This window comes from Parahoeflea olei, assembly GCF_001703635.1.
Classification (GTDB): domain Bacteria; phylum Pseudomonadota; class Alphaproteobacteria; order Rhizobiales; family Rhizobiaceae; genus Hoeflea; species Hoeflea olei.
Genome location: NZ_LQZT01000009.1, coordinates 1 through 56,020, shown reverse-complemented (window position 1 = coordinate 56,020; position 56,020 = coordinate 1). Strand labels below are relative to the sequence as shown.

General features: G+C 65.7%; 55 protein-coding genes (1 of these 55 cut by a window edge). 30 read left to right on the top strand and 25 right to left on the bottom strand.

What is annotated here, in order from left to right; translation table 11 throughout:
- Positions 1–145, top strand: partial view of a maleylacetoacetate isomerase gene (gene maiA / locus AWJ14_RS07810; RefSeq protein WP_066177087.1) — the end only. Its footprint begins 494 nt before the window's first position; only the last 145 of its 639 coding nucleotides appear in the window; its start codon lies beyond the left edge, outside the window; it ends in the stop codon at positions 143–145.
- 6 nt (positions 146–151) lie between these two features.
- Here maiA and AWJ14_RS07805 read toward each other — a convergent pair whose 3' ends face one another.
- The 7 genes from AWJ14_RS07805 to AWJ14_RS07775 form a co-directional block, all read right to left on the bottom strand.
- A complete protein-coding gene (locus tag AWJ14_RS07805; protein WP_066177084.1) occupies positions 152–739 on the bottom strand; it encodes an NAD(P)H-dependent oxidoreductase in 588 nt (195 codons plus the stop codon).
- The gene (locus tag AWJ14_RS07800; protein ID WP_066177080.1) at positions 739–1,320 is read right to left on the bottom strand and encodes an NAD(P)H-dependent oxidoreductase; all 582 of its coding nucleotides are present in this window, start codon (positions 1,318–1,320) and stop codon (positions 739–741) included. The genes AWJ14_RS07805 and AWJ14_RS07800 overlap by 1 nt, the downstream gene beginning before the upstream one ends.
- 10 nt (positions 1,321–1,330) lie before the next feature.
- A complete protein-coding gene (locus AWJ14_RS07795; RefSeq protein ID WP_066177078.1) occupies positions 1,331–2,734 on the bottom strand; it encodes an FAD-binding oxidoreductase in 1,404 nt (467 codons plus the stop codon).
- A 3-nt stretch (positions 2,735–2,737) separates the two neighbouring features.
- Complete coding sequence (locus tag AWJ14_RS07790; RefSeq protein ID WP_083220125.1) at positions 2,738–4,063, bottom strand: cytosine deaminase; 1,326 nt, start codon at positions 4,061–4,063, stop codon at positions 2,738–2,740.
- A gap of 3 nt (positions 4,064–4,066) precedes the next feature.
- Positions 4,067–4,933 carry an ABC transporter permease gene (locus tag AWJ14_RS07785; protein WP_066177076.1) on the bottom strand — a complete coding sequence of 289 codons (867 nt, stop codon included), beginning with the start codon at positions 4,931–4,933 and terminating at the stop codon, positions 4,067–4,069.
- Positions 4,920–5,723, bottom strand: coding sequence for an ABC transporter ATP-binding protein (locus AWJ14_RS07780; RefSeq protein WP_066177075.1), 804 nt, complete (start codon positions 5,721–5,723; stop codon positions 4,920–4,922). The genes AWJ14_RS07785 and AWJ14_RS07780 overlap by 14 nt, the downstream gene beginning before the upstream one ends.
- Positions 5,724–5,789: 66 nt before the next feature.
- The gene (locus AWJ14_RS07775) at positions 5,790–6,800 is read right to left on the bottom strand and encodes an ABC transporter substrate-binding protein (protein WP_066177072.1); all 1,011 of its coding nucleotides are present in this window, start codon (positions 6,798–6,800) and stop codon (positions 5,790–5,792) included.
- Positions 6,801–7,079: 279 nt separating this feature from the next.
- Here AWJ14_RS07775 and AWJ14_RS07770 point away from each other — a divergent pair, with 279 nt between their 5' ends.
- Both AWJ14_RS07770 and AWJ14_RS07765 read left to right on the top strand, forming a co-directional pair.
- Complete coding sequence (locus tag AWJ14_RS07770) at positions 7,080–7,466, top strand: RidA family protein (protein WP_066177070.1); 387 nt, start codon at positions 7,080–7,082, stop codon at positions 7,464–7,466.
- Positions 7,467–7,490: 24 nt separating this feature from the next.
- Entirely contained in the window at positions 7,491–8,285 is a 795-nt protein-coding gene (locus AWJ14_RS07765; protein ID WP_066177067.1) for a creatininase family protein, read from the top strand.
- On the opposite strand, the gene AWJ14_RS07760 is transcribed toward AWJ14_RS07765, so the two are convergent.
- A complete protein-coding gene (locus AWJ14_RS07760) occupies positions 8,282–8,683 on the bottom strand; it encodes a hypothetical protein (RefSeq protein WP_066177064.1) in 402 nt (133 codons plus the stop codon). The two genes, AWJ14_RS07765 and AWJ14_RS07760, sit on opposite strands and share 4 nt — an antisense overlap.
- Positions 8,684–8,897: 214 nt before the next feature.
- Between AWJ14_RS07760 and AWJ14_RS07755 the strand changes: the two genes are divergently transcribed.
- The gene (locus AWJ14_RS07755) at positions 8,898–9,359 is read left to right on the top strand and encodes a type II toxin-antitoxin system RatA family toxin (protein ID WP_066177187.1); all 462 of its coding nucleotides are present in this window, start codon (positions 8,898–8,900) and stop codon (positions 9,357–9,359) included.
- A 4-nt stretch (positions 9,360–9,363) separates the two neighbouring features.
- Here AWJ14_RS07755 and AWJ14_RS07750 read toward each other — a convergent pair whose 3' ends face one another.
- Both AWJ14_RS07750 and AWJ14_RS07745 read right to left on the bottom strand, forming a co-directional pair.
- The gene (locus tag AWJ14_RS07750) at positions 9,364–9,885 is read right to left on the bottom strand and encodes a CinA family protein (RefSeq protein ID WP_066177061.1); all 522 of its coding nucleotides are present in this window, start codon (positions 9,883–9,885) and stop codon (positions 9,364–9,366) included.
- Complete coding sequence (locus tag AWJ14_RS07745) at positions 9,882–11,084, bottom strand: bifunctional 2-C-methyl-D-erythritol 4-phosphate cytidylyltransferase/2-C-methyl-D-erythritol 2,4-cyclodiphosphate synthase (protein ID WP_066177059.1); 1,203 nt, start codon at positions 11,082–11,084, stop codon at positions 9,882–9,884. The genes AWJ14_RS07750 and AWJ14_RS07745 overlap by 4 nt, the downstream gene beginning before the upstream one ends.
- Before the next feature lie 161 nt (positions 11,085–11,245).
- On the opposite strand from AWJ14_RS07745, the gene dusB reads away from it, so the two are divergent.
- The 10 genes from dusB (at position 11,246) to AWJ14_RS07695 (ending at position 24,454) form a co-directional block, all read left to right on the top strand.
- Positions 11,246–12,262 (top strand): tRNA dihydrouridine synthase DusB, encoded by a 1,017-nt coding sequence (gene dusB / locus AWJ14_RS07740; protein WP_066177057.1) that lies wholly within the window; start codon positions 11,246–11,248, stop codon positions 12,260–12,262.
- Between the two features lie 50 nt (positions 12,263–12,312).
- The gene (locus tag AWJ14_RS07735; protein WP_066177184.1) at positions 12,313–13,422 is read left to right on the top strand and encodes a two-component system sensor histidine kinase NtrB; all 1,110 of its coding nucleotides are present in this window, start codon (positions 12,313–12,315) and stop codon (positions 13,420–13,422) included.
- Positions 13,423–13,426: 4 nt separating this feature from the next.
- Positions 13,427–14,878 (top strand): nitrogen regulation protein NR(I), encoded by a 1,452-nt coding sequence (gene ntrC / locus AWJ14_RS07730; protein ID WP_066177055.1) that lies wholly within the window; start codon positions 13,427–13,429, stop codon positions 14,876–14,878.
- Positions 14,879–14,996: 118 nt separating this feature from the next.
- Positions 14,997–17,291, top strand: a complete 2,295-nt coding sequence (locus AWJ14_RS07725; protein ID WP_083220124.1) for a sensor histidine kinase NtrY-like — start codon at positions 14,997–14,999, stop codon at positions 17,289–17,291.
- Positions 17,281–18,645: a nitrogen assimilation response regulator NtrX gene (gene ntrX / locus AWJ14_RS07720; protein WP_066177053.1), complete on the top strand. Its 1,365-nt coding sequence runs from the start codon at positions 17,281–17,283 to the stop codon at positions 18,643–18,645. Before AWJ14_RS07725 ends, ntrX begins: the two co-directional genes overlap by 11 nt.
- A gap of 66 nt (positions 18,646–18,711) precedes the next feature.
- Entirely contained in the window at positions 18,712–20,088 is a 1,377-nt protein-coding gene (gene trkA, locus AWJ14_RS07715) for a Trk system potassium transporter TrkA (protein ID WP_066177173.1), read from the top strand.
- A gap of 4 nt (positions 20,089–20,092) precedes the next feature.
- Positions 20,093–21,562, top strand: a complete 1,470-nt coding sequence (locus tag AWJ14_RS07710) for a potassium transporter TrkG (RefSeq protein ID WP_066177051.1) — start codon at positions 20,093–20,095, stop codon at positions 21,560–21,562.
- A 395-nt stretch (positions 21,563–21,957) separates the two neighbouring features.
- The gene (gene hfq / locus AWJ14_RS07705) at positions 21,958–22,206 is read left to right on the top strand and encodes an RNA chaperone Hfq (protein ID WP_066177049.1); all 249 of its coding nucleotides are present in this window, start codon (positions 21,958–21,960) and stop codon (positions 22,204–22,206) included.
- A gap of 13 nt (positions 22,207–22,219) precedes the next feature.
- Complete coding sequence (hflX, locus tag AWJ14_RS07700; RefSeq protein WP_066177047.1) at positions 22,220–23,602, top strand: GTPase HflX; 1,383 nt, start codon at positions 22,220–22,222, stop codon at positions 23,600–23,602.
- 183 nt (positions 23,603–23,785) lie between these two features.
- A complete protein-coding gene (locus tag AWJ14_RS07695) occupies positions 23,786–24,454 on the top strand; it encodes an NnrU family protein (protein ID WP_066177045.1) in 669 nt (222 codons plus the stop codon).
- A 23-nt stretch (positions 24,455–24,477) separates the two neighbouring features.
- On the opposite strand, the gene mazG is transcribed toward AWJ14_RS07695, so the two are convergent.
- Both mazG and AWJ14_RS07685 read right to left on the bottom strand, forming a co-directional pair.
- Positions 24,478–25,308 carry a nucleoside triphosphate pyrophosphohydrolase gene (mazG, locus tag AWJ14_RS07690; protein WP_066177043.1) on the bottom strand — a complete coding sequence of 277 codons (831 nt, stop codon included), beginning with the start codon at positions 25,306–25,308 and terminating at the stop codon, positions 24,478–24,480.
- A 157-nt stretch (positions 25,309–25,465) separates the two neighbouring features.
- Positions 25,466–26,068, bottom strand: coding sequence for a nucleoside deaminase (locus AWJ14_RS07685; RefSeq protein ID WP_066177041.1), 603 nt, complete (start codon positions 26,066–26,068; stop codon positions 25,466–25,468).
- A gap of 178 nt (positions 26,069–26,246) precedes the next feature.
- Between AWJ14_RS07685 and cysG the strand changes: the two genes are divergently transcribed.
- The 11 genes from cysG (at position 26,247) to AWJ14_RS07630 (ending at position 37,743) form a co-directional block, all read left to right on the top strand.
- On the top strand, positions 26,247–27,692 hold the full coding sequence (cysG, locus tag AWJ14_RS07680) for a siroheme synthase CysG (protein ID WP_066177038.1): 1,446 nt from the start codon (positions 26,247–26,249) through the stop codon (positions 27,690–27,692).
- A 10-nt stretch (positions 27,693–27,702) separates the two neighbouring features.
- On the top strand, positions 27,703–28,026 hold the full coding sequence (locus tag AWJ14_RS07675; RefSeq protein WP_066177036.1) for a DUF2849 domain-containing protein: 324 nt from the start codon (positions 27,703–27,705) through the stop codon (positions 28,024–28,026).
- Between the two features lie 9 nt (positions 28,027–28,035).
- Positions 28,036–29,709: a nitrite/sulfite reductase gene (locus tag AWJ14_RS07670; protein WP_066177035.1), complete on the top strand. Its 1,674-nt coding sequence runs from the start codon at positions 28,036–28,038 to the stop codon at positions 29,707–29,709.
- A gap of 24 nt (positions 29,710–29,733) precedes the next feature.
- A complete protein-coding gene (locus tag AWJ14_RS07665) occupies positions 29,734–30,216 on the top strand; it encodes a DUF934 domain-containing protein (protein ID WP_066177033.1) in 483 nt (160 codons plus the stop codon).
- Positions 30,217–30,231: 15 nt separating this feature from the next.
- Entirely contained in the window at positions 30,232–30,567 is a 336-nt protein-coding gene (locus AWJ14_RS07660; RefSeq protein WP_066177029.1) for a 2Fe-2S iron-sulfur cluster-binding protein, read from the top strand.
- A gap of 92 nt (positions 30,568–30,659) precedes the next feature.
- The gene (locus AWJ14_RS07655; protein WP_066177027.1) at positions 30,660–31,556 is read left to right on the top strand and encodes a LysR family transcriptional regulator; all 897 of its coding nucleotides are present in this window, start codon (positions 30,660–30,662) and stop codon (positions 31,554–31,556) included.
- A 92-nt stretch (positions 31,557–31,648) separates the two neighbouring features.
- Complete coding sequence (locus tag AWJ14_RS07650) at positions 31,649–32,128, top strand: formate dehydrogenase subunit gamma (protein WP_066177026.1); 480 nt, start codon at positions 31,649–31,651, stop codon at positions 32,126–32,128.
- Positions 32,125–33,681: a formate dehydrogenase beta subunit gene (locus AWJ14_RS07645; RefSeq protein WP_066177024.1), complete on the top strand. Its 1,557-nt coding sequence runs from the start codon at positions 32,125–32,127 to the stop codon at positions 33,679–33,681. The genes AWJ14_RS07650 and AWJ14_RS07645 overlap by 4 nt, the downstream gene beginning before the upstream one ends.
- 88 nt (positions 33,682–33,769) lie before the next feature.
- Positions 33,770–36,655 (top strand): formate dehydrogenase subunit alpha, encoded by a 2,886-nt coding sequence (gene fdhF, locus AWJ14_RS07640; RefSeq protein ID WP_066177022.1) that lies wholly within the window; start codon positions 33,770–33,772, stop codon positions 36,653–36,655.
- 34 nt (positions 36,656–36,689) lie between these two features.
- Positions 36,690–37,520 (top strand): formate dehydrogenase accessory sulfurtransferase FdhD, encoded by an 831-nt coding sequence (fdhD, locus tag AWJ14_RS07635; protein WP_066177020.1) that lies wholly within the window; start codon positions 36,690–36,692, stop codon positions 37,518–37,520.
- Complete coding sequence (locus AWJ14_RS07630; protein ID WP_066177018.1) at positions 37,510–37,743, top strand: formate dehydrogenase subunit delta; 234 nt, start codon at positions 37,510–37,512, stop codon at positions 37,741–37,743. Before fdhD ends, AWJ14_RS07630 begins: the two co-directional genes overlap by 11 nt.
- Positions 37,744–37,772: 29 nt before the next feature.
- On the opposite strand, the gene AWJ14_RS07625 is transcribed toward AWJ14_RS07630, so the two are convergent.
- Both AWJ14_RS07625 and AWJ14_RS07620 read right to left on the bottom strand, forming a co-directional pair.
- On the bottom strand, positions 37,773–38,351 hold the full coding sequence (locus tag AWJ14_RS07625; RefSeq protein WP_245304170.1) for a LysE family translocator: 579 nt from the start codon (positions 38,349–38,351) through the stop codon (positions 37,773–37,775).
- Positions 38,352–38,457: 106 nt separating this feature from the next.
- Positions 38,458–38,895 carry a YqaA family protein gene (locus AWJ14_RS07620; RefSeq protein ID WP_066177014.1) on the bottom strand — a complete coding sequence of 146 codons (438 nt, stop codon included), beginning with the start codon at positions 38,893–38,895 and terminating at the stop codon, positions 38,458–38,460.
- 248 nt (positions 38,896–39,143) lie between these two features.
- Between AWJ14_RS07620 and AWJ14_RS07615 the strand changes: the two genes are divergently transcribed.
- Together AWJ14_RS07615 and AWJ14_RS07610 are read left to right on the top strand one after the other, a co-directional pair.
- The gene (locus AWJ14_RS07615; protein WP_066177013.1) at positions 39,144–39,593 is read left to right on the top strand and encodes a MarR family winged helix-turn-helix transcriptional regulator; all 450 of its coding nucleotides are present in this window, start codon (positions 39,144–39,146) and stop codon (positions 39,591–39,593) included.
- Between the two features lie 108 nt (positions 39,594–39,701).
- Positions 39,702–40,613 (top strand): DMT family transporter, encoded by a 912-nt coding sequence (locus AWJ14_RS07610; protein ID WP_066177011.1) that lies wholly within the window; start codon positions 39,702–39,704, stop codon positions 40,611–40,613.
- A gap of 162 nt (positions 40,614–40,775) precedes the next feature.
- Here AWJ14_RS07610 and AWJ14_RS07605 read toward each other — a convergent pair whose 3' ends face one another.
- Together AWJ14_RS07605 and AWJ14_RS07600 are read right to left on the bottom strand one after the other, a co-directional pair.
- Positions 40,776–42,260, bottom strand: a complete 1,485-nt coding sequence (locus AWJ14_RS07605) for a carboxypeptidase M32 (protein WP_066177009.1) — start codon at positions 42,258–42,260, stop codon at positions 40,776–40,778.
- Positions 42,261–42,364: 104 nt separating this feature from the next.
- A complete protein-coding gene (locus tag AWJ14_RS07600) occupies positions 42,365–43,252 on the bottom strand; it encodes a LysR substrate-binding domain-containing protein (RefSeq protein ID WP_066177007.1) in 888 nt (295 codons plus the stop codon).
- Between the two features lie 110 nt (positions 43,253–43,362).
- Between AWJ14_RS07600 and AWJ14_RS07595 the strand changes: the two genes are divergently transcribed.
- The 3 genes from AWJ14_RS07595 to AWJ14_RS07585 all read left to right on the top strand — a co-directional run bounded on the left by AWJ14_RS07595 (position 43,363) and on the right by AWJ14_RS07585 (position 47,269).
- Positions 43,363–44,502 (top strand): MFS transporter, encoded by a 1,140-nt coding sequence (locus tag AWJ14_RS07595; RefSeq protein ID WP_245304169.1) that lies wholly within the window; start codon positions 43,363–43,365, stop codon positions 44,500–44,502.
- Positions 44,503–44,593: 91 nt separating this feature from the next.
- Complete coding sequence (locus tag AWJ14_RS07590) at positions 44,594–45,766, top strand: S41 family peptidase (protein ID WP_066177170.1); 1,173 nt, start codon at positions 44,594–44,596, stop codon at positions 45,764–45,766.
- A gap of 405 nt (positions 45,767–46,171) precedes the next feature.
- A complete protein-coding gene (locus AWJ14_RS07585) occupies positions 46,172–47,269 on the top strand; it encodes a CaiB/BaiF CoA transferase family protein (RefSeq protein WP_066177004.1) in 1,098 nt (365 codons plus the stop codon).
- Positions 47,270–47,299: 30 nt separating this feature from the next.
- On the opposite strand, the gene AWJ14_RS07580 is transcribed toward AWJ14_RS07585, so the two are convergent.
- The 9 genes from AWJ14_RS07580 to AWJ14_RS07540 form a co-directional block, all read right to left on the bottom strand.
- Positions 47,300–47,824 (bottom strand): YbaK/EbsC family protein, encoded by a 525-nt coding sequence (locus tag AWJ14_RS07580; RefSeq protein WP_066177003.1) that lies wholly within the window; start codon positions 47,822–47,824, stop codon positions 47,300–47,302.
- Complete coding sequence (locus tag AWJ14_RS07575) at positions 47,821–48,642, bottom strand: MBL fold metallo-hydrolase (RefSeq protein WP_066177002.1); 822 nt, start codon at positions 48,640–48,642, stop codon at positions 47,821–47,823. Before AWJ14_RS07575 ends, AWJ14_RS07580 begins: the two co-directional genes overlap by 4 nt.
- Before the next feature lie 3 nt (positions 48,643–48,645).
- On the bottom strand, positions 48,646–49,461 hold the full coding sequence (locus AWJ14_RS07570) for a TatD family hydrolase (protein WP_066177000.1): 816 nt from the start codon (positions 49,459–49,461) through the stop codon (positions 48,646–48,648).
- A gap of 4 nt (positions 49,462–49,465) precedes the next feature.
- Positions 49,466–51,007: a methionine--tRNA ligase gene (metG, locus tag AWJ14_RS07565; RefSeq protein ID WP_066177166.1), complete on the bottom strand. Its 1,542-nt coding sequence runs from the start codon at positions 51,005–51,007 to the stop codon at positions 49,466–49,468.
- Positions 51,008–51,104: 97 nt separating this feature from the next.
- A complete protein-coding gene (locus AWJ14_RS07560) occupies positions 51,105–52,124 on the bottom strand; it encodes a DNA polymerase III subunit delta' (RefSeq protein WP_066176998.1) in 1,020 nt (339 codons plus the stop codon).
- A complete protein-coding gene (gene tmk, locus AWJ14_RS07555; RefSeq protein WP_066176996.1) occupies positions 52,121–52,801 on the bottom strand; it encodes a dTMP kinase in 681 nt (226 codons plus the stop codon). The genes AWJ14_RS07560 and tmk overlap by 4 nt, the downstream gene beginning before the upstream one ends.
- A gap of 141 nt (positions 52,802–52,942) precedes the next feature.
- Complete coding sequence (locus tag AWJ14_RS07550) at positions 52,943–54,100, bottom strand: D-alanyl-D-alanine carboxypeptidase family protein (RefSeq protein WP_066176995.1); 1,158 nt, start codon at positions 54,098–54,100, stop codon at positions 52,943–52,945.
- Positions 54,101–54,219: 119 nt separating this feature from the next.
- A complete protein-coding gene (locus AWJ14_RS07545) occupies positions 54,220–55,227 on the bottom strand; it encodes a septal ring lytic transglycosylase RlpA family protein (RefSeq protein WP_066176993.1) in 1,008 nt (335 codons plus the stop codon).
- A gap of 198 nt (positions 55,228–55,425) precedes the next feature.
- On the bottom strand, positions 55,426–55,818 hold the full coding sequence (locus AWJ14_RS07540) for a hypothetical protein (RefSeq protein WP_066176991.1): 393 nt from the start codon (positions 55,816–55,818) through the stop codon (positions 55,426–55,428).
- Positions 55,819–56,020: the final 202 nt, after the last annotated feature.

Here is a 56,020-nt window from a genome sequence, read left to right as displayed (position 1 = left end):
CGATATCTGCCTCATTCCGCAGATCTACAATGCCGACCGCTGGGGCGCCGACATTTCGGGGCTTAAGCGGATCCAGGCGATCGCGCAGGCGTGTGCGGCCCTGCCGGCCTTCGCCGACGCTCACCCGGACAGGGTGAAACCCTGAGCCTGATCAGAGCCTTGTGAAGCGCTGTTCAACCTCCGCCAGGAAATTCCGGCGGCTTTCGGGCGTGGACTTGTCCATGAGATAATGCGCCATGAACACCCGCCTGCAGGTCTTGGCGCAGAGCGCCCGAAGACCGCGCAGGATAATGCGCTTGCCGGGATGACCAACGGCATAGGACCACCAGCGCGGCGCGCCGCAGGTGGTCACCACCGCGAGCAGTTTGATATGCGTCATCAGCGGCTTGATCGGGCCGGGACCGTCCGGGATCGCGAAGGTCACGTCGCCGGTCCAGACGCGCTCGAACCAGCCCTTGAGCATGGCCGGCTGGCCATACCACCAGGTCGGATAGACGAAGACGATGCCTTCGGCTTCCTTGATCCTGCGCGCATGGTCGGGGAAGGGGTGGTCGGCGAGCGTCATCTCGTTGTAGCGGCGGCGTTCGTCGGCCTGCATCACCGGGTCGAAGCCTTCGGCATAGAGGTCGAGCAGGTCGATCTCGTGGCCGGATTTTTCAAGCGCGGCGATCACGGTGTCGCGGACCGCGGCGCAGAAGCTTTCCGGGACCGGGTGGCAATACACAAGCAGAATACGCATCAGAATTTGTCCAGGGCTCTTTCCACACGGCTCATGAACGCATGACGCGTCCTGATGGTCGAAAGATTCATGTCGTAATGGGCGAGATAGGTGACGGGCGCACCGCGCTTGACCGTGGCGCGCAGCATGCGGTTGGCGAGCTTGCGCGGCGGGTCGCCCATCAGCCAGGAGCGGAAACGCGATCCGCCATAGGAGGTGACGATCAGGATCTTGCCGATGTTCCTGAGCGTCGGCCTGACCTTGCCATTGACGAGACCGAAGGAGACGCCGGGCAAGAACACCCGGTCGAACCAGCCCTTGAGAATGGCGGGGTAGCCGTAGTTCCAGACCGGATAGACGAGCACGAGCGCCTCGGCGGCAAGCAGCCGGTCGACATAGTCCTCGACCGGCTTCCGGTTGACCGAGAGGTCGTGATAATTCAACCGCTCCTCTTCGCTCATCACCGGATCGAAGCCGTCCGCATGGAGATCGATCACGTCGACCTGGTGGCCGTTTTCGATCAGCCTCTGGCGGCTCATGCGGAACAGGCTGGCATTGAAGCTCGACGCCACGGGGTGGGCGTGGACCAGAAGGATGCGCATGGCGGCCGCCTCAGCTCGCCTGCTTCAGGCCCTTGAACAGCCAGACCCCGCCGGAATCGAAATCATAGTCCGGGTCGTCCCAGGCAATCATCTTGCCGGGATTGAGCAGGCCCTTGGGGTCGGCCTGGCGTTTGAACGCGAGCTGGATCTCGTCGGTCTGCTTCATTCCCCCTTCTTCCAGCGTGTAGCGGTGCGGATTGAAGATCGGGCAGCCGTTTTCGGTGTGCAGATCCATGATCTCTTCCAGCCGCGCGTCGGTGGTGTAGCGAATAAGCGGAAGCCCGAAGCAGGTGATGTCACCGTCGAAGCGGACGAATTCCAGATGCGAGATCATCTCGCTCGGGAACATCCGGTTCATCTTCGCGGTCAGTTCCAGCTGGTTGGGGAAGGGGTAGAGCACCTGCAGATAGGTCCAGGCCGGATCGACGCGGAGCGCGCGCAGCGTGGTGTGGTTCCAGGCAAGCTCATAGACCGGCGGCAGGCCCTTGAGATCTTCGTCAGACAACTCCGTCCTGTCGAAGGCGATGCGGCCCGAATGCCGGCGGGTGAAGGCGCGGAAGGCGTCGTGGCTCTGCGGCGCCACCATCACCAGCACCACGCTTTCGCCCTCGGTCAGGAATTTCTGGTGACGCTTGAAGTAATCGAACGGGCAGGGGGCGCTGACCACCGAAATCAGCTTGGTGAGGATGCCGTCCTGGCGCGCGAGCGCGTTGGCATAGCGCGTGGCCGCCTCGAAACTCTCGAAACCGACGATCGCGTCGACCCAGTCATAGGCGGTCGCGAGCGGCATCTCGACTTCGGTGATGATGCCGTTGGTGCCGTAGGCGTGGGTGACCTTGTGCAGGTCCTCGCCGGTCAAGTCGAGCACCCGCGGCTCTTCCTCCATGGTGACGACGCGCAGGCGGATGATGTTGCCGAAATCGCGCAAGCCCCCCCAGCCGATCGAGCCGACACCACCCGACCCGCCGGCGATGAAGCCGCCGATCGTCGCCGTGTGGGCGGTGGAGGGGTGCATGCGAAGTTCCTGGCCTGAGGCCTCGCGCGCCGCCTTGTCGAGATCGGCACAGATCACGCCTGGACCGCAAATCACGCTGCCGGGCTTGATCTCGCGGATCTCGTTCATCTCGGCGAGGCTCAGCACCACGCCGCCCGACAGCGGCATGGCCTGGCCGTAATTGCCGGTTCCGGTGCCGCGCGGGGTCACGGGAATGTTGTGGCGATAGCAGGCCTTGAGCACGCGGATCAGCTCGGCCTCGGTTTTCGGCGACACCACGATGTCGCCGGTCACGTGGTCGAGCTCGCGCTTCAGGATCGGGGAATACCAGTAGAAATCGCGGCTCTTCTGCTGAACGATCTTGTCGTTTGCTTCGATGGCGAGCCCTTCGAGCTCGGAAATCAGTGCGGTCATGTCCATGGGTCAACGCTCCATCAAATCATCCAGGTCGTGGTAATCGGGGACAGTCGCGTCAATGAGCTTTCCATCGCGGATAAGTGTTCGGCGGCTTTCGGGGCGGGCGAGAAGTTCAGTCAGGCTGCGGCCGCGGAAGACCAGAAGGTCCGCGGATGAACCCGGCTGAAGCATACCGGCATCGGCCAACCCCATGGCCCGTGCCGGATTGGCGGCGACCGTCGCGGGCCAGAGGCCGACGGGATGGTCGAAATGAAGGATGCGGGTCGCCTCGCGGTAGACCTCGAGCATGTCGAGATCGCCATAGGCATAGAACGGATCGCGGGTGTTGTCCGAGGCGACCGCGACATTGATGCCGTGCGCGGCCATCTCGTGGAGCAGCGTGACGCCGCGCCAGCGGGGCGTCACGCCGGCATGCCGGTCCTGCAGATACATGTTGCACATCGGCAGCGAGACGACCGAAAGCCCGGCGCGGGCGATCTTGTCGAGCGTGCTTGCGATCTGATCGTCGGGCTGGCGGGCGAGCGAACAGCAATGGCCGACCAGGATCCGGCCCTCGAAGCGGTGGCGCAGTGCGGCTTCCGCAATCCGGTCGAGCGAGACCGCTTCGACATTGTCGGTCTCGTCGGCGTGGAAATCGAGATCGAGCCCCAGCTCCATCGCCTTCACGAACATCCGGTCGAGCAGGGCGTCTAGATCCGGCACCATATAGGTGACCGCGCCGAGCACGCCGCGATTGGTCGCAACGATATCCGCAAGACGATTGAACCAGGCCTCGTCGCGGGCTTCATCAATGCCGAACAGGCAGGCCGCCTGCAGTTCGATCCGGCCTTTCCAGCGTGCCCGCATCTCGGCAAAGACCGGCCAGGAAATGTCTTCCTGCGGCGCAAGCGAATCGAGATGGGTGCGCAGCGCCCGCGTGCCGTGGGCATAGGCACAAGAGAGCGAGAACTCCATGCGCCGCTCGACATCGGTTGACGACCAGTTGGCGCGGCGATCTTCACCCACGGCTTCAAGCGCACCGGGGAAACTGCCGCCCGGATTGGGTTTTCTTGGCCAGATATGTCCCTTGTCGATATGGGTGTGGCAATCGACGAAGGCCGGAAAGGCAATGCCCCCGCGGCAATCCACGGCATGCACAGATTCGGCTTCAGGCGTACTGCCGGCTGGGCGTATGGCCGCGATCCTCGCACCGGCAATCGCGATCTCTGCCCGCGCAAAGCCTTCCACATCGAAGGCGAGGCCGGGCACGCCCGCGACATGGGCGCGGTGCAGGCGCAGGTTCACAAGCGTGTAGTCGGGGGACTCGGGCAGCGTGAGGGTCGGCGACGTCACAGCTCATTGCTCCTGTTTGAGCGCGCTCTCGTGCCAGCGATGCAGCACGAGGTGGGAAATCCAGGACAGGGTGAGGAATATCACGATGCCGGTCAACGAGATCAGGATCAGCGCCGCAAACAGTCGCGGCGCGTTGAGCCGGTAGCCCGCCTCGATGATGCGTGAGGCGAGCCCCGAGGACTGGCCCGCGGTGCCGGCCACGAATTCCGCCACCACCGCGCCGATCAGCGCGAGCCCGCCTGCGATCTTGAGGCCGCCCAGGAAATAGGGCATCGCCGCGGGCAGTCGCAGGTGCCAGAGCGTCTGCCAGCGGCTGGCGCCGTTCAATTTGAAATAGTCGATCAGGTTGCGGTCGACCGAATTCAGCCCCAGCGTGGTGTTGGACAGGATCGGGAAGAAGGCCACGATCCAGGCGCAGAGCAACAACTTGGTGGTCTGGTCGTCGACATAGATGTTGATCAGCGGAAAGATCGCCACGATCGGCGTGACCTGCAGCACGATCGCGAAGGGAAACAGACTCATCTCGATCCAGCGCGACTGGGTGAACAGCACCGCAAGCCCAACCCCGCCGATCACGGCGAGCGCCAGCGAGAGCGCGGTGATCCTGAGCGTGACGAGCAGCGAGGCAAACAGCAGGCCCGAATCCTGGACCAGCGTGTCGAACACCACGCCCGGGCGCGGCAGGATATATTGCGGAATATCGTTCCAGACGCAGAGCCGGTCCCACAGCACCAGCGCCGCGACCATGATCAGAAGCGGCAGCAGCCAGCGGCCGGTGCGCTGCATCCGGATCGAGCGTTCGCGCCGGGCCTCTTCGGCGTCGATCAGCAGGGCCGGAACGGGGGATGCCGCGCGGTCAGTGGGCGCCATGGGAAGCCTCCTCGAGCTCGGATGCAGTGGCGTTGATGGCGCGCACCAGAACGCCCGATGTCTGCCGGCAGAGCGAAGCGTAGTCCGGCGAGGTCCGGAAGGTTTCGTTGCGCGGGTAGGGGACGTCGACCCTCACCTCCTCGAACACCCGACCGGGCCTTGCGGCCATCACCGTGATGCGGTTCGACAGGAACACGCTTTCGAACACCGAATGGGTGACGAAGATCACCGTGAAGCCGCGTTCGGCCCAGAGTTCGAGCAGATCGTTGTTGAGCTTGAAGCGGGTGATCTCGTCGAGCGCCGCAAAGGGCTCGTCCATCAACAGGATGCGCGGCCGGGTGACGAGCCCGCGGGCGATGGAAACGCGCATCTTCATGCCGCCCGACAATTCCCGCGGGACCGCCTTCTCGAACCCGGTCAGGTGCACGCGTTCGAGCACTTCCGCGATTTGCGGTTCGGCTTCCTTGCGCGAGACGCCGCGCAGTCTGAGCGGCAGCCAGACATTGTCGTAGACGCTCGCCCAGGGCAGGAGCGTCGGCTCCTGGAACACGAAGCCGATGTCGTTCTGCCGGATCGGCGGGCCGCGCCAGTCGACCACTCCCGATGTCGGCTGCGACAGCCCGGCGATGATCCTGAGCGCGGTCGACTTGCCGCAGCCCGACGGCCCGAGCAGGCTCATGAAATCACCTTCGTTGACCGTCAGGTTGACCCGGTCGAGCGCCGTCACGCCGGAGGCGAAGGTCTTGCCGATGGACTGAAGGATAAGGAAGGGATGGGTGCGGGCGGGCATGGTATCCAGATCGAGACGACAGAGGAAAGAACCCGCCCGGAGTTTCAGGTCCGGGCGGGTTGCCGCTTACTTCTTCAGGTCGAGGCCGATCCCGGCATTGACATAGTCGAGCGTGTAGGAAGCCTTGATGTCGATGCCGTCCTTGACCACGCCCGCCTTGACCATCTTGGCGTAGAAGCTTTCCATGCGCGCGTCCGTCATGGCGCCGATGCCCATGGTCTCGGTGTCGCCGGAATCGACGATGCCGTATTCCTTGAGCTTCTCGATCGAGAACGCGATCTGCTCGTCGGTCATGTCCGGATTGTCTTTCTTGATCATTTCGTTGGCGACCGCGTTGTCGCCATAGAGATAATTGTACCAGCCCTTGATCGAGCCTTCGACGAAGCACTTGACCGCTTCGGGCTTGCTGTCGATCGTTGCCTGCATGACCTCAATCGTGGTCGAATAGGTGTCGAAGCCATAGTCGGCGAGCAGGAACAGGTTGGGCTTGAAGCCGCCCTCGCGCTCGACCGCGAACGGCTCGGAGGTCACGTAGCCCTGCTGCGCGGATTTCGGATTGGCGATGAAGGGGGCAGGGTTGAAGGTGTAGGGCACGCGCTTGGCGGCATCGAAGCCGAATTCCGTGACCATCCACTGGAAGTAGCTCTGGAAGCCGGCGTCGCCCAGGATGAATTCGTCCGCATTCTTGAGCTCTTCCCAGGTGTCGAGACCCTGGCCCGGATGCGTCATCAGCACCTGCGGCTCCTTCTGGAAGGCGGCGGCCACCACCTTGACCGGGATGTCCTGTTCCACGGCCGAGAAGGCCTCAAGCATGTTGCCGCCCATGTGGAACTCGACCTTGCCGGCCAGCAGAAGCGCGCGGTTGTTCACCTGCGGTCCGCCCTGGGCGATGGTGACGTCGAGCCCGCAGGCCTCGTATGTCCCGTCGGCCACCGCCTGGTAGAAGCCGCCATGCTCGGGCTGCGCCAGCCAGTTCGTGCCAAAGGTGACTTTCTCGGCGGCCGATGCCTGCGCGCCCAATGTGACGATCGCCGCCAGAGCGACCGAGGATCGAAGTAGAAGCGTCATGTGCACCATCCCTTTAGGTTAGAGCGGAGATTCGATACGAATCCGGTGGCTCGGACAATTCTCACATAAAGCAAACCCCATGCCATCAAGTGGCAGGCCGAAGCAGTCGCGCCCGCGGGACATGGTCTGCACGCGGGCTTTGCCGACTGCGCGAGAGATGAGCATACTGCCTATTCTTTCACCTGCAATCGGCATCATGCCGTGACTGTGCCCCATTTCCCGCCGGCATTGAATAGACTAATAAAAAGCGTGCCGGTCCCGATAGATGTCGCTCACGAGGGTGCAGAAATGAAACATCACACGCCTGCCGCGATCCGGGCGCCATTCGCCCGCTACAGCCATGCCGTGGAGGTGCCGCCGGGCCACCGGCTGATGATCTGTTCGGGGCAACTGTCGATCACGCTTGACGACGAGATCCCCGAGAGCGCCGAGGCGCAGACGGAGTTGTGTTTCGCCAATGTCGAAGCCCTGCTCAAGGCTGCCGGCATGGGGTTTGGCGATGTCGTGCGGATCAATGCCTATGTCACGGATCGGGCACATTTGGCGGGCTACATGAAGGTGCGCGACCGGCTGTTTGCCGATCCCGCGCCGGCCTCGACGCTGATGATCGTTTCGGGCTTCGCGCGCGAAGCCTTCAAGGTCGAAATCGAAATCATTGCCGCCGCGCCGGCCTGAGCCGGCGGCTCATGGAGACAGACGATGACACGCAAGATCTGGTGGGGCGATTTCACCACCCGCGAATTTGAAGATCTCGATCCCGATGCGACGATCGCGGTGCTGCCGGTCGCGGCGATCGAGCAGCACGGCCCGCATCTGCCGGTCTCGACCGACAGCGCCATCATGACGGGCATGCTCGAGACGGTGATCGCGCAAGCCCCCGACGATCTCGACATCCGCATCCTGCCGGTCCAGTGCGTCGGCAAGTCCAATGAGCACCAGCATGCGCCGGGCACGCTCACGATTCCCGCCACCACGCTGATCGACCACTGGGTCGAGCTTGGCCACTCGATCGCCCGGGCCGGTATCCGCAAGGTGGTCGTGGTCAATTCCCATGGCGGCAACGAGGAAGTGATGGGCATCGTCGCGCGCGAACTCAGGGTGCGCGCCCGCATGCTGGCGGTGAAGACCTCGTGGATGCGCTTCGGTTTGCCCGAAGGCTTGTTCAGCAGCACCGAGACCAGCTACGGCATCCATGGCGGCGATGTCGAAACCTCGCTGATGCTGCATTTCGCGCCCGACCTCGTGGCGATGGACAAGGCGCAGAATTTCGTCTCGGCGGTCACCGCCGCGGAGAAGGAGTTCGAGCTGCTGCGCCACACCGGCGCGCATGCCTTCGCCTGGATTGCGAGCGACCTCAACGCATCCGGTGCGGTCGGCGAGGCAGCGAAAGCCACGGCGGACAAGGGCAGGGCAGTGGCCGGGCACCAGGCCAGGGGGTTTCTGGCGCTGCTCAAGGATGTGCGCGCGGCGAAACTCGATGACTGGCTGGCCTAAGTGGATGCGGACGACGCCGGGCTCGACACGGCGGGCTTGGCCAGGGCGCGCGGGACCACCTTGATCCGGCCCACCTTGTCGACGATCTGCGCGGTAAGCGCCGTGGTGAAGGCCACATGCAGCGTGAAGTCGCCCTGCTTGACGACATTGCCGTGCACCTTCGAGCCGAGGCCGGGAATGATCACGTAGACTTCATGGACATTGCGGGGAAAGTGGTCGGAGGCGACCTGGCACCCTTCCTCGCTCAGGTTGACCAGCCAGGACTGCACGGCCACCGTGCTGTCGCCGGTGCGCTTCTTCGCATGGACGATGATCGGGCAGTTGGCATCGCGGCGCGAATGGATGCGTCGGTCCTTCTGGTCTCCGATCTGCGTGAGCGCGTATTTCCTGGACTGCATATCCTACCTTTGCATGACGGCCGGCTCGCCGGCTGGGAGCGGAGGTACGTTTACAAAATACGCACATTCGAATTACTGAATGGTTTCGGGCAAGCGCGCCGGCGGCACGGGCGGTGTCCGATTTCGGCACAGGGCGGGGGTCGGCTGCGAAAAATGGTTCCTCTTGTCCGATACGGGCTTGAGTTTGGCGGCGACTATGTCCACCTTCAGAATCATGCCGTCCTTTCAGACCTCACGCATCGTTCCGCATTCGCCGCGCCAGATGTTCGATCTCGTCGCCGATGTCGAACGCTATCCGGAATTCCTGCCGTTGTGCGAGGCGATCAGCATCCGCGACATCAAGGAGCGCGACGGCAAGACCCTGCTGATCTGCGAAATGACGGTGGGCTACAAGGCCATTCGCGAGACCTTCGCCACGCAGGATCTGCTCAAGCCCGACGACCTCGAAATCGACGTCAAGTTCTTCGAGGGGCCGTTCAAGTATCTCGACAACAAATGGACCTTCAAGCCGCATGGCGCGCATGGCTGCGAGGTCGGCTTCTACATCGACTACGAGTTCAAGAGCCGGATGCTCGGCATGCTGATGGGGTCGATGTTCGACCGGGCGTTCCGCATGTTTTCGGAAGCCTTCGAAAAGCGCGCGCAGGTGGTCTACGGCGACGCCGCGGTGTCCTGACCGGTCAGGCCAGGCCGGCGCGGGCGATCAGCGCCTCAAGTGCCGCACGCACCGTCGCCGCCCGGATCGCGTCCCGGCTCCAGGACGGGTCCCAGCGCAGTTCCACGACATCGGAGACGCCGGGCCCCGACAGCCCCATCCAGACCAGGCCCACGGGCTTGTCAGGTGAGCCGCCGCCGGGGCCGGCCACGCCGGTGACGGCCACCGTCAGGTCGGCATCCGAATGCTTCCAGGCGCCGAGCGCCATTTCGGCCGCAACCTCTGCCGAGACCGCACCGAAGCTGGCAAGCGTCGCCGGCTTGACGCCGAGCATGTCCTGCTTGGCCTGATTGGAATAGGTCACGAAACCGCGGTCGAACACCGCCGAGGATCCGCCCACATCGGTGATGGCGGCGGCAATCAGGCCGCCGGTGCAGGATTCCGCGGTGGCCACCACCGTGCCGAGGGCCGGAAAGTCGCTGACGATCCGCTCCGCCAGACGGCGGCAGTCGGCCTTGATCGCAGCGAGGTCTGCCGCCGCGCTCACCGGCCGGCTCCATAGACCACCGTGGCGGTGGCGATGGCGGCGATGCCCTCGCGGCGCCCGGCAAAGCCGATCGTCTCGTTGGTCGTGGCCTTGACCGAGCAGCGCTCAATGGCGATGCCCAGCGTCCGTGCCAGCGAGGCGCGCATCGCCTCGCGATGCGGGCCGATCTTCGGCGCTTCGGCAATCAGCGTGACATCGGCATTCATGATCACGCCGCCGGCCTCGCGGACGATGCCCGCCGCATGCGCCAGGAACTGGTCGGAGGCGGCACCGCGCCATTGCGGGTCGGAGGGCGGGAAGTGGTCGCCGATGTCGCCGGCGGCGCAGGTGGCGAGCAGCGCATCGGTGAGCGCATGCAGGCCGACATCGGCGTCCGAATGGCCGTCGAGCCGCTGGTCGTGGGGGATCTCGACCCCGCACAGCGTAACCGACGTGCCCGGCACCAGGCGATGCACGTCATAGCCGTTTCCGGTGCGCACATCGGGCAGGCCCGAAGGCATCAGTTTTTCATTGGCCATGGCGATATCCTCGGCTGTGGTGAGTTTGACATTGGAGGGGTGTCCGCGACTGAGCCGCACGGCCACACCGGCCCATTCGGCAATGGCGCAGTCATCGGTGAATTCGGTTTGCGTCTCTGCGGCCGCCCTCGCATGGCCATCGGCGATAATGGCGTAGTCGAAGCCTTGCGGGGTCTGGGCCGCGAACAGGCCGGCGCGCGACACCGTGCCGTCGACGTCGCCTTTCGCGTCGCCGCGCTTGAGGGTGTCGGCCACGGCGACCGCGGGCAGGGCTGCGGCATTGCCCGTGCGCAGGGTTTCGAGCACGCCATCGATGATCGCGCGGCTGACGAAGGGGCGAACCGCATCGTGAATCAGCACATGCCGCGGCGCCGCGGCGGAGAGCGCCTGAAGCCCGGCGCAGACGGAGGCCTGTCGCGTGGCGCCGCCGACCACCGTGCGCAGCCGCGCGGCATCGGCGATGCCGGCCGTGGCCGCGGCGAACAGGTCCGCGTCGTCCTTGTGGATCACCACCACAACCTCGCCGAGATCGGGATGGGCGAGAAAGGTCTTGAGCGTGTGGGCGATCACCGCCTGGCCGCCGATCGGGCGGTACTGCTTGGGCCCGTCCTGGGGCGAGCCCGCCCGTTCCCCGCGGCCCGCGGCGACGACCACCAGGCCGAATTTTTGTGCAGCGCTCATGTCCGTTTCGATCCCGCAACCCCAACTCGGCAAGTGTTTAGAACTTGCGTCGCCCGGAAAAAAGCTCTTTTGCATTTTTCTCGGCAAAGCCGCGATTACCGCTTGGCAATTCCACTGCTATTGTCTAAAAAAAGTGCAGCTAGGAAAGTTGCTCCATACGCATGCAAAAGATCGACGCCATTCTCAGTCAGCCGCTCCGGATCGGTCCTGTCACGGCGCGCAACCGGGTGTTCCTGGCGCCTTTGTCCGGAATCTCCGACTTGCCGTTTCGGCAGCTTGCCTGGCGCTTTGGCGCCGGACTGGTGTTCACCGAGATGGTGGCGAGCCGCGAACTTGTGACGCAGCGCTCCGAATCGAAAGTACGGCTGCGCGGCGACGGAATCGACCCGCATGTGGTGCAGATTGCCGGCCGAGAGGCCTGGTGGATGGGCGAAGCGGCCCGAATCGCCGAAGCCGAAGGCGCGGCGATGATCGACATCAACATGGGTTGTCCGGCCAAGAAGGTGACCGGCGGCTATTCCGGCTCGGCGCTGATGCGCGATCCCGATCACGCGCTGTCGCTGATCGAGGCGACCGTAAAGGCAGTGTCCGTCCCGGTGACGCTGAAGATGCGGCTCGGCTGGGACGATGAAAACCACAACGCCGCGCTGATCGCCGCCCGCGCCGAGGCCGCAGGCGTGCAAATGATCACCGTGCATGGCCGCACCCGCATGCAGTTTTACGAGGGCACGGCCGACTGGGACGCGATCGCGCGTGTTCGCGAGGCCGTCGACGTGCCGCTGATTGCCAATGGCGACATCGTTTCGCGCGCGGCCATCGGCGAATGCCTGCGGCGCTCGGGCGCCGATGCGGTGATGGTAGGGCGCGCCTCGCGCGGCCAGCCCTGGATCTGCGGCGAACTGGCCGGCGCCGACAGCGTGCCTGCACCGGGGAGCGCGCGGGCGGCGGTCGCGCTCGCGCATTACCGGATGATGATTTCCCATTACGGCGAAGATGTCGGCGTCCGCCATGCGCGCAAGCATATCGGTTGGTATCTCGACACGCTCGCGCCGCTGACGCCGGCCCCGCTGAAGGCGGCGATGATGACCTCGCGCAAGGCCGAGGAGGTCGCGCGGCTGTTCGCCGAAGCGCTTGGCGAGGCCGGTGCGCCGGCCGATTTGATGGAGAGTGCCGCGTGAGCGACAAGACCCGCGACCCGGCCACTGGCGCCGAAACCGCAACCGCAGGCATGGTGCTAAACGCCATCCAGCACCCGGTGATCATGGTCAATGGCGAGGGAGTGGTGTGTTTCGCCAACTGGGAGGCGGAATCGTTTTTCGCCGCCAGCGCCGCCCATCTCGGCCGGCACAAGCTCGAGACCTTCATTCCCTTCGGCAGCCCGCTGCTCGAACTGATCGAGCAGGTGCGCGACCGCCGCGCGGCGGTCAACGAATACCGCGTGGACCTGAGTTCGCCGCGCCTGGGCAATGACAAGCTGGTCGATCTTTATGTGGCGCCGGTGGCGGGCCTGCCCGACAATGTCGTGGTGGTGTTCCAGGAGCGGTCGATGGCCGACAAGATCGACCGGCAACTGACCCATCGCGCCGCCGCCCGCTCGGTCACCGGGCTCGCCTCGATGCTCGCCCATGAAATCAAGAACCCGCTGTCGGGCATTCGCGGCGCGGCCCAGCTTCTGGAAATGTCGGTGGGTGACGAGGACAGGGCGCTAACCCGGCTGATCCGCGACGAGACCGACCGCATCGTCTCGCTGGTCGACCGGATGGAGATCTTTTCCGACGAACGTCCGGTGGACCGGGTGCCGATCAACATCCATTCGGTGCTCGACCACGTCAAGGCGGTGGCCAAGGCCGGGTTCGCGCGGCGGATCAAGTTCGTCGAACTCTATGACCCGTCGCTGCCCGCCGTCTACGCCAACCGCGACCAGCTGGTGCAGGTGTTCCTGAACCTCGTCAAGAACGCCGCCGAGGCGATCGGCGACGACCCGAACGGCGAAATCGTGCTGACCACGGCCTACCGTCCGGGCATCCGCCTGTCGGTGGCCGGCACGCGCGAGAAGGTGTCGCTTCCGCTCGAATTCTGCGTGCAGGACAATGGTCCGGGCGTTCCGCCGGATCTGGCCCAGCACCTGTTCGATCCGTTCATCACCACCAAGATCAACGGCTCGGGCCTCGGCCTCGCCCTGGTCGCCAAGATCGTCGGCGGCCATGGCGGCATCGTCGAATGCGACAGCCAGAGCCGCAAGACCATATTCCGGATCTTGATGCCGGTCTCGCCCGATGGCGGACCGATCAAGCCCGCGCCCGCAATCAGGGATGCTGCACCCGGCCAGAAGGACTGAGAAGATGGGTAAAGCCACGATACTTGTCGCCGACGATGACGCGGCGATCCGCACGGTCCTCAACCAGGCGCTCAGCCGCGCCGGCTACGAGGTCCGCATCACCTCGAACGCGGCCACGCTGTGGCGCTGGGTTTCGGCCGGCGACGGCGACCTGGTGGTTACCGACGTGGTGATGCCCGACGAGAACGCCTTCGACCTGCTGCCGCGCATCCGGCGGGCCCGGCCGGACCTTCCTGTTCTGGTGATGAGCGCGCAAAACACCTTCATGACCGCCATCAAGGCCTCGGAATGCGGCGCCTATGACTATCTCCCGAAACCCTTCGACCTGACCGAGCTGATCGGCACCATCGGCCGCGCGCTCTCGGAACCGCGCAAGCTTGCCGTGCAGCCCGAGGAGGCGAGCGAAGGCATGCCGCTGGTGGGCCGCTCGCACGCGATGCAGGAGATCTACCGGGTGCTCGCCCGGCTGATGCAGACCGATCTCACGCTGATGATCACCGGCGAGTCGGGCACCGGCAAGGAACTGGTGGCGCGGGCGCTGCACGACTACGGCAAGCGCCGCAACGGCCCGTTCGTGGCGATCAACATGGCGGCGATTCCCCGCGACCTGATCGAATCCGAATTGTTCGGGCACGAGAAGGGCGCTTTTACCGGCGCGCAGAACCGCTCCACAGGGCGGTTCGAGCAGGCCGAGGGCGGCACGCTGTTTCTCGACGAGATCGGCGACATGCCGATGGATGCGCAGACCCGGCTTTTGCGCGTGCTCCAGCAGGGCGAATACACCACCGTCGGCGGCCGCACCCCGATCAAGACCGATGTGCGCATCGTCGCGGCCACCAACAAGGACCTGAAAATCCTGATCAATCAGGGCCTGTTCCGCGAGGATCTGTTCTACCGGCTCAATGTCGTGCCACTCCGGTTGCCCGCGCTCAGGGATCGCGCCGAGGACGTGCCCGACCTGGTGCGCCATTTCGTGCGCCAGGCGGTGGGCGAGGGGCTCGATGCCAAGCGGTTCGACGGCGAGGCGCTCGACCTTCTCAAGGGCTACGGCTGGCCGGGCAATGTGCGTGAACTCGAAAACGTGGTGCGCCGGGTGATGGCGCTCTATCCGCAGGACGTGATCACGCGCGAGATCATCGACAACGAACTCAGGATCGAATCGCCCGAACCGGCCTCGACCCATGCTGCCGCGCAGATCGGCCCGACCACCATCGCCCAGTCGGTCGAGGAGAACATGCGGCGGTATTTCGCCGGGTTCGGCGACGAGCTTCCTCCTTCGGGCCTTTACCAGCGGGTGCTCGAAGAGGTCGAGTATCCGCTCATCCTGGCGGCCTTGACCGCGACCCGCGGCAACCAGATCAAGGCGGCCGACCTGCTCGGGCTCAACCGCAACACCTTGCGCAAGAAGATCCGCGAGCTCGGCGTCACTGTCTACCGTTCGCCCCGGCTCGCCTGAGCCCGGGCGCCTGTCGGCGCGCCGCTTGACAGGCTTGGCTCGTACGTTGCATTTTCGCCACATTGTGTTGCTTGTTCGCAACGATTGAGAGCGGGCGAATCGGGAGCGACGGGAGCCTATGACCATCCGGACAGCGCCACAGACGGTCGGCAGCCTAGAGGCCCGCACCGAAACGGCGGTTGCGGGCCAGGAAGCGGTGCAGCGGAGAAACCTGTTCACGCTTCCGGGCATCGCGCTGGTCGGCTCGGCGTTCCTGAGCGCGCTGGTGTCGTTTGCGATCCTGCTGGGCCTGACGCCGATCGAGCCGGTCGACCAGGTGGTGCTCGGCGCGGTGGTGGTCAACCTGGTTTTCGTGATCGGGCTTGTCACGCTCGTGCTTCTCGAGCTGCGGACGCTGCTCAAGGCGCGGCGGCGGGGCAAGGCCGCGGCCAAGCTGCATATTCGCATCGTGGCGCTGTTCTCGATCGTCGCGATCCTGCCCGCGATCCTGGTGGCGATCGTCGCCTCGATCACGCTCGATGTCGGGCTCGACCGCTGGTTCTCGCTCCGGACCAAGTCGATCGTCAATTCCTCGCTCTCGGTGGCGCAAGCCTATGTGCTTGAAAACGCGCGTTTCCTGCAGGGGCAGACGGTGTCGATGGCCAACGACCTCGACAATGCGCGCTCGCTCTACACGCTCGACCGCATCGGCTTCGAGCAGTTCATGACGCGCCAGGCGATCGGTCGCGGGCTTCTCGGCGCCTTCCTGGTGCGCGAGGACGGCAGCGTCATCCTGCAGGCCGACATCAAGACCGAGCGGCCGCTTCCGGCGGTGCCGAAGGAGGCGCTCAAGGACGCGGTCAAGGGCCAGCCCGCGCTGATTCCGCCGGGCGTGACCAACCTGGTGGGCGCGCTGATCCCGCTGCAGCAGATCTCGGGCACGCTGCTCTACACCGTGCGCGTGGTCGATCCGGAAGTCATGCGGTCGATGCGGCTGATGGAAGAGGCCACCAAGGAGTACCAGACGCTCGAAAAGGGCCGGACCTCCTTGCAGCTGGCCTTCGGGATTCTCTATCTCGGCTTTGCGCTGATCGTGCTGTTGTCGGCGATCTGGACGGCGATCGCGGTAGCCGACCGGCTGGTGCGGCCGATCCGGGTGCTGATCGGGGCCTCCGACGACGTGGCCAGCGGCAATCTCGACATCTCGGTTCCGGTCCATGCCTCCGACGGCGATGTCGGCTCGCTGGCCCAGACCTTCAACAACATGATCGTGCAGATCCGCACCCAGCGCGACCAGATCCTGTCGGCCAAGGACCAGATCGACGACCGGCGCCGCTTCACCGAGGCCGTGCTGTCGGGCGTCTCCGCCGGCGTGGTCGGCGTCGACCACCGCGGCATCGTGACGATTGCCAACCGCTCGGCGCTGGAAATCCTGGGCCACAGCGACACCGACCTGATCGGTCACAGCTTCCTGGAGGCCGCGCCGGAATTCGAAACCGTCATGGCGGAAGCGGCGATGCGCATCTCCGCCGAGGCCCGCGCCCAGATCATCGTGCACCGGCATGGCAAGGAGCGCACGCTCAACGTCAAGGTCACGCGCGAGGAAACCCATGACCAGCAGGCCTCGTTCGTGGTCACGCTCGACGACATCACCGATCTGGTGATCGCGCAGCGCTCCACCGCCTGGGCCGACGTCGCCCGGCGCATCGCCCACGAGATCAAGAACCCGCTGACCCCGATCCAGCTCTCGGCCGAACGCATCCGCCGCCGCTACGGGCGGCAGATCCCCGACGACGACCGGGCGGTGTTCGACCAGTGCACGGACACGATCGTCCGCCAGGTCGAGGATATCGGCCGGATGGTCGATGAGTTCTCCTCCTTCGCGCGCATGCCCAAGCCGTCCAAGGCACCGGCGGACCTGCGCGACATCCTCAAGGATGCCGTGTTCCTGCGCGAGGTCAGCCGCAACGACATCACCTTCACGCGCGAATTGCCGGAGGAGCCGCTCGAGGGTGAATTCGACCCGCGCATGCTCGGCCAGGCCTTCGGCAACCTGATCAAGAACGCCACCGAGGCGATCGATTCGGTGGCGCCCGACGACGAGCGCGACGGCAAGGCCATCATCGTGCGGGCGCAACGCTCGCCCGACGGCGCGGAGTATATTGTCGATATCATCGACAACGGCCGCGGGCTGCCGGCCGAAAACCGGCACCGGCTGCTCGAGCCCTACACGACCATGCGCGACAAGGGCACCGGCCTCGGTCTCGCCATCGTCAAGAAGATCATAGACGACCACGGCGGCACGATTCAGCTGCGCGATGCGCCCGCCGAGGTCGACAAGGGCAGGGGTGCGATGATTACAGTCCGCCTTCCTGTAAAGGCGTCGGCGCATGCGCCGGATGAAGAAGCAAAGGAGCCATCCCATGGCGTCTGACATTCTGGTCGTTGATGACGAGGCCGATATCCGGGAGATCGTATCGGGCATTCTCGAAGACGAGGGCCACGAAACCCGCATGGCGGCGGACAGCGACTCGGCGCTGGCGGCGATCTCGGACCGGGTGCCGCGGCTGATCTTTCTCGACATCTGGCTGCAGGGCAGCAGGCTCGACGGGCTGGCGCTGCTCGACGAGATCAAGGCGCGCTATCCCGAACTGCCGGTGGTGATGATTTCCGGCCACGGCAATATCGAGACCGCGGTGTCGGCCATCAAGCGCGGCGCCTATGACTTCATCGAAAAGCCGTTCAAGGCCGACCGGCTGCTGCTGGTGGCCGCGCGGGCGATCGAAACCTCCAAGCTCAAGCGCGAGGTCACCGAGCTCAAGCGGCGGTCCGGCGATCCGGTGGAGCTGATCGGCACCTCGGTCGCGGTCTCCCAGCTCAAGCAGTCGATCGACAAGATCGCGCCCACCAACAGCCGGGTGATGATCCTGGGCCCCTCCGGCACCGGCAAGGAACTGGTGGCACGGCTCATTCACCGCAAGTCGTCGCGCGCGAACGGCCCCTTCGTGGTGCTCAATGCCGCTGCGATCACCCCCGAGCGCATGGAAGTGGCGCTGTTCGGCACCGAGACCGCGGCCAGCCACGAACGCAAGGTCGGCGCACTGGAGGAAGCCCATGGCGGCATCCTCTATCTCGACGAGGTCGCCGACATGCCGCGCGGCACGCAGAACAAGATCTTGCGGGTTCTGGTCGACCAGCAGTTCGAGCGCGTGGGCGGCACCAAGCGGGTCAAGGTCGACGTGCGCATCATCTCCTCGACCGCGCGCAACCTTGAAGAGCTGATCGCCGCGGGGGAGTTCCGCGAGGATCTCTACCACCGTCTTGCGGTGGTGCCGGTCAAGGTGCCCTCGCTCGCCGAGCGGCGCGAGGACATTCCGTTCCTGGTCGACACCTTCATGCGCCAGGTGGCCGAGCAGGCCGGCATCAAGAACCGCCGGATCGGCGAGGACGCACTGGCGGTGATCCAGGCCCACACCTGGCCCGGCAATATCCGGCAATTGCGCAACTACATGGAACGGCTGATGATTCTGGCGCGCTCGGACGGGCCGGACACGGTCATCAGCGCCGACATGCTGCCCGACGACGTCTCCGACATGCTGCCCAAGACCTCGGCGGCGGGGTCGAACCACATCATGACGCTGCCGCTCAGGGAGGCGCGCGAACTGTTCGAGCGCGATTACCTGATCGCCCAGATCAACCGGTTCGGCGGCAACATTTCGCGCACCGCCGAATTTGTCGGGATGGAACGCTCGGCCCTGCATCGCAAATTGAAATCGCTTGGCGTATAAGCAGCCCGAAGCGGCCTCGGCCGCCCCGTTTCACGATCGCCTGGCATGGCAGGCAGGGGGATGCGCATGAAAGTCATCATTTGCGGCGCAGGGCGCGTCGGCTACGGCATTGCCGAGCGTCTGGCCGCCGAGGACAACGACGTCTCCGTGATCGACACTTCGGCGACGCTGGTCCAGGCGATCCGCGACACGCTCGATGTGCGCAGCTATGTCGGCCACGGCGCCCATCCCGACGTGCTGGCGCAGGCCGGCGCCGAGCAGGCCGACATGATCATCGCCGTCACGCTCTATGACGAGATCAACATGGTCGCCTGCCAGGTGGCGCATTCGCTGTTCAACGTGCCCACCAAGATCGCCCGCATCCGCGCGCAATCCTACCTGAAATCGCACTGGGCCGACCTGTTTTCGCGCGACCACATGCCGATCGACGTCATCATTTCGCCGGAAGTCGAGGTCGGGCAGATGGTGCTGCGCCGCATCTCGCTGCCCGGCGCCACCGATGCGGTGCGCTTCGCCGAGGACAAGGTGGCGATGGTCGCCATCGAATGCCTTGAGGACTGCCCGGTGGTCAACACGCCGCTGGTGCAGCTGAGCGAACTGTTTCCCGACCTGCTGGCCACCGTCGTGGGCGTGTGGCGCAACGAAAAGCTGTTCGTGCCGCATTCCTCCGACCAGCTGGAGACCGGGGATCTCGCCTACGTGGTGTGCGACCGCGACCATGTGCGGCGCACGCTCGGCCTGTTCGGCCACGAAGAGCAGGAGGCCGGCCGGATCGTCATCGCCGGCGGCGGCAATATCGGCTACTACGTCGCCGCCGCCATCGAGGAGCGCCAGCCCAAGACCCGGGTCAAGATCATCGAGGCCGACCGGGCGAGGGCGGTCGCGATCGCCGATTCGCTGTCGCGCACGGTGGTGCTCAACGGCTCCTCGCTCGACCAGGACATCCTGGTGGAAGCCGACATCCAGAATGCCGACCTGATGGTGGCGCTGACCAATGACGACCAGGCCAACATCCTCTCCTCGGTGATGGCCAAGCGGCTTGGCTGCAAGGCCAACCTGGCGCTGATCAACACCCCGTCCTACCAGACGCTGACCAAGACGATGGGGATCGACGCGCATATCAATCCGCGCGCGGTCACGATCTCGCGGATTCTCCAGCATGTGCGCCGCGGCCGCATCCGCGCGGTCTATTCGGTGCAGAAGGGGGCTGCGGAAGTGATCGAGGCGGAGGCGCTCGAAACCTCGCCGCTGGTGGGCAAGCCGCTCAGGAGCCTCGAACTGCCCGACGGCGTGCGCATCGGCGCGATCTACCGCGACAAGCAGGTGCTCCGCCCCGACGGGTCGCTCAAGATCAAGGCCAAGGACCGCGTGGTGATGTTCGCGTCGCTCGAGGCGGTTCGTCACGTCGAGCAGATGTTCCGCGTCAGCCTCGAGTTCTTTTGAGATCATGCTTGGCGGCTTGCACGTCCTGGCGGTCGCCGTCGTGGGGCTTTTTGCCCTCATGGTGCCTGCAATCCTGTTCGCGATCGGCGACGGCATGCGCGATCTGGCGCTGTCGATGCTGCTGGTCGGTGCCCTCGGGGTGTTTTCCGCGCTGATGGTGCTCGGCGCCATTGCCGGCTTCGAGCGCAGGCTGGGGCGCGCCCAGGGCTATCTCACGCTGGTCGCGGTCTGGGTGCTGCTGCCGCTGTTCGCGGCGGTGTCGTTCAAGACGCTTGCCGGCCTCGACTGGATGAGCGCGTGGTTCGAGGGCGTGTCGGCGCTGACCACGTCCGGCTCGACGCTCTTGCCGCGCGAGACCATGCCCAGGGCACTTCTGGTCTGGCGCGCCTTGATCGAATGGTATGGCGGCTTCCTGGCCCTGGTCTCGATCATCCATGTGCTGGCGCCCGGCGGCTTCGGCGGGCTGCCCGCGGGCGACCGTCGCCTCATCACCGCGCATGCGAGCGACATGACCGTCGAGCTCGGCGACTTCCGCGAGGTGCTCGGCCACTACGCGCTGTTGACCTTCGGCGTCTTCGTCTGCCTGATGCTGACCGGCGTGGAAGGCCCCGCGGCGGCGATGCTGGCGATGATCGCGATGGCGACCGGCGGCTTCCTGCCCTTCGCCGACGCGCTCGAAAACCATGCCGGGCCGATGGCGCAGGTGGTGCTGGCGATCGGGCTTGCGATCGGCACCGTGAGCGTGTTCTGGCGCAAGCAGTTGCTGCGTGCGCCGCGCCATTTTTTCCGGATGAACCCGGAGACAGGCCTGATCGTGCTCGGGATCCTCGTGGTGGGCCTGCTTTATGCGGGACGCATCTTCTCGGTCTCGGGGGGCGGCGATCTCGGGCCGATTCTCGCCGAAAGCCTGCTTGCCTCTTCCTCGCTGATCGCCACCAGCGGCATCGAGAGCCGGCCGGGCTTCATCGCGCTGTGGCCGGCGATTGTGGTGCTGATGCTGGTGCTTGCCGGCGGCGGCATCTACTCGACCACCGGCGGCTTCAAGGTCTACCGGATCGTGGCGATGGCCGTGCATTCGGCGCGTGAGCTGAACCAGTTGATCTACCCGTCGAGTGCCGCGAACCTGCGGTTCGGCAGGCACATCATCGACGAACAGAGCATGCGCGCGATCTGGACCTATTTCGCGCTGTCGTTGCTCATCATCGCCGCAACCTCGATGGCCTTTACCTTCACCGCGGCCGGGTTCGAGGGCGGCATCGCGCTGTCGGCGGCGTTCTTCTCCAATGCCGGGCCGGTCTACGAGGCGCTGATTCCCCCGGTCTACGCGACCGATCCGCTCAACCAGGAATGGCCGCAACTGAGCGCGCTGCCAGCCTCTGCCAAGCTGGTGGCGATCGCCGCGATGACGCTCGGACGGCTTGAAGTCATGGTGATCTTCACGGTCCTCAACATCCGCTACTGGATGCAGCGGTAAAGCCCGCCGCATCCGCTCCGCACGGGGACGGGTACTTCCGCGCACCGGCTTCGCGCCGTGCCGCCTCAGCCAGCCGGTTCGGGGCGGCGGCAGGATCCCGGTCTGGCGCTGCTGGCGGGTGCGCGTGCCAAAGCCGGAAAATCTATTGTTTACAAAACCCCGCAACAATGATCTTCTGTCGCACGTTCCAACGAACGAATTTCTGTCAGCGGCAATTCATATCTATCTGTCTGTCAGAGGGAGTAGAAGTGTTCGGAACCTGACGTCACGGCGAGCGATCGGCGGGTCTTGTTGCAAGACGCGGCACATGGCGCTCCGGGACGCCTGATCTGAACAGGGTTCGGTAATGTCCCGCATATTGGGCGGGCAAGAAAAAGACGGATGAAAAAGCGCACATGGCGGAGCGGTCACAAAACCTGCAGGATCTTTTTCTCAACACGGTTCGCAAGCAGAAAATTTCCCTCACGATTTTCTTGATCAACGGGGTGAAGCTCACTGGTGTGGTGACATCGTTTGACAATTTCTGTGTCCTGTTGAGACGCGACGGGCATTCGCAGCTCGTCTACAAACACGCGATTTCGACAATCATGCCGAGCCAGCCTGTCCAGATGTTCGAAAACGAGGACGCCGGCAGCGGCGCCTGACGGGACAAAGCACATCGAAACCGTAGACAGTTCCGGCCATTTCGTTGACCCGGAGAGCAAATCCGGCGTTTCACGTGCGCTCGTCCTCGTACCGACGCTGCGCAGCCGCAATCCCGCGCCGACGCCGGGGGCGGACAGCAGCGAAAGCACCAAGCGACCCGACAGCCACCGCGTCGAAGAAGCTGTGGGGCTGGCGGGCGCCATCGATCTGACCGTCGTCGAGGCCATGGTGGTGCCGGTCTCGGCGCCACGGCCGGCCACGCTGCTCGGCAAGGGCAAGCTCGCCGAAATCGGCGCGCTGATCGAATCGACCGGCGCGGAACTGGTGATCATCGACCATCCGCTCACCCCGGTGCAGCAGCGCAATCTCGAGACCGAGTGGAAGGTCAAGGTGATCGACCGCACCGGCCTGATCCTCGAGATCTTCGGCCGTCGCGCCTCCACCCGGGAAGGCGTGCTGCAGGTCGAACTCGCCCATCTCAATTACCAGAAAGGCCGGCTGGTCCGCAGCTGGACCCACCTTGAACGCCAGCGCGGCGGCGGCGGCTTCATGGGCGGCCCGGGCGAAACCCAGATCGAGGCCGACCGCCGGCTCCTTCAGGAACGAATCGTCAAGCTCGAGCGCGAACTCGAGCAGGTGCGCCGGACGCGGCAATTGCACCGCGCCAAGCGCAAGAAGGTGCCGCATCCGATCGTCGCGCTGGTGGGCTACACCAATGCCGGCAAGTCGACCCTGTTCAACCGGCTGACCGGCGCGGAGGTGCTGGCCGAAGACATGCTGTTTGCCACGCTCGACCCGACGCTGAGGCGCATGAAGCTGCCGCATGGCGCGATTGTGATCCTGTCGGACACCGTGGGCTTCATCTCCGACCTGCCGACGCACCTGGTCGCGGCCTTCCGGGCGACGCTCGAAGAAGTGATCGAGGCGGACCTGATCCTGCATGTGCGCGACATGTCCGATCCCGACCGCAAGTCGCAGGCGGCCGATGTCGAAGCCATCCTCAAGAGCCTCGGCATCGCCGAGGGCGACGGGCGCAAGCTGGTCGAGGTCTGGAACAAGATCGACCTTCTCGACGAGGGGGCTGCGGACGACCTCAAGCTCAAGGCCGGCAAATCCGACACGGCGATTGCGGTGTCCGCGGTCACCGGGGAGGGCGTCGACGCGCTTCTGGCCCTGATCGAGGCGCGGATATCGGGCGAACTGACGACCCGGACCGTCACGCTCTCCGCACAGCAACTGCCGATCATGTCGTGGATCTATGAGCGCGGCCGGGTCAAGACCCGGATCGACCACGAGGACGGCTCGGTCGAAATCACGGCGGAATTCACCGCCTCCGACAGCCTCGACCTCGACCGGCAACTGGGCCTCGGCCCGAAACCGGACGCGGATTTGTAGGCGGGCGCGCGTCATGCCTGCCCATCGCCTGCGCTTCAGCCATCACACTTGTCGAGCCTTCGTCCTCGGCGCAGGACGAGGCATGCCTGCGCTTGCTGCCGCCGCGACGGGCAGCGGCGAGGTGGGCAACACGGAGCGGCACGATGGGGCCGCCACACTCCCGCTTTTCTGGAGACAGCAACGATGACCGGCTGGACCGAATTTGTCGCCGCCTATGGCGCGTTCCTCGCTTCGCACGCCATTCCCGTGCGTCCGCCGGTCAAGCCGTTCCTGACCGCACGGCTCGGCAAGCGCGGCTTTTCGGTCGCCTATTCGCTGCTTTCGCTCGGCCTGCTGGTCTGGCTGATCGTCGCGGCGGCGCGCGCGCCTTATGTCGAGGTCTGGGCGCGGGCGCCGTGGCAGAACCATGTCACGCTGCTGGCCATGACGCTCGCCTGCCAGATCCTGGCCTTCGCCGCCTTCAAGCCCAACCCGCTGTCATTCGGCGGGTTCAGGAATGCCGCGTTCGATCCAGCCCGGCCGGGGATCGTCGGCTGGATCCGGCACCCGCTGCTGGCCGTGCTCGCGCTGTGGGCGGCGGGCCACACCGTGCCCAATGGCGATCTCGCCCATGTGCTCATGTTCGGCGGCTTTGCCCTGTTCGCGGGTCTCGGCATGGCGATGATCGACCGTCGCAAGCGCCGGCAGATGGGCCCCGACGCCTGGCGCGAGCTGGTGCGCTCCAGCCGTGCCGGACGCAGTCTGGCGCCCGGTGCCGGCACGATCCTTCGCGTTTTGGCGGGCTTCGGGCTGCTTCTCGGGCTGATTGCGCTACACCCGCACATCATCGGGCTTGAGGCGGTCGCCTGGTAGAAGCCTGGGAGCCGGCGGACGGCTCAGCTTTCGCGCGGCTTTATCTTGGCAGCCTGCCAGAGTGCTTCCATCTCGTCGAGCGTGGCTTCCGCCGGGGTCTTGCCGCCTGCGGCAAGCTCTGCCTCGACATGGGCAAAACGGGTTCGGAACTTGGTGTTGGTGGTCCGGAGCGCATGTTCCGGGTCGGTCTTGAGATGCCGGGCCAGATTGGCCACCGCAAAGATCACGTCGCCCAGTTCGTCGGCCGCCCTGGTTCTGTCGCCGCCGTCGATCTCGGCGCGCAGTTCGGCGATCTCCTCCTCGATCTTGTCGAGCACGGGACCGGCGGCGCCCCAGTCGAAGCCGACCCGGGAGGCCGCCTCCTGCAGCTTGAGGGCCTCCATCAGCGCGGGCAGGGCGCGGGGCACGCCTGTGAGCTGCCCCGGCGTCTCGGTTTCCGGCAAACCGCGCGCGGCGCGGCGTGCGGCACGCTCGCGCTTCTCCTCGGCCTTGATGTCGGCCCACTGCGCCTTGACCTTGTCGGGCGTGTCGGCCTCGGAGCGTTCGAACACATGCGGGTGGCGGCGGACCATCTTGCGGGTGATCGCCTCGACCACGTCCTCGAAGCAGAACAGCCCTTGTTCCTCGGCAAGCCGGGCGTGGAACACCACCTGCAGCAGAAGGTCGCCCAGCTCGTCGCACAGGTCCTCTGGGTCGTTGCGCTCGATCGCGTCGGCGACCTCATAGGCTTCCTCGATCGTGTAGGGTTTGATCGAATTGAAATCCTGTTTGATGTCCCAGGGGCAGCCGGTCTCCGGATGCCGGAGGGCGGCCATGATTTCGATCAGGCGGGAAATGTCGCGGGATGGTTCCATCGGACGAGACTAGCCGAGTTGGGCGCGGGCGGCGAGCGTGCCACGGCGCGCCTGCGCCTTGTCCACAGCTCAGTCCGGGGCTGGCCGCGCTGGGAAGGTCGCCAGGCGCCGGAAAGGCTCTCAAGCCGTCATTCCTCGTGGCAGGTGCAACCGGCGCTCAGGCGAGCGGAATGGCGTTCGCGACCTTGCCCTGCTGGTAGGTCTCCGACAGCGCCGCATAGCGGCAGCGGATGCGTTCCGACTGGGCGAGCAGCGGCTCGGCTTCGGCCGGGTCGAGGCCGGCGATGATGTCGAAGATGCCGCGGCCGCGCCAGAAGGCGTTGTCGTGCCTGTAGCCGCCCGGCTCCAGCCCGAACACTTCCTTGAGGATCTTGAGGTCGTGGGGAATGGCGAAACTGTCGCGCGAATCCTCATGGCTGAAGAAATAGAAGAAATTGTCGAAGCCCGCCCAGGTGATCGCCGACATGCACATCGAACAGGGCTCGTGGGTCGACAGGAAGATCATGTCCTTGGTCGGCTCGAGCTTGGAAACCGGCCCTTCATAGAAAGTCTTGAGCAGGTTGACCTCGCCGTGCCAGAGCGGGTTCTCGGTCTCCCGGTTGGTCTCGGCCACGATCAGCGAAAGGTCGGACTTGCGCAGAAGCGCGCCGCCAAACACCTTGTTGCCTTCGGCAACGCCCCTTTCGGTGAGCGGCAGGACGTCAGTCTCGATCGCGTCGAGCAGGGCGCGGGCAAGCGCCGCATTCTCTTCGATTGCCATGCGTGGCTCTCCGGCTGTTCGGGTGCCCGGCCTGCGGACGGGGACACGGGTGCGGCTTTCTCCATAACCTGCTTTCTGGGGTAAAAGAATATCCGTTCGCCCGGTTTGGCACATCTTTGTTCCTTCAATTGTGGCGCCATTCTCCTGAAAATGCGGGCAATTCAGGAGGTTTCAGCACATGGCGACCGAGCCCGCACGCTTGACCACATTCCCCGCCTTCCTGCGGGTGGACGCCCGCAAGGTGGCGATCTTCGGCAATGGCGCGGAAGCCGCGGCCAAGGCGCGGCTTGTCGCCAACACCTCGGCCGAGGTCGCGGTCTATGCCGATGCGCCCGGCGCGGAGCTTGCCGACAGCCTCAGCCGCCTCGGCCTTGCCCCGGTTTTGGCTGCCTATGCGCCCGCGCAGATGGAAGGGGCGGTGATGGTGTTCGCCGCCACCGGCGACGCGGCGCTGGACCGCAGGATCGTCGCCGATGCGCGGGCGCGCAAGATCCCGGCCAATGCCGTCGACCAACCCGACTATTGCGATTTCCTGACGCCGGCGCTCGTCAACCGTGCGCCGGTCGCCATTGCCATCGGCACCGAAGGGGCAGGGCCGGTGCTCGCCCAGATCATCCGCGCGCGCATCGACCAGATGCTTTCGCCCTCGCTCGGAACCCTGGCGCGGCTCGCCCAGGACTATCGTACCGCCGTCGACCGGCTGCTGCCGCGCGGCGTGGCACGCCGCGTGTTCTGGCGCCGGTTCTTCGAAGCCGATGTCGCCACCCATGTCGACAATGGCGAACTCTCGCTCGCCCGCCGCGCCGCCACGCGGATGCTGCGCGGTCGCGAGCCTGTTCCGGGCCATGTCTGGCTGGTCGGAGCCGGCCCCGGCGCGGAAGATCTGCTCACGCTGCGCGCCCAGCGGGCGATGATGGAAGCCGATGCGATCGTTTATGACGCGCTGGTGCCGGAGGCCGTGGTTTCGCTTGGCCGCCGCGATGCCGAACGCATTTCGGTCGGCAAGCGCAAGGGGTGCCATTCCAAAAGCCAGACCGAGATCAATGCATTGCTGGTGCGCCTTGGGCGCGAGGGCAAGCGCGTGGTGCGGCTCAAATCCGGCGATCCGCTGGTGTTTGGTCGCGCCGGCGAGGAGATGGCCGCGCTGCGCGACGCCGGGCTCTCCTACGAGATCGTGCCGGGCATTACCTCGGCGCTGGCGGCCGCGGCCGATTTCGACCTGCCGCTCACCCTGCGCGGCGTGGCCTCGTCACTGGTGTTCACGACCGGACACGATCTGACCGGCGCGGCCTTGCCCGATTGGGCGCGGCTCGCAATCTCGGGCGCCACGCTGTGCGTCTATATGGGCCGCACGGTCGCGGCCAGTGTCGCCACCCGCCTGATCGAGGCGGGGCTGGCCGCCGACATGACCGTCGCCATCGTCGAGAATGCCTCACGCGGCGACCGGCGGCTGTTCCACGGCACGCTGGCCGACCTGCCGGCGCTCGAACATCGCAGCGAACTCACAGGACCGGTGATGGTGGTGATCGGCGACGCCGTCGCCGGCGCCAGCTTCGACCGCTCGACCCCGATTGCCGAACCGCGGCGCCATGCCGTCGCGCTCGATGCAACCCAAGCCGCCTGAGGAGGCCATCATGAAGACTGCCCCGACCAAGACAAAGGTTCTCACCGCAAACCGTCTGAGCGACGGCATCGCGGTCTGGCTCGGCGCCAATGGCGAGTGGACCGCCTCGCTGAAGGATGCGCTGCTCGCCCGCCACGAGGATGCCGTGGCGGCACTCGAAGCCGCCGGCGCCCAGGCGCTTGCCGACAACCGGGTGGTCGATGTCAATGTGATCGACATCGAGGAAACCCCGGCCGGCCCGCGCCCCTACCGGCTGCGCGAGCGCATTCGCGCCGCAGGCCCGACCATCGACTACGCGCCGGCTCAGGCCGGTCGGCCCGCACAGGCCGCATAAGGATTTCCCATGTACCGCTACGATGAATTCGACCAAGCCTTCGTCTCCGCCCGCGTCGAACAGTTCCGCGACCAGGTGGAGCGCCGGCTTTCGGGCGAGATTTCCGAGGACGCGTTCAAGCCGCTGCGGCTGATGAACGGCGTCTATCTGCAGCTGCATGCCTACATGCTCAGGGTGGCCGTGCCCTATGGCACGCTCAACAGCCGGCAGATGCACAAGCTCGCCCATATCGCGCGCACCTATGACCGCGGCTACGGCCATTTCACCACCCGGCAGAACATCCAGTACAACTGGCCGTCGCTCAAGGACATTCCGGCGATCCTCGAGGAACTGGCCGAAGTCGAGATGCACGCGATCCAGACCTCGGGCAACTGCATCCGCAACGTGACCGCCGATCATTTCGCCGGCGCTGCCGCCGACGAGGTGGCGGATCCGCGCCCCTATGCCGAAATCCTCCGGCAGTGGTCGTCGGTGCACCCGGAATTCTCGTTCCTGCCGCGCAAGTTCAAGATCGCGGTCACCGCCTCCGAGCGCGACCGTGCCGCGATCCAGGTGCACGACATCGGCCTGCAGCTCAAGAAGGACGCCGAAGGGCGCCTGGGCTTTGCCGTCTGGATCGGTGGCGGGCAGGGGCGCACGCCCATTTTGGCCAAAAAGGTCAAGGACTTCCTGCCGGAAGCTGATCTTCTTTCTTATATCACCGCGATCATGCGCGTCTACAACCTGCACGGCCGCCGCGACAACAAGTACAAGGCGCGGATCAAGATCCTGGTGCACGAGACCGGCGTCGAGCAGTTGAGCGCCGAGATCGAGGCGGAATGGGCGCATCTGAAGGACGGCGAACTCAAACTGCCGGATGCAGACATTGCCGCGATCAACGCCTATTTCGCGCCCAAGGCGCTCGCGCCCCGCGCCGAAGGCTGGGGCGAACTCGCCGCCTGGAAGAAGTCCGATCCCGGCTTTGCCGCCTGGGTCGGCCGCAATGTCGCGCCGCACCGGCATCCCGATTACGGCATGGTGACGATCTCGCTCAAGCCGATCGGCGGCATTCCCGGCGATGCCACGGCCGACCAGATGGACGCGGTGGCGCGGCTCGCGGTCGAATTCGGCCATGACGAGATCCGCGTGACCCACGAGCAGAACCTGGTGCTGCCGCATGTGGCGCTGGCCGATCTCGAGCCGCTCTACCGCGCGCTCCTTGCTGAGGGCCTTGCGACCGCCAATGCGGGGCTGATCACCGACATCATCGCCTGCCCGGGGCTCGACTATTGCGCGCTCGCCAATGCCCGCTCGATTCCGGTGGCGCAGGATATCTCCAACCGCTTCGCGGACCCCGCGCGCCAGGCCGAGATCGGCGATCTCAAGATCAAGATCTCGGGCTGCATCAATGCCTGCGGCCACCACCATGTCGGCCATATCGGCATTTTGGGCGTCGAGAAGAAGGGGGCGGAGCTCTACCAGATCTCGCTCGGCGGATCGGGCGACGAGAACGCCTCGATCGGCCAGATCACCGGCCGCGGCTTCGAGCCTGACCAGGTGACGGATGCGGTCGAGACCATTGTCGAGACCTATCTGTCGCAGCGAAAGGGGCTGGACGAAAGCTTCATCGATTGCTACCGCCGGATCGGTGCCGATCCTTTCAAGGCGGCACTTTATGGCAACGACGAAGCCCGCGCCGCCTGAGACAAATCCCCGGAGAGGACTTCAATGACTGTCATCTGGACCCAAGACGGGATTGTCGAGAACGATCCCTGGACCGCCGCCGACGGGGAGGGAGCCGGGCTGGTGTCTCTTGCCGAGGCGCTTGACCATGCCCTGGACAACACGCCGCTCGGCGTGCAGCTCGCGCCCGACGACGACGTCAGGGACCTGGCGCCGATCCTCGACCGCATCGCGATCGTGGCGCTGAGCTTTCCAGCCTTCAATGACGGCAGGGCTTTCTCGCAGGCGGCGCTTCTGCGCCAGCGTGTCGGCTATGGCGGGGAACTGCGTGCGGTCGGAGCGGTGCTGATCGACCAGATTCCGCTGATGCTCAGAACCGGGTTCGACAGTTTCGCCGTGTCGCACGCGCCGACCGTGGCACGGCTCAGGGACCGCCGCCTGCCGGGCATCGATCTTCACTATCAACCCTCGGTCGACAAGGCGGCTGCCGGTCCGGGGTACAGCTGGCGGCGCCGGGCCGCCGGCTGACAGGATCTTTTCATCATGCATATTCACGTCACCGACCAGTCCGGAAAACGCCATACGCTTGAAGCCCTCGAGGGCTTCCGGGTGATGGAGGTCATCCGCGACTGGGGATTGAACATCAAGGCCGAATGCGGCGGCGCCTGCGCCTGCGCCACCTGCCATGTCCATGTCGCGCCGGAATGGGCCGCCAAGCTGCACCCGATCGGGGCGGAGGAAGAGGACATGCTCGACCAGGCCTTCGACGTGCGCGACACGTCGCGGCTGTCCTGCCAGATTCTGATGAGCGAGGAACTCGACGGGCTGGAAGTCACGCTGGCGCCCGGCACCGAGGACGGGGACCGCGCCGCAGCCTGATCTGAAACCGGGATCATCGTCCCGGGATGCGACGGCGGGATGTCGCGCGCGCTGCTTGCGCGCCGCGGGGCGAACATGCGAGTTTGCCCGCCATGATCGACAAGCTCGAATTCTTCATTGTGCTCGCGCGGGAACGGCATTTCGGCCGGGCCGCGGATATTTGCGGGGTGACGCAGCCGACGCTGTCGGCTTCGCTCAAGCAGCTCGAGGAGCAGTTGGGCGTCGTGCTGGTGCAGCGCGGGTCGCGCTTCCAGGGGCTGACGCCGGAGGGGCAGCGCGTGCTGGAATGGGCGCGCCGCATCGTCGGTGACGCGCGCACCATGCGCGAGGAAATGAAGGCGGCGCGCCGGGGCCTGTCGGGCAATGTGCGTCTTGCCGTGGTGCCGACGGCGCTGTCGATGATGACGGAGCTGACCACCGGTTTTGCCGCAAAGCATCCGGATGTCACGCTGTCGATCCTGTCCTGCACCAGCTACGAAGTGCTCTCCAAGCTCGAGAATTTCGAGATCGACGCCGGCATCACCTATCTCGAGAACGAACCCACGGGCCGGGTCGCCAGTGTGCCGCTCTATGCCGAACGCTACCAGCTGATCACCTCGCCGGGCCAGCCGATGGCCGACAAGGAGACGGTGACCTGGGCGGAGGTCGCGTCGCTGCCGCTGTGCCTGCTGACGCCGAACATGCAGAACCGCCGGATCATCGACCAGCATCTGCGCGATGCCGGGGCGAATGCCAGGCCGACGCTCGAATCGAACTCGATGGTGGTGCTGTTTTCCCATGTGCGCACGGGCAAATGGGCCTCGATCATGCCCGGCAATCTCGCCGGCACGCCCGGGCTTGCGGGCGACCTGCGCGCCATTCCCATCGTGGCACCCGATGCCTCGCATATCGTCGGAATGGTTGCCGCACCACGCGAACCGCATACGCCTGTGGTCTCGGCGCTGCTGCACGAAGCGCGCGTCTATGCCAAGACGCTCGCGCAGCGATAGATTTTTTCTATCGCACCACGGAAATCCGGCCTTGATCACGGGCGCCAATGGCGGGCTAGTGTCTTATCTGACATAGGCGGGAGGAGCTCCGCATGGAAAGACGACAAGACGACGCAGCCATCGCGTCGCGCACGCAAGCCATCGTTGCCCGGCTGAAGCCGCTCGAAGGCCCGCTGCTGCCGATCCTGCACGACATCCAGAGCGAATTTGGCCATGTGCCTCAGGCCTCGCTTCCGGTCATCGCGCAGGAGCTCAACCTGTCGCGGGCCGAAGTGCACGGCGTGGTCAGTTTCTATCATGATTTCCGCGAGGCGCCGGCGGGGCGGCATGTGATCCGGCTGTGCCGGTCCGAAGCCTGCCAGTCGATGGGCGGCGACGCGCTGGCCGACCGGCTTCTCGGCCTGCTCGGGCTCGATTGGCACGAGACCAGCGCCGACGGCGCAGTCACGGTCGAACCGATCTACTGTCTCGGCCTGTGCGCGACCGCACCCGCCGCCATGCTCGATGGCGAGTTGATCGGCCGGATCGACCAGGAGACCGTCGCCGACCTTGCCAGGGCGGTGCGGGCATGAGCGCGAAACTCTACATTCCCGGCGATTCCGGGGCCATTGCCGTGGGCGCCGACAAGGTCGCCGCGGCCTTTGCCGATGCGATTGCAGCGCGCGGGCTCGATGTCGAGATCGTCCGCAACGGGTCGCGCGGGCTCTACTGGCTCGAACCGCTGGTCGAGGTCGAGACGGAAAGGGGCAGGGTCGCCTACGGTCCGGTCAAGGCCTCCGATGTCGAAAGCCTGCTCGACGCGGGTCTGCACGACGGCGGCGCGCACCGGCTCTGCCACGGCCTCACCGAGGAGATCGCCTATCTCAAGCGCCAGACCCGGCTTACCTTCGCCCGCTGCGGCGTGATCGATCCGCTGTCGATTGACGACTATCGCCGCCATGGCGGGCTGGCGGGGCTTGAGAAGGCGGTCGCCACCGCACCGGCGGATATCGTCGCGCAGGTCACGCAATCGGGCCTGCGCGGGCGCGGCGGCGCGGGCTTTCCCACCGGCATCAAGTGGAAGACGGTGCTCGAAGCGGAAGCGGACCAGAAATACATCGTCTGCAACGCCGACGAGGGCGATTCCGGCACCTTCTCCGACCGCATGATCATGGAGGGCGACCCCTTCGTGCTGGTCGAGGGCATGGCGATCGCCGGCATTGCGGTGGGCGCCACCAAGGGCTATATCTATTCGCGGTCCGAATATCCGCACGCCAACCTGGTGATGCGCCGCGCCATCGAGATCGCGCGGGAGCAGGGCATTCTCGGCGCCTCGGTTCTGGGCTCAGGCCATGCCTTCGACATGGAGATCCGCGTGGGCGCGGGCGCCTACGTCTGCGGCGAGGAGACCGCGCTGCTTGAAAGCCTCGAAGGCCGGCGCGGCATCGTCCGCGCCAAGCCGCCGCTGCCCGCCCACAAGGGATTTCTGGGCCGGCCGACGGCGGTCAACAACCTGATCACGCTCGCCTCGGTGCCGATCGTGCTCGATAAGGGCGCGGACTACTACCGCGATTTCGGCATGGGCCGGTCGCGCGGCACGATCCCGGTGCAGATTGCCGGCAACGTGAAATATGGCGGGCTGTTCGAAGCCGGTTTCGGCATGACGCTCGGCGAACTGGTCGACGAGATCGGCGGCGGCACCCTGACCGGACGTCCGGTCAAGGCGGTGCAGGTCGGCGGCCCGCTTGGCGCCTATTTCCCGCGCTCGATGTTCGATACCCCGTTCGACTACGAGGCGTTTACGGCCAAGGGCGGGCTGATCGGCCATGCCGGGATCGTCGTCTTCGACGACACCGCCGACATGCTCAAGCAGGCCCGCTTCGCCTTTGAATTCTGCGCGCTCGAAAGCTGCGGCAAGTGCACGCCCTGCCGCATCGGCTCGACCCGCGGCGTCGAGGTGATCGACCGCATTGCCGCGGGCGTTGAGCCCGAGAGGCAGAAGGATCTCGTGGCCGATCTGTGCAACACCATGAAATTCGGCTCGCTCTGCGCGCTTGGCGGCTTCACGCCTTATCCGGTGATGAGCGCGCTCACGCATTTCCCCGAGGATTTTGCGCCGGCGCCGGCCGCGGAGGCCGCGGAATGACTGCGGCCGCCGGAATGCCCACGACAGACGCAGCGATCGCCAAGCGGGCGGGCTGCGCAATGCCCCACGCGACATCCGGAGACCAGACATGCCCCTGATCCAGGAAATCGACTATGGCACCCCTGCCTCGGCATCGGAGAAGACCGTCCGGCTGGTGATCGACGGCGCGAGCGTGGAAGTGCCCGAGGGCACCTCGATCATGCGCGCCTCGATGGAAGCGGGCATCGCCATCCCAAAGCTCTGCGCCACCGACATGGTCGATGCCTTCGGCTCCTGCCGGCTCTGCCTCGTCGAGATCGAGGGGCGCAACGGCACGCCCTCGTCCTGCACCACGCCGGTTGCCGAGGGCATGGTGGTGCACACCCAGACCGGGCGGCTCAAGGACATTCGCCGCGGGGTGATGGAACTCTATATTTCCGACCATCCGCTCGACTGCCTGACCTGTGCGGCCAATGGCGACTGCGAACTCCAGGACATGGCGGGCGCGGTCGGCCTGCGCGAGGTGCGTTACGGCCAGGACGGCGACAACCATGTGAAGGCGCGGCAAAACGGCGAAGCCAATCCGCGCTACCTGCCCAAGGACGAATCGAACCCCTATTTCACCTATGATCCGTCCAAATGCATCGTCTGCTCGCGCTGCGTGCGCGCCTGCGAAGAGGTGCAGGGCACGTTTGCGCTGACCATCGAGGGCAGGGGGTTTGACAGCCGCGTCTCGCCCGGCATGCACGAGAGTTTCCTTGCCTCCGAATGCGTCTCCTGCGGCGCCTGCGTGCAGGCCTGCCCGACGGCGACGCTCACCGAGAAATCCGTGATCGAGATCGGCCAGCCCGAACATTCGGTGGTCACGACCTGCGCCTATTGCGGCGTCGGCTGCTCGTTCAAGGCGGAAATGCGCGGGCAAGAAGTCGTCCGCATGGTGCCGTGGAAGGATGGCAAGGCCAATCGCGGCCATTCCTGCGTCAAGGGGCGTTTCGCCTGGGGCTACGCCACCCACAAGGACCGCATCTTGAATCCGATGGTGCGCGAGAAGATCACCGATCCCTGGCGCGAAGTCGGCTGGGACGAGGCTTTCGCCCATGTTGCCAAGGAATTCCGGCGCCTCCAGTTCCAGTATGGCAAGGGCGCGATCGGCGGCATCACCTCCTCGCGCTGCACCAATGAGGAAACCTTCCTGGTGCAGAAGCTGGTGCGCGCCGGTTTCGGCAACAACAATGTCGACACCTGCGCCCGCGTCTGCCATTCGCCGACCGGCTACGGGCTCGGCAAGGCCTTCGGCACCTCGGCGGGCACGCAGGATTTCGATTCCGTCGAGCACACCGATGTGGTGATCCTGATCGGCGCCAACCCGACCGACGGCCATCCGGTGTTCGCCTCGCGGCTCAAGAAGCGGCTCAGGCAGGGCGCGAAGCTGATCGTCATCGATCCGCGCCGCATCGATCTGGTGCGCTCGGCCCATATCGAGGCGAGCCATCATCTTCCGCTCAAGCCCGGCACCAATGTCGCGGTGCTGACCGCGCTTGCCCATGTGATCGTGACCGAAGACCTGTTCGACGAGGCCTTCATCCGCGAACGCTGCGACTGGTCGGAATTCGAAGACTGGGCGAGTTTCGTGGCCGATCCCGCCAATTCGCCGGAAGCCACCGAAGCCTTCACCGGCGTGCCGGCCTCCGAACTGCGCGGCGCCGCCCGGCTTTATGCCCGCGGCGGCAACGGCGCGATCTATTACGGCCTTGGCGTGACCGAGCACAGCCAGGGCTCGACCACGGTGATGGCGATCGCCAATCTGGCGATGGCGACCGGCAATATCGGTCGGCCCGGGGTCGGCGTGAACCCGCTGCGCGGCCAGAACAACGTGCAGGGCGCCTGCGACATGGGCTCGTTCCCGCACGAGCTGCCGGGCTACCGGCATATTTCCGGCTCGGACGTGCGCGACGTGTTCGAGAAACTGTGGGGCGTGGAACTGAACCCGGAACCGGGCTTGCGGATCCCCAACATGCTCGACGCCGCCGTCGATGGCAGCTTCCGCGGCATCTACATCCAGGGCGAGGACATTTTGCAGTCCGATCCCGACACCAAGCATGTGAAGGCCGGGCTCGAAGCGATGGAATGCGTGGTGGTGCACGACCTGTTCCTGAACGAGACCGCCAATTGCGCCCATGTGTTCCTGCCCGGCTCGACCTTCCTCGAAAAGGACGGCACCTTCACCAATGCCGAGCGCCGCATCAACCGGGTGCGCAAGGTGATGACGCCGAAGAACGGGCTTTCGGACTGGGAAGTCACGCTCAAGCTGGCCCAGGCCATGGGGCTTGGGTGGTCCTACGACCATCCGTCCCAGATCATGGACGAGATCGCGCTGACCACGCCGAGCTTCGCCAGCGTCAGCTACAAGCTTTTGGAAGAAAAGGGCTCGGTGCAGTGGCCCTGCAACGAGGCGCGGCCCGAGGGCACGCCGGTGATGCATCTCGACGGTTTCGTGCGCGGCAGGGGCAAGTTCATCCGCACCGAATATGTGGCGACCGATGAACGCACCGGCCCGCGCTTCCCGCTGCTGCTCACGACCGGCCGGATTCTGAGCCAGTACAATGTCGGCGCGCAGACGCGGCGCACCGAAAACGTCGCCTGGCATGCCGAGGATCTTCTGGAAATTCATCCGCACGACGCCGAGCAGCGCGGCATCCGCGATGGCGATCTGGTCAAGCTCGCGAGCCGCTCGGGCGAGACCGCGCTTCGCGCCAAGATCACCGAACGGGTGGCGCCGGGCGTGGTCTACACCACGTTCCACCATCCCGGCACGCAGGCCAATGTAATCACCACCGATTTCACCGACTGGGCCACCAACTGCCCGGAATACAAGGTGACGGCGGTGCAGGTCAGCCCCTCGAACGGGCCGACGGTCTGGCAGGAGGAATATGAGGCCCAGGCGGCGCAATCGCGCCGGATTGCGGCCGAAGAGGCGCTGGAGCCTGCCGAATAGCCGGCGCGTCGCCGGCGCGAGAGGAGGAGCGAGCATGGTGGAGGCCGCAGCCAGCAAGGCCACGATATCGCGGATCGCGGTCCGCGGCGGCATTGCCACGCCGGGCATGCGGGCGCTGCCCGAAGAGGTTCCGGTGGCGCTCAGCTTCGGCGGCACGACCCAGGCGGTGATGATGGCGACGCCCAATGATCTCGAGGATTTCGGCATCGGTTTTGCGCTCTCCGAGGCGATCGCGCACAGGCCGACGGACGTCATGTCGCTCGACATCGTCGAGGCGGAACAAGGCTTTGACGTGCAGATCCAGCTCGATCCCGCGCTTCAGACCCGGTTTTCCGCGCGCCGGCGCAAGATGGCCGGCCCCGTGGGCTGCGGCTTGTGCGGCATCGAATCGATCGAGGAAGCGCTGCGCGCGCTGCCGCAGCGGCGGGACGTGGCGCTGACGCTCGCCCCCGACGAAGTGCACGACGCGGTGCAATCGCTCACCCTGCATCAGGTGCTGCGGGCGGAAACGGGGGCGGTGCACGCCGCCGGCTTCTACCGGCCGGGCAGGGGCATGGCGCTGGTGCGCGAGGATGTCGGCCGCCACAATGCGCTCGACAAGCTGATCGGCGCCATGGCGCGCGCGCGCCTCGATGCGGCCGAGGGCGTCGTCGTGCTCACCAGCCGCATCTCGGTCGACATGGTGCAGAAGGCGGCGATCGCCGGCGCGGGCGTGCTCGTCTCGGTCTCGGCGCCGACGGCGCTCGCGGTGCGCACGGCCGAACAGGCAGGCCTGACGCTCATCGGCATTGCCCGCGGCGCGGATTTTGACATTTTCACCCGGCCCGACCGGATCATCGAAGGACAGAAACACGATGTCGCCTGACAAGCTGATCTACCAGGCCAACCAGATCGCCACGTTTTTCGCGTCCCAGCCTGAGGACGAGCAGGTGGAGGGCGTGGCAGACCACATCAACAAGTTCTGGGATCCGCGCATGCGCGCGAAGCTGTTCGAGATCACCGACCAGGGCACCGAAGGCTTCAAGCCGATGGTGGTGGCGGCTCTCGACAGGATCAACCGGCCGGTTTCGACCGGCGTCACCTCCTGACGCGCCACAGCGGCGCGACCGGGTCGGCTTCAGAGAACCGCCAGCACCACCGATCCGACCAGGAGCAGGGCGAATGCCACATTGGCGATGCGCCCCTTGGCGGGATCGCTCAGCACCGATGACAGCGCGGAGCCGAACACCAGCCAGGCGGAATTGACGGCGATGATCACACCTGTCAGCGCGGCGAGCTTGATCGCCGCGTCGAGCACCACGTCGCCGGGGACGAGCACGCTGCCCGAATAGACCGCGCCGATGGCGGCGAAGGCTTTCGGATTGGCCACCGCGAGCACATAGCCGCTCGTGAAGGACGGCGCCTTGTCGGCGGCGCCCGCCTTCGACATCACGGGCGCGGTGGCGATCCGGTAGGCGAGATAGAGAATGTAGCCGATGGCCAGCACGGTGATGGCGTTGACCAGCGCCGGCTGGGTCAGGATCAGCCCGGTCATGCCGGTGGCAATGAGCACAAGCACCGTGGCCGTGCCGGCAATGATGCCGCCGAGATAGGGCACGCCGCGCCGGGCCCCGTAGGCCGATCCGATCGCGGCGGTGCTCAGGGTCGCGGGCCCGGGGCTTCCCATCAGCGGAAAGGCGGCGAGCAAAAGTACCACAAGACCATGTCCCATCGGCGCAGGTTACCCTATTCCGGGACAGACGGAAGCCCCTTTTGCCGGCCGCGCGGAACTCTCTCCACGCGTGGGCAGGCAGGCCGGCTCCTCACGCAAACGCACCGAGCCCCGCTGCCAGCACGGCATAACGGGCGACCTTGCCGAGCGAGACCAGCAACAGGAAGCGCCACAGCGGCTCGCGCAGAATGCCCGCAACCAACGTCAGCGGGTCGCCGATCACCGGCACCCAGGCCAGAAGCAGCGACCAGTAGCCGAAGCGGCTGTAGTGTCGCTGCGCACGGTCCAGCTGTGCCGGGCTTGCGGGGAACCAGCTGCGGCCCCTGAAACGTTCGACGCCGCGGCCGATCAGCCAGTTGAGGACGGAGCCCAGGATATTGCCGAGGCTGGCGACGGCCACGAGCAGCAGCACCGGCCGACCGCCCGCCAGGATCAGTCCTGCGAGCACGCTTTCCGACTGCGCCGGGATCAGGGTCGCCGCCAGAAAGGCCGACAGGAAGAGGCTCGCATAGGCGGCAATGTCGATCATCGGCGGCTCTCCTGGGCGAAACCGCAGCGCGCGGCCGCCTTGCCTATAGCCGGAAATCTGCAAGGGCAACAGGACGCGGGCAGGGGGCGGACTGGAGGCCCGCGTCCGGGCGCCCGGCCATCTCCACCCGATCCGGTTCACCCGATCCTGGGACCGAGGCCTTTCAGCCGAATTCGGGAACGCACGGCCAGATAAACAGCGCGCTATCTATTATTGCATAGCATGCTGTTTAATGCTAGGCAGGCGCCATGAGCTTTGACAAATCCCGGTCCGCCGGCGTTCTCGCAAGCGAGATAGCCCGGCTTTACACGGCGGCGCTGCAGCGACGGCTGGCGCCGCTCGGCCTGTCGCCGGCGCAATTCCTGGTGCTGAGCGAATTGTGGAGCGAGGACGGGCAGACCCAGCGCATGCTCACCGCGCGGCTCGGCGTGGAGCAGGCGACCATGGCCAATACGCTGGGGCGGATGGAGCGGGACGGACAGATCGAGCGGCGGCCGCATCCCGACGACCGGCGCGCGCAGATCGTGAGCCTGACGGAGGCGGCGCGGGCGCTTGAGGCTCAGGCGACCGCCGTCGCGCGCGAGGCCAATGCCGTCGTGCTCGGAGGGCTGCCGGTGGCGGAGCAGGAGCTGTTTTTGAGCATGCTCGGCCGGATCGTTTCGGCATTGCGTGCGGGCGAAGGCGTGCCTCCAAGCTAATTTTGCCGCAACCGCCCGAAAGGCTTTCGCCGGCCCCGCAAACCGGCTAGGGGACGAGGGACGGTCTCGGTACCGCCCACCCCATTCATCCAACCGGGATCGGCAACAATGGACAATATGCGCGGCATCATGCTGATGGTTCTCGGAATGCTCGGCTTTGCGGGCGAGGACATGTTCATCAAGCTCGCCGCCGCCTCCGGCCTGCCGGTGGGCGAGATCCTGATGATTCTCGGCTTTGCCGGCGCGCTGATGTTCACGGCCTATGCCGTGTTCAAGGGGACAAGCGTCGTCTCGAAGGGCTTCTTTCACCCCGCGGTCGTCATCCGCAACCTGACCGAGATGATCGGGGGCGTTTGCTTCGTCACGGCCCTGAGCCTGATCCCGCTTGCCACCGCCACCACCATCCTGCAGGCCACGCCGCTGCTGGTGACGATGGGGGCGGCGCTGGTGCTGGGCGAGGCCGTGGGCTGGCGGCGCTGGACCGCCATCCTGGTGGGGTTCTTCGGCGTGGTGCTGGTGATCCGCCCGGGGCTGGACGGGTTCGAGCCGGAAGTGCTGTGGGCCGTGGCGGGGGTGATCGGTCTCGCGATCCGCGATCTTGCCAGCCGCAAGGTGCCGAAGACGACGACCTCGCTGCAATTGTCGGCCTGGGGGTTCTTCTCCGTGGGCGTGTCGGGCGCGGCGCTGCTTGCCATCGAGGGCGGCGCCGTGGTGCCGAGCTTGCAGGAGACCTCCTACATGGCGGGCGCACTGTCGGTCGGGGTACTGGCCTATTGGGCGCTGACCGAGGCCACCCGCATCGGCGAGATCTCTGTGGTCACGCCGTTCCGCTATTCGCGACTGGTGTTTTCCACCATCGTCGGCATGTTGGTGTTCAGCGAGTTCCCCGACGTCTTCACGCTGACCGGCGCCGGCATCATCATCGCCACGGGGCTCTACACGATCATGCGCGAACGCAAGCGCCGCCGCGATGCGGCAATGAAGGCGAGCACGGTCACACCGGCGGCGCCGGCCGCGTGACGGGCAGGGGCCGCCCTCCGGCAGCCCCTCCCACGGATTTCACCAACAAGGCATTCGCCGGAATCGCGCCGGTCTGCGGCGTTTCTGCCGCACCCACCGGGACCGACCGAAGCTCGAGACCGACGCCGAAGCGCTCCCAACGAAGGTGCGGGAAGGCTGCGCCTAACCGCCGTAGCGGGCTTCGAGATGGGCGATGAAATGCGCCGGGTTGAGCGCTTCGCCGGTTGCCTGCTCGAGGATTTCGGGCGTCGAGCCGGTCGAGGCCTTGAGCCAGATATTGTCGCGCCGCCAGGCATTGACCATGGTGAAATCGCCCTTCGAGATTTCCGCGTCGACATCGGGATTGAGCCGGGCGATCGCCGCCCATTGCTGCGCCGCCATCAGGGCGCCCAGCGTGTAGGACGGGAAATAGCCGAAGGCGCCCGAGGGCCAGTGCACGTCCTGCATCGGCCCGTTTTTCGGGTCGTCGAGCGTGGAGATGCCGAGCGAGGCCTGCATTTTCGCGTCCCAGGCTTCCGGCAGGTCCCGAACCTCGAGCCGGCCGGACAGAAGCTCCTGCTCGAGCTCATAGCGCAGGATCACGTGCAGCGGGTAGGTCACCTCGTCGGCGTCGACCCGGATCTTGCCGCGCGTGACCTGATGCACATGCGGCAGCAGATCCTCGATCGTCCAGCTTTCCTTCAGATGGGCGTCGACCAGGGGCAGGGCGAAGTGCCAGAAGGCGGGATTGCGGCCGATCTGCTTCTCGACGAACAGGCTCTGGCTTTCATGCAGTGCCATGCCGCGCGCCTTGCCCGAGGGCCAGTGCGCCCACGCCTTGGGCAGGTTCTGCTCGTAGAGCCCGTGGCCGGTCTCGTGCAGGATTCCCATCAGCGCCGAGAGGAACTCGTCGGTGCGGTAGCGCGTGGTCATGCGCACATCGGTCGGCACCCCGCCGCAGAACGGATGATCCGAGACCGAAAGGCTGCCATGGTTCATGTCGAAGCCGACGGCCTGCATCATCGCCAGCCCCAGCGATTTCTGCCGCTCGACCGGGTAATCGCCCGACAGCGGCTTCAGCGGATGCCGGGCGCGGCGCTGTTCCTGGACGGCAAGCGCCCGCGGCAGGAAATCGACCAGAAACGCCTTGAGTTCGGCAAAGACCGGGGTGATATCCGCGGAGCGGTTGCCGGGATCGAACTGCTCCATCAGCGCATCATAGGGCGCAAGGCCCAGCACCTCGGCGCGCATCGCCGCTTCCTCACGCATCAGCGCCACCACGCCTTCGAGTGCGGGGCGGAACGCCTCCCAGTCGCCCTTGGGCCGCGCGGTGCGCCACAATTGCTCCGAGCGCATGCCGGTGCGCATCTTGCGCTCGACGAATTCGGGGGGCAGGCAGGTCAGGTTGACATAGCTGCGTTCGAGCTCATCGACCGCGACCCGCTGCTCCTGCGTCAATTCTTCAGCCCTGGCGGCCGCGATCCAGTCCGGCACGTGCGGATCGGTCGCCTGGCGGTGATACATGCCCGACAGGCCGGCCATGGCTTCCGCGCGCGCTTCGCCGCCGCCCGGCGCCATGTTGACCGCCTCGTCGGTGCCGAGAATGGAGAGCGCGTGTTCGAGCGCGCCGAGCGCACGGCAATGATCGTCAAGCTTGGCAAAGGACATGAGGAAAAAACTCCGCAGAAACAGGCTGTGCTACCGGGATAAGCCAACCGGCAGGGGCGTGCAAGGGATGGGGCGCGGGCGAAGCGCCGCGGCACAAGGCGGGCTCACGCCCGGCCGGCCTCGCGCAGGATCCATTGCCGGAAAGCCGCAATCTTCGGTACGGTGAGCTTGTCCGGATCGACGACGACGAAATACCCCTCCTTCGTCGGAACCGCCGCTTCGAAGGCCAGCACGATCCGTCCGGATTGCAGGGCATCGGCGGCATAGATGTCACGCACGACGGCGAGCCCCTGTCCGGCAACCGCTCCCTGGATCAGCAGGTTGTCGTCGGCGTAGCTCGGCCCTTTTGTTGCGGTGCGGCCCGGCCTTGCTCCAAGTGCCTGAAACCATGTGGTCCAGTCGACGCGATCGCGGTCCTGCAGCAGCGGGTAGCGCAGGCAATCGAGCGGAGCGGCGAGGGGGCCATCCCGCACAAGCCGGGGGCTTGCGACCGCCACCAGCGAGGGCCGGTGCAGCAAGGCCGTATCGAGACCGGGATAATCGCCGGAGCCATGCCGGATCGCGATGTCGACCGGTCCGCGCTTCAAATCCGTGAGATCGACCGAGGAGTCGACCCGTATCTCGATCTGGGGATGCTGCGCGGTGAACCCGCCGAAGCGCGGCGCCAGCCAGCAGGACGCCAAGGCGGGCGTGGTGCTGATGACGAGAGACCGCAGGTTCGGGCGGCGATCGTAAAAAGCCTGAACGGCCGTGTCGATCTGCTCGAAGCCCGGCGCAATCATGCCAAACAGCCGCAGCCCCTGGGGCGTGAGCTTCACCTCGCGGTTTCCGCGCTTGAGCAGTTGAATGCCGAACTGCGCCTCCAGAGCCTTGATCTGCTGGCTCACGGCGCCGGGCGTGACATTCAATTCCGACGCGGCACGCTTGATGCTGCCGTGTCGTCCGACTTCGACGAAGGCGCGCAACGCGCTGAATGAAACGGGCAGGGTCATGGTTTCGAGTTTAGCTGAACTAAATCATTCGCCAACAGATATCATTTGTGGCGCAGCGCACGAACTGTATCTCTGCAGCCATGACAGTTCGATCTCCCGGCCCTGACCATTTGACCGCGGCACTCACCCGCCTCCTGGCGATCGGCGCCGGGGCGGCTGTTGCCAACAGCTACTACAACCAGGCCTTTCTCGGCCACCTGAAGGGGGAGTTTGGACTGGCATCCGGCGCCGCAGCGCTCGTGCCGGTGCTGACGCAGGCCGGAAATGCGCTCGGCGTGCTCTTTCTCGCGCCGCTCGGCGATCGGCTGGAACGCAAGTCGCTGATTCTCGCGACCATTGCGGCTTTGGTGGTGGCGCTGGTCGGCGCGGCCGTCTCTCCGAATTTCCTCTGGCTTGCAACGGCAAGCCTGGCAGTCGGCCTGTTCGCCACGGTCGCCCAGCAGATCGTGCCCCTGGCCGTGCATCTGGCTCCGGCCGGGGAGCGCGGGCGCGTTCTCGGCAAGGTGACGGGCGGCATTCTCATCGGCATCCTGCTCGCCCGCACGATCAGCGGCACGATCTCCGACCTGTGGGGCTGGGCCCACGTATTCTGGTTTGCGGCGGCGCTGATGACAGCCGTGGGCGTGGCCCTGGCCATCTGGCTGCCCCGCGTTCCACCGACGACCGGGTTGAGCTATGCCGGCCTGCTGGGCTCGCTGTGGACCCTGGTCCGGACCCATGCGGTGCTGCGGAACGCGGTCGCCGTGCAGTTCCTGATCTTCGCAGCCTTTATCGGTTTCTGGTCCAATCTTGCCTTGCTGGTGGCCGAGCCGCCGTTCAGCTTCGGCGGCACGGAGGTCGGCCTGCTGGCGCTTGTCGGCGTCGCGGGCGCGCTTGCGGCACCTATTGCCGGCGGCTTTGCGGACCGGAAGGGGCCGGGGATCGTCGTCTCTTCCGGCGCGGGGCTTGTCGTGCTGGCCTTTCTTATTTTCGGGCTCTGGCAGGGCTCGCTCGTTGCACTGGTTGTCGGCATCCTGATCCTCGACCTGGCGGTGCAGTCCTCGCAGGTCGCCAACCAGGCGCGCGTCTATGCGCTCGATCCGACCGCACGCAGCCGGCTCAACACCGTTTTCATGGCCACCATGCTCGCCGGGGGCGCCGTGGGTGCGGGTCTCGGCGGCGCAGCCTTCGCCGCCTGGGGCTGGACCGGCACATGTGCCTTCGGCGCTGCGTCTTCGACGCTGGCATTGATCCTGTCACGGAAAGCCTGACTGCGGGGCAGGCGTGTGTTCAGTCGGGCAGAGGGGCCGCGAGTTCGGGCCCGATCTGGACATCGCTGTTCACCTGTGCACACCGTGGCCCATGTCCCTGACGCAAGACCTCGACAACATCCTGGAAACTGTGCTGCCAACCGATCCCAGCTTTCGGCGGATCGGGCAGGCGGCGATGGACCGCTGTCTTCGTGACGCACGACGCTCCGCTCTGGAGGGGTCCAGAGACGCCTTTCTGTTGTCCGCGATGCGCCTGCTGGCGCTGCCCGACAACGGACAGACCCGGCTGATCCCGAATGGGGCCATCTCCGTGCTCCCGCTGAGATTCGTGAGCGTCGGCAGAGGGGTGCAGTTGATGGACACCGCCCAGGAGACACCGGGTCCGGGGCGGGAACTGCTAGCCGTCAATGGCACAGCTGTCGGCCAAATCGAAGCCGCTGCGGCGAGGTTCCTGGCGGGAACGCACCAGCGGAAACGGGTCATCGGCCCGATTCTTCTCGCATGGCCCCATGCCCTGGCTCGCCTTGGCGTTTCGTCAGGGGAGGCCACCACCTATCGCGTCAAGGACGAGAACGGGCGGACAACCGAACTGAAAATGGACAACGGGCATACGGTTCCGGCATCGAGGCTCTATCCGAGAAACGAGCATGGCAAGGCCGATCCGGCCTGGCAGCCACAAAGATACGCGGAGATTGAGGACTGGCAGGGCCTCGGGCTTGCGATATCCTTGCCAAGCTTCTTCGATCCGAGGGAAACTGCGCTGCCGGAAGCCATCTCGTGTGCCGCCGAGCAAGTACGCCGCAGCACGGGACGGACGCTGCTGATAGACGTTCGCGGAAACACCGGGGGCGACTTCCTCCAAACGCTGCCCTTGATCGATGCCGTCACCGAAGACCCAGGCAGGCAGGTCGTCTTGCTCGTCGACAAGTTCACGTTTTCCGCCGCGATCGTGTTTGTCGCCATCCTCAAACATCGCTTGGGACCCAGGCTCAAACTCATCGGCGAGGAAATGGGCGACGGGTTGAGATTTTTTGCCGAGGGTGGCTTGCTCGATCTGCCGGTCAGCGGAGCGATGGTTCGATACTCGACAGCCTTTCATGACTGGGAGAACGGGACGCGCGACGACACCACGCCGGCCGAGATCGCGCGGCACCTGGTTCCGGCCGGACGCCTGACGCTGGATCGGGAATGGGTCGCATGGCCTTGCGACGAGACGGCAAAAGGTGCGGTGTACCGGCTGGTGCTGAAGAGCCTGAACGGATAGACCAACGCGGGGCGCAGATGTTGACGGCCATCTCGGGGCAGCAGCGCGTCAGGGGACAAGGTCTCGCAGCACTGTGTCGTCTGGCGTCAGCAAACGCTGGAGCGCCCATGCGCCGGCACGTCTCGGCCGCGGCAATCACCGCCAAACAAAAATCGCATAAGATGGATTATGGAACTATTGTCCATCCATCAGGTGGAAATCGCTGGCCTTCAGCGCCACTTGTTTTCACATGTAAATCAACAGCCTGCATCCGTTTGTCGAAGCGCTGTGCGAGATTTCGCCGGCCGGTTTGCAGCCCGCAAGTGCATGCGGCGCAAATCTGTGGTCTAGTCGTGCGGCACACCGGCACGCCATGGCCTGCACGGCTGTCGCGACTGATCATTCCATTCGTTCCATGGGGATAGCATGCTCGAAGGATTGCGGATCATCGAAATCGAGGCGCTGGGACCGGCGCCGTTCGCAGCCATGATGCTGGCCGATCTGGGCGCGGATGTGATCGTCGTCCATCGCAAGCACGGTCGGCCGGCGCCGGGCATGCCGGAGCGATCGGTGATCGACCGCGGCAAGCGATCGATCGAACTCGACCTCAAGGCGCCGGACGACGTCGCGGTGCTGAAACAGCTCGTCGGCCGGTCCGGAGCGTTGATCGAAGGATTCCGGCCCGGCGTCATGGAGCGGCTCGGCCTCGGTCCAGACGCGTTGATGGCGGTCAATCCGGATCTGGTCTATGGCCGCATGACTGGCTGGGGCCAGACCGGACCGCGGGCGCAGACGGCCAGCCATGACCTCAACTACGTTTCTCTGTCGGGCGCGGCCTGGTATGGCGGCAATGCCGGCGAGCCGCCGTTCACGCCGCCGACGCTGGTCGGCGATATCGGCGGCGGCGCGCTCTATCTGGTGGCCGGCATTCTCTCCGGCGTGCTTGCCGCACGTGCCGGCCGCGGCGGCACGGTGGTGGACGCCGCGATCGTCGACGGCTCGGCGCATATGATGAACCTGCTGATGGCGCTGGGCCAGACCGGAGGGCTTGCCATCGCGCGCGGACGAAGCCTGCTCGACGGGCCGCACTGGAGCCGCTGCTACGCCTGCGCCGATGGCGGCTTCATGTCCGTGCAGTGTCTGGAGCCGAAATTCTACGCCGCGTTCCTGGATCTGATGGGCCTGTCGGACGATCCTGATTTCACGCAGCAATTCGACGCCGATGCGTGGCCGAAACAGACCGCGCTGCTGGCCGGGCTCTTCGCGAAGCAGCCGCGCGCGCACTGGGAGAAGCTGTTCGAGGGGTCGGATGCCTGCGTGGCCCCTGCCCTCGATCCGCGCTCTTCCGCGGCCGATCCACACATGGCCGCGCGCGGCGTCTGGCGCGAGATCGACGGCGTGTTTCAGGCAGCGCCGGCGCCGCGGTTTTCGACAGGAGAAGAGCGCGCGCCGCGCCCGCTGCCGGCGCGTGGCGACCACACGGCGGAGATCCTGAGCTGGCTTGAAAGCGGCCATCAGACCTGAGCGACGCCGCGCAGGCTTGGCGCGAAAACCTCAGCCAGCGGCGCGCACGTCGATGATCTTGGCGCCGATGGCGCTTGCGAGCGCGACCGGATCGACGCTGAAGACGCTGTCGGGCCGGCCCGCGGCTGCCCAGACCACGGCGTGGTCGAGCAAGGTCCGGTCCAGATAGACCGCGATCGGCTTGAGATGACCGATGGGCGCCACACCGCCGATGGCGAAGCCAGTTTCGTCGCGCACCCGGCGGCCGTCGCAACGCGCGAAGGAAAGGATGTAGGTATCTGAAATATAATCCATATCGGCATTGTGCGCGCCAGAGACCAGCATCAGGTCGAGCTTGCCGGTGGCGCTGTTCTCGAACACCAGCGACTTGACGATCTGGGCGACGTCGCAGCCCACGGCATCGGCCGCTTCCTGCGCGGTGCGGGTCGACTGCTCCATCTTGAGGATGCGGATGGCAAGCCCGGCCTCGGCCGCAGCGGCGGCCACCCGCGCCATGCTCGAGCCCGGCGCGATCAGCTCGGGGGTCATTTCGGTCGCGGTCGGATGAGAGGTCATGGGCTCGTCTCCAGCTCGATGGTCAGTCCGTCATAGGCCGGCTCGACATGGTCCGGCGTTTCCGCCAGCACGGTCGCATAATCGAGCGGCACATGCATGTGGGTCAGGATCGCCCGCCTGGGCTTGAGCTTCTCGATCCACCACAGCGCCTGATCGATCGACAAGTGGCTCGGATGCGGTTTGTACTGCAGCGCGTCGACGATCAGCAGGTCGAGGCCCTGCAGCTTTTCGACGGTCCGTTTCGGAAAGTCGCTGACGTCGCAGCAATAGGCCACGTCACCGATGCGGAAACCGAGCGAGCGGATCGAGCCGTGCACCTGCTCGAGCGGCATGAGCTCGACCGGGCCGCCCGCGCCTTCGATGCGGACCGGCTGGTCGAGATCGTTGATCAGGTGCGGCCGGGTGATCGGCGGATAGTCGCTGCCCGCGGGCGTCTCCAGGCAGTAGCCGAAGCCCGCGCGGATATGCGCCATGGTCTCGGGCGCGGCATGGATCGGAATGCGCATGCGCTGCGACAGCGCAAAGCCCCTCAAATCGTCGATCCCGTGCACGTGGTCGGCATGGGAGTGGGTGTAGAGCACCGCATCGAGATGGCGCACGCGGGCGGCGATCATCTGCTCGCGGAAATCGGGGCCGGTGTCGATCGCGATCGTGGTCTCGCCGCCGTCGGCTCCGATCTGGCGGATCAGGAAGGCAGCCCGGCTGCGCCGGTTCTTCGGGTTCTCCGGGTCGCACGCGCCCCAGTCGCCGTTCACCCGCGGCACGCCGGGCGACGACGAACAGCCCAGGACCGTGAACTGGCGGCGCAGCTTTGCCATCGCCTACGCGGCCCTCGGCATGCGGGTGAACAGCCGGTAGGCGTTCTCCGTCGTCAGGTCGCGGATCTTGGGTTCCGACAGGCCGATGGTTTCGCCGAGAACCCGTGCTGTGTGAACCACATAGGAAGGTTCGTTGCGCTTGCCGCGCTTGGGCGGCGGCGCGAGATACGGCGCATCGGTCTCGACCAGCAGCCGGTCGTGCGGCACGGTCTTCGCGATCGCGCGCAGCTCCTCGGATTTGGGGAAGGTGACGATGCCCGAAAACGAGATGTAGCCGCCGAGCCTGACGCCGACATTGGCGAGCTCCTGGCCGGCGGAAAAGCAATGGAGAATGAAGGGGAAGGGCCCCTTCCCCGTCTCTTCCTCGAGCGTCGCCGCCATGTCCTCGTCGGCCGCGCGCGAATGGATCACCAGCGGCAATCCGGTCTGGCGGCTCGCGTCGATATTGGCCCGGAACACGGCGAGCTGCACGTCGCGCGGCGCATTGTCGGGATAGAAGAAGTCGAGCCCGGCCTCGCCGATCGCCACGCATTTGGGGTGCCTGGCAAGCTCGACGATCTCGGCGGTGGTGACGTCCGGCTCCTCGCCGGCATTGCCCGGATGGGTGCCGACCGAGCAAAACACGTCGTCATAGGCTTCGGCGACCGCCCTGATCCGGTCGAATTTCCGGACCCGGGTGCAGATCGTCACCATGCGCGCCAGTCCGGCATCCCGGGCACGCCCGATCACCTGGTCCCGTTCCGGCGCGAAATCGTCGAAATCGAGATGGCAGTGGGTATCGATGACCGGATGGGCATGCACGTCGAAGGAGTCCGCCATTCCGTCAGGCCTCCGCGTCCCGTTCCACATAGCGCGGGAACACGCCTTCGGGCTTCGGCAGCTCGGTGCCGGGCACGAGGGCCGCCTGGCGCACATGGAACACGCGCTTGTCCTCGCGCACGGCGACGAGATCGAGAAGCTTCGCAGCACTTTCCGGCACGAAGGGCTGGATCGCGACGCCGACCACGCGGATGATCTCGGCGGTCACGTAGAGCACCGTGTTCATGCGTGCGGGATCGGTCTTCTTGAGCGCCCAGGGCTCCTGGGAGGCAAAGTAGCGGTTGGCTTCCGACACCACGTCCCAGACGGCGGCGAGCGCTCGGTGGATCTGCTGGTTCGCCATCTCCGCGACCATCTTGTCATAGATGCCGTAGGCAGCCTTCAGGATGGCGTCGTCCTCGGCGGTGAAATCGCCGTGGTCGGGCACCCTGCCCTCGCAGTTCTTGTTGATCATCGACAGCGAGCGCTGCGCCAGGTTGCCGAGATCGTTGGCGAGATCGGAATTGATCCGCGCCGTGATCGCCTCGTGGCTGTAGGAGCCGTCCTGGCCGAAAGAGACGTCGCGCATGAAGAAATAGCGCACCTGGTCGAGGCCGTATTCCTCGATCAGCGCGAACGGGTCGACGACATTGCCGACCGACTTCGACATCTTCTCGCCCTTGTTGTTCAAGAACCCGTGGGCGAAGACGCGGGCCGGCAGTTCAAGCCCCGCCGACATCAGGAAGGCCGGCCAGTAGACCGCGTGGAAGCGGACGATGTCCTTGCCGATGATGTGGGTCGCGGGCCAGTAGCCCCATTTCTCGGCCGTCTCGTCCGGGAACCCGGCGGCGGTGATGTAGTTGGTCAGCGCATCGACCCAGACATACATCACATGCTTGTCGTTGCCCGGCACCGGGATGCCCCAATCGAAGGTGGTGCGCGAGATCGACAGGTCCTTGAGGCCGCCGCGCACGAAGCTTGCCACCTCGTTGCGGCGCTCGGCCGGCATCACGAAGCCGGGATTGGCCTCGTAAAGCTCCAGCAGCTTGTCGCCATAGGCGGAGAGGCGGAAATAATAGCTTTCCTCCTCGACCCATTCGACCGGCGAGCCGAGCGGCTCGCGGCGCACGCCGTCTTCGCCGAGCGTGGTCTCGCTCTCGTCGAAATAGGCTTCCTGGCGCACCGAATACCAGCCGCCATATTTGCCGAGATAGATGTCGCCATTGGCTTCCATCCGTCGCCACAATTCCTGCACGGAGACCCGGTGGCGGGCCTCGGTGGTGCGGATGAAATCATCGTTCGAGCAGTTGAGCCGCTTGAGCATGTCGCGGAAGACGGCCGAGTTGCGGTCGGCGAGTTCGATCGGCGAAATCCCGTTCTTCTCGGCGGTCTGCTGCATCTTCTGGCCGTGCTCGTCGGTTCCCGACAGGAAGAACACGTCCTTGCCATCCAGCCGCTGGAAGCGCGCCATCACATCTGTCGCGATCGCCGTATAGGCGTGGCCGATATGCGGCACCCCGTTGGGATAGAAGATCGGTGTGGTGATGTAATAGCGCTCGGTGCTCATGGTCGCCTTCATTCAAGGTCTTGCGATCCGGGCCGCAATGCCGGCCCATGTCCGAAGCCGTCATAAGCGATAAAGCCGCGCGATGCCATGCCTTGCGTCAGGCAAAAATCAGGGAAAAGGCACCGAGCACGGTCTGCTTGCGGTCGAGATTGTAGGCGGCGGCGGTGCCGAAATGCTCCCGCAGCGCCGCCGACAGCCGCGCCAGCCGGTCGGCTTCCGCAAGATCGCCCGACAGGCCGGCCGCACGCGCCATGGCCTGGATCCGGTCGACGGCGAATTCGGTGAAGAACTGGTAGGCGATGTCGCGGTCCCGGGCCGCCAGGCCCTCGGCGAGCGCAGAGATCGGTTCGCGGTTCATCAGACTGCCGCGCTCGATGATGTCGACAAAGGCTTCGGCGATCTCGGCGCCGCCGTAATTTCGCAACAGCAGCGCGCGCGCGACGCTGCCTTCGCTCAAGTCGGCGATCGAATCCGTTCCGCCGGGCGCGGTGCCGAGATGGGCGAGCGCGCGATCAAGATCCTCGGCCGACAGCGGCTCGAGCCGCAGCGACAGGCAGCGCGACCGGATGGTGGGCAGAAGCCGGCCCGGCGTGTGCGACAGGACCAGAAACAGCGCCCGTTTCGGCGGCTCTTCGAGGATCTTGAGGATCGCGTTGGCGGCGTTGCGGTTGAGATCGTCGGCGGGATCGATGATGGCGATGCGCCAGTTGCCGGTGCCCGAGGTCTGGGCGAAGAACTTGCCGGCGCGACGCACCTCGTCGACGGTGATGACGGATTTGGCCTTGCCGGTCTTTTCATCCACCGGGCGGGACAGGTGCAGCACGTTGTGCGAGGCGCCGCTCGCCAGCTGCCGGCTGACCGCATCGTGCGGATCGGGGTCGGCGATGCGGTCGGGGGCTTCAAGCGGGTCGGGATGTGACAGCACGTGATGGGCGAAGCGGTAGGCCAATGTCGCCTTGCCGATGCCTTCGGCGCCCTCGATCAGGATGGCATGGTGCATGCGCCCCGAGCGGTAGGCGGTGGCGAGGAATTCCTGCGCGGCGTCATGACCGAACAGCGCTGTGTTGGTTTGCGGCGGGATTGCGCCCTCCAGCAAACCCGGACTGTCTCCATTCATGCCTTGCCGTCCCGCGCAGGGCGCTCGCTCGCCTCGGTCTCGAGCAGCGGCTCCACCGCCGCCAGGATGGCGAGCGCCACGGCGTCCTGCGATTGGCGGGCGTCGATCAGCACGCAGCGGTCGGGTTCGGTGCGCGTGAGGTCGACAAAGGCCTCGCGGCGCTTCTCGTGGGTCGCCAGTTCTTCCTTCTCGAAGCGGTCCGGCGCCGCATTCTTGCCTTCCCGCGCCTTGGCCCGGCGCAGGCCGGTTTCGGCGGGCAGATCGAGCACCAGCGTCAGGTCCGGCGTCATCGCATTGACAGCGATGCGCTCGAGATTGCGCACGAAATGCGGCTCGAGATTGCCGGTCACGCCCTGGTAGACCCGGCTTGAATCCATGAACCGGTCGCACAGCACGACCGCGCCCTCCTCGACCGCCGGCCGAATCACCTCCTCGACATGGTCGCTGCGGGCGGCGGCAAACAGCACGGCCTCCATGCGCACGCCGAACTCCTCGGCGGCGCCCGACAGCAGCACGTGGCGCACGGCTTCGGCGCCGGCCGAGCCGCCGGGTTCGCGGGTGACCAGCACGTCATGCCCGCGGCGGCGCAACACGCCTGCAAGGCGGTGGATCTGGGTGGATTTCCCGGCCCCCTCCCCGCCTTCGAATGTGATGAAGCGCCCTGTGGTTTTCGTCACGCTATGGTTTCCCGGCCCGGTGGCGGCGCGGCAAGGAGTTCCCCTGCGCAAGGCCCCGGATCTGTTGGTGTGTCGCCCGGCATCGCCCGGTTCCACCTACCTAGCCCATTTCAGATCACAATTGAACGTTTGGCTGCGCAGTTATCGCCAGAATTGCGCAAGTTCGATCAGGGCGTCGAAGGCCTGTGAATACAGCGGCCCCTTGTCGACGTCGTTGACGGCGTAAAGCGGGGTCTCCTGCGACAGCACATCGCCGATGAAGACCCGGAGCACGCCGACCTGGGTGCCCGCCTGGAGCGGCGCGCGCAGCGGCCAGCGGTAGTTGATTCGGGCCGTCAGCCGATCCGGATTGGTGATCGGCACCAGGATATCGACCGGGCCCTCCGCCTTGACGATGGCCGACCCCGCCCCGCCATAGACGCCGAGTTCGCCGATGGTCTCGTCCTTGTCGAACAGCGTCTTCTTCTCGAAGGCGCGAATGCCCCATTCGAGCATCTTGCGCGCTTCTTCCGCGCGTTCGCTCTCGCTGACAAGCCCGCTCATGGCCAGGAACAGCCGCCGTCCGTCCCGCTGGATCGAGGCGACGATGCCGTAGCCCGATCCTTCGGTGTAACCGGTCTTCATGCCGTCCACGCCGATATCGAGCGCCAGCAAGGGATTGCGGTTGCGCTGCAGGATCTTGTTCCAGGTAAAATCCTTCTGCGAATAATAGCGGTAGAACTCGGGATAGGTCGACTGGATATGGCGCGCGAGCGTGACGAGGTCCTTCATCGTCACCTTGGAATCGGGGTGCGGCAAGCCGTTGGAATTGCCGAAGACGGACTGGGTGAGGCCGATCTCGCGGCCGCGTTCGGTCATCAGCCGCGCGAAATTCTCCTCGGAACCGGCCATGCCCTCGGCGATGATGATGCAGCCGTCATTGGCCGATTGCACGATCACGCCCTGGATCAGGTCCTCGAGCCGGATCGAGGATTTGAGCTCGGCGAACATGGTCGAGGTGCGCGACGCCGCGCCACCGGTGCGCCAGGCATTTTCCGAGACCTGGAAGGTGTCGTCGAGGGTCAGCCGCCCGGTGCGAATGGCGTTGAACACCACCTCCATGGTCATCAGCTTGGCGAGCGACGCCGGCGGAACCAGTTCGTTCTCGTTCTTGGCAAACAGCACCGTGCCGGTGCCGGCATCGATCATGTAGGCCTGGCGGGCCTTGGTCTCGAACAGTTGCGCGCGCGCGCCACCGGTGAGGGCAAGGCTCGCAAGCGCGACGACGAGGAACAGGCGGGCAAGGACCAACCGGGCCATATTTCAATCCAGTGTGACGAAAAGATGTGGGGGCAAGCCTAGCAATCTCGCCAGCGGCAATCAATGCCGCATGGCAGGGCCCTCATGCGGGGCGCGCGCGGCACCCCTGCCCCGGCGGCTCAGCGCTCGGCGGCGCGCGTGCCGAGCACGGCCTCGAAGGGGTGTCCGGTCTTGATCACCCGCCCGCCCCAGTAGGCCAGGCCGACATCGTAAAGCCCGTCGGCTGCTCCATCGCTCGAAAGCTGGGCCACGGGCGTGCCGAAGGACGGACGGTCCTCGACCACCGGGCCGATCTCGGGCAGTGCGAAACCGGGCGGAAGCTCGGAGGCGAAGGCGGAAGCAGATCCCTGTTCGACCGGCTGGAAGGCCTGGGCGGTGTCGATCGCAGCCGACGGCGCCATCGCCGCCGTCGCGCCGTTGACGCCCGGAAGCGCCGATTCCACCGTGTTCATCGCCATCATCACGCCGGTGGCGATCACGCCGCCCGCAGGTTCATTGGAACCACCGGGCCGGTAGCTTGCCATCAGGTAAGGCGTGTCGTCGCCCTCGACCGGAGCGCGGCCGATATATTCCACCCGCACCGCGGCGACCCCGTCGCGCTTCATGTCCAGAAGCTCGGCGGCCTGGTTGGACACGTCGATGATGCGGCCATGGGCATAGGGACCGCGGTCGTTGACGCGCACGATCACCGAATTGCCGTTCTTCTTGTTGGTCACCCGCGCATAGCTCGGCAGCGGGAAGGTCGGATGGGCGGCGGAGAGATGAAACTGGTCGTAGATCTCGCCATTGGCGGTCAGCCGGCCATGGAAATTGGGACCATACCAGGAAGCCAGTCCGGCGCGGTCGTAGTCCTTGTCTTCCGCCGGCGTGTACCACTTGCCCTTGACCTTGTAGGGCTTGCCGACCATGTCGCGGCCGCCGCCCTTCTGGGGGCGCTTGGCGGTGGTGACGCGCGGGCTGGCTGCGACGCCATATTCGGCCACGGAGAATTTTGTCTTGGTGTTGATGTGCGAGGTATCGCCCGACCCCGAGGTCGCCCCGCAACCGGAAAGCCCGATGGAAAGCACGGCGATGGCGCTCGCGGCGACCGCAAGGCGCAGGCCTGCGCCGGTTGGTTTTGAATTCACGTGTCCCACACCGCGTCCCGATATTCTGGCTCTCGCCATTATGGCCCGGCAAATCACCATCTGCGCAAGCCGTCCCCGTCAGTCTATGCGATCGATAGTCCGATCGCGAGCCTAGATCGTCCCGCAAGATGGCAAAATTGCGATGGGCCGCCCCAATCGGGCGACCCAGCGGAAATCATGGTTAAAAATGGGTGAAATTCAGCCTTCGATGCGGGCGCTGCCGCTGCGTCCGTCATCGCGCACCCAGTCGAGCGAACGTTCGCCGGTCTTCCTGATTCGGAAGCAACTGGTCTTGCCATCGTACCAGGTCGGCCATTTCTGGCACAGGTTCTCGCCATCGACCCACCATTTCCCGCTTTCCTTGGGACGGAAATACTTGCCGAGACCGAGGGCGGTTCCGTCTCCGGTGACGACGCCGGAGGGCTTGTAGCTCAACGGAAACTCTCCCCCGAACGGGGTTTCCAGATAGACCCGCTTGCCGTTGACGAACTGCTTGAGATCATTGCCGGCAAGCTGTTCGGCAGATGCCGGACTAGCGTTTGCGAACAGGACCACAGCGGCGGCGGCAAGCGCGAAATTCTGACGGGGCATGGCAGATCTCCGGTTCGTGACGTGTAGCTAATACGCTCAAGCCCCGCCCTTGGTTTCACGTCCAACCGAATTTTTGCGCACCCGCACGGTGTCCGCAGCACGGACCGGGCCATGCATCCCCTTGCCTTTGCCCTTGCCCCTCGCCCCTTGTAACTTCCCAACCGCCGCATTTGAGGCTGTAATGGCGAGTGCGGTGGCGGAT

Bases quoted from the DNA above. Each gene is read 5' to 3' on its own strand.
- AWJ14_RS07795 (WP_066177078.1), bottom strand. From the start codon at position 2,734: ATGGACATGACCGCACTGATTTCCGAGCTCGAAGGGCTCGCCATCGAA.
- AWJ14_RS07760 (WP_066177064.1), bottom strand. From the start codon at position 8,683: ATGCAGTCCAGGAAATACGCGCTCACGCAGATCGGAGACCAGAAGGAC.
- AWJ14_RS07675 (WP_066177036.1), top strand. From the start codon at position 27,703: ATGAAGACTGCCCCGACCAAGACAAAGGTTCTCACCGCAAACCGTCTG.
- AWJ14_RS07745 (WP_066177059.1), bottom strand. From the start codon at position 11,084: ATGAGCGCTGCACAAAAATTCGGCCTGGTGGTCGTCGCCGCGGGCCGC.
- AWJ14_RS07710 (WP_066177051.1), top strand. From the start codon at position 20,093: ATGCTTGGCGGCTTGCACGTCCTGGCGGTCGCCGTCGTGGGGCTTTTT.
- AWJ14_RS07630 (WP_066177018.1), top strand. From the start codon at position 37,510: ATGTCGCCTGACAAGCTGATCTACCAGGCCAACCAGATCGCCACGTTT.
- AWJ14_RS07575 (WP_066177002.1), bottom strand. From the start codon at position 48,642: ATGGCAAAGCTGCGCCGCCAGTTCACGGTCCTGGGCTGTTCGTCGTCG.
- AWJ14_RS07735 (WP_066177184.1), top strand. From the start codon at position 12,313: ATGGTGCTAAACGCCATCCAGCACCCGGTGATCATGGTCAATGGCGAG.
- AWJ14_RS07645 (WP_066177024.1), top strand. From the start codon at position 32,125: ATGAGCGCGAAACTCTACATTCCCGGCGATTCCGGGGCCATTGCCGTG.
- AWJ14_RS07755 (WP_066177187.1), top strand. From the start codon at position 8,898: ATGCCGTCCTTTCAGACCTCACGCATCGTTCCGCATTCGCCGCGCCAG.
- AWJ14_RS07540 (WP_066176991.1), bottom strand. From the start codon at position 55,818: ATGCCCCGTCAGAATTTCGCGCTTGCCGCCGCCGCTGTGGTCCTGTTC.
- AWJ14_RS07775 (WP_066177072.1), bottom strand. From the start codon at position 6,800: ATGGTGCACATGACGCTTCTACTTCGATCCTCGGTCGCTCTGGCGGCG.
- ntrX (WP_066177053.1), top strand. From the start codon at position 17,281: ATGGCGTCTGACATTCTGGTCGTTGATGACGAGGCCGATATCCGGGAG.
- cysG (WP_066177038.1), top strand. From the start codon at position 26,247: ATGGCGACCGAGCCCGCACGCTTGACCACATTCCCCGCCTTCCTGCGG.
- AWJ14_RS07585 (WP_066177004.1), top strand. From the start codon at position 46,172: ATGCTCGAAGGATTGCGGATCATCGAAATCGAGGCGCTGGGACCGGCG.
- AWJ14_RS07685 (WP_066177041.1), bottom strand. From the start codon at position 26,068: ATGGCAATCGAAGAGAATGCGGCGCTTGCCCGCGCCCTGCTCGACGCG.
- mazG (WP_066177043.1), bottom strand. From the start codon at position 25,308: ATGGAACCATCCCGCGACATTTCCCGCCTGATCGAAATCATGGCCGCC.
- AWJ14_RS07805 (WP_066177084.1), bottom strand. From the start codon at position 739: ATGCGTATTCTGCTTGTGTATTGCCACCCGGTCCCGGAAAGCTTCTGC.
- ntrC (WP_066177055.1), top strand. From the start codon at position 13,427: ATGGGTAAAGCCACGATACTTGTCGCCGACGATGACGCGGCGATCCGC.
- AWJ14_RS07770 (WP_066177070.1), top strand. From the start codon at position 7,080: ATGAAACATCACACGCCTGCCGCGATCCGGGCGCCATTCGCCCGCTAC.
- AWJ14_RS07665 (WP_066177033.1), top strand. From the start codon at position 29,734: ATGACTGTCATCTGGACCCAAGACGGGATTGTCGAGAACGATCCCTGG.
- AWJ14_RS07615 (WP_066177013.1), top strand. From the start codon at position 39,144: ATGAGCTTTGACAAATCCCGGTCCGCCGGCGTTCTCGCAAGCGAGATA.
- AWJ14_RS07560 (WP_066176998.1), bottom strand. From the start codon at position 52,124: ATGAATGGAGACAGTCCGGGTTTGCTGGAGGGCGCAATCCCGCCGCAA.
- AWJ14_RS07765 (WP_066177067.1), top strand. From the start codon at position 7,491: ATGACACGCAAGATCTGGTGGGGCGATTTCACCACCCGCGAATTTGAA.
- AWJ14_RS07780 (WP_066177075.1), bottom strand. From the start codon at position 5,723: ATGCCCGCCCGCACCCATCCCTTCCTTATCCTTCAGTCCATCGGCAAG.
- AWJ14_RS07590 (WP_066177170.1), top strand. From the start codon at position 44,594: ATGTCCCTGACGCAAGACCTCGACAACATCCTGGAAACTGTGCTGCCA.
- fdhF (WP_066177022.1), top strand. From the start codon at position 33,770: ATGCCCCTGATCCAGGAAATCGACTATGGCACCCCTGCCTCGGCATCG.
- metG (WP_066177166.1), bottom strand. From the start codon at position 51,007: ATGAGCACCGAGCGCTATTACATCACCACACCGATCTTCTATCCCAAC.
- dusB (WP_066177057.1), top strand. From the start codon at position 11,246: ATGCAAAAGATCGACGCCATTCTCAGTCAGCCGCTCCGGATCGGTCCT.
- AWJ14_RS07570 (WP_066177000.1), bottom strand. From the start codon at position 49,461: ATGGCGGACTCCTTCGACGTGCATGCCCATCCGGTCATCGATACCCAC.
- AWJ14_RS07580 (WP_066177003.1), bottom strand. From the start codon at position 47,824: ATGACCTCTCATCCGACCGCGACCGAAATGACCCCCGAGCTGATCGCG.
- AWJ14_RS07610 (WP_066177011.1), top strand. From the start codon at position 39,702: ATGGACAATATGCGCGGCATCATGCTGATGGTTCTCGGAATGCTCGGC.
- hfq (WP_066177049.1), top strand. From the start codon at position 21,958: ATGGCGGAGCGGTCACAAAACCTGCAGGATCTTTTTCTCAACACGGTT.
- AWJ14_RS07620 (WP_066177014.1), bottom strand. From the start codon at position 38,895: ATGATCGACATTGCCGCCTATGCGAGCCTCTTCCTGTCGGCCTTTCTG.
- AWJ14_RS07785 (WP_066177076.1), bottom strand. From the start codon at position 4,933: ATGGCGCCCACTGACCGCGCGGCATCCCCCGTTCCGGCCCTGCTGATC.
- AWJ14_RS07655 (WP_066177027.1), top strand. From the start codon at position 30,660: ATGATCGACAAGCTCGAATTCTTCATTGTGCTCGCGCGGGAACGGCAT.
- AWJ14_RS07550 (WP_066176995.1), bottom strand. From the start codon at position 54,100: ATGGCCCGGTTGGTCCTTGCCCGCCTGTTCCTCGTCGTCGCGCTTGCG.
- AWJ14_RS07725 (WP_083220124.1), top strand. From the start codon at position 14,997: ATGACCATCCGGACAGCGCCACAGACGGTCGGCAGCCTAGAGGCCCGC.
- AWJ14_RS07660 (WP_066177029.1), top strand. From the start codon at position 30,232: ATGCATATTCACGTCACCGACCAGTCCGGAAAACGCCATACGCTTGAA.
- AWJ14_RS07670 (WP_066177035.1), top strand. From the start codon at position 28,036: ATGTACCGCTACGATGAATTCGACCAAGCCTTCGTCTCCGCCCGCGTC.
- AWJ14_RS07600 (WP_066177007.1), bottom strand. From the start codon at position 43,252: ATGACCCTGCCCGTTTCATTCAGCGCGTTGCGCGCCTTCGTCGAAGTC.
- fdhD (WP_066177020.1), top strand. From the start codon at position 36,690: ATGGTGGAGGCCGCAGCCAGCAAGGCCACGATATCGCGGATCGCGGTC.
- AWJ14_RS07695 (WP_066177045.1), top strand. From the start codon at position 23,786: ATGACCGGCTGGACCGAATTTGTCGCCGCCTATGGCGCGTTCCTCGCT.
- trkA (WP_066177173.1), top strand. From the start codon at position 18,712: ATGAAAGTCATCATTTGCGGCGCAGGGCGCGTCGGCTACGGCATTGCC.
- AWJ14_RS07605 (WP_066177009.1), bottom strand. From the start codon at position 42,260: ATGTCCTTTGCCAAGCTTGACGATCATTGCCGTGCGCTCGGCGCGCTC.
- AWJ14_RS07800 (WP_066177080.1), bottom strand. From the start codon at position 1,320: ATGCGCATCCTTCTGGTCCACGCCCACCCCGTGGCGTCGAGCTTCAAT.
- AWJ14_RS07650 (WP_066177026.1), top strand. From the start codon at position 31,649: ATGGAAAGACGACAAGACGACGCAGCCATCGCGTCGCGCACGCAAGCC.